36 protein-coding genes, 1 tRNA gene and 1 pseudogene (1 of these 38 cut by a window edge) are annotated in these 46,401 nt (G+C 60.4%); 19 read left to right on the top strand and 19 right to left on the bottom strand.

From position 1 onward, the window contains the following. Window positions 1-971: CoA-acylating methylmalonate-semialdehyde dehydrogenase (gene mmsA / locus AC3WVS_RS27940; RefSeq protein WP_492321221.1), on the bottom strand; the 971-nt coding region annotated here is incomplete at its 3' end. Between the two features lie 109 nt (window positions 972-1,080). After that, on the bottom strand, window positions 1,081-2,412 hold the full coding sequence (aptA, locus tag AC3WVS_RS27935; RefSeq protein WP_492321220.1) for an omega-aminotransferase AptA: 1,332 nt from the start codon (window positions 2,410-2,412) through the stop codon (window positions 1,081-1,083). Between the two features lie 331 nt (window positions 2,413-2,743). Between aptA and AC3WVS_RS27930 the strand changes: the two genes are divergently transcribed. Beyond that, complete coding sequence (locus AC3WVS_RS27930; protein WP_492321219.1) at window positions 2,744-4,204, top strand: aminotransferase-like domain-containing protein; 1,461 nt, start codon at window positions 2,744-2,746, stop codon at window positions 4,202-4,204. A gap of 381 nt (window positions 4,205-4,585) precedes the next feature. After that, a complete protein-coding gene (dmeF, locus tag AC3WVS_RS27925; RefSeq protein ID WP_492321218.1) occupies window positions 4,586-5,569 on the top strand; it encodes a CDF family Co(II)/Ni(II) efflux transporter DmeF in 984 nt (327 codons plus the stop codon). Window positions 5,570-5,593: 24 nt separating this feature from the next. On the opposite strand, the gene AC3WVS_RS27920 is transcribed toward dmeF, so the two are convergent. The 4 genes from AC3WVS_RS27920 to AC3WVS_RS27905 all read right to left on the bottom strand — a co-directional run bounded on the left by AC3WVS_RS27920 (window position 5,594) and on the right by AC3WVS_RS27905 (window position 8,271). After that, a complete protein-coding gene (locus tag AC3WVS_RS27920; protein WP_492321217.1) occupies window positions 5,594-6,037 on the bottom strand; it encodes a GNAT family N-acetyltransferase in 444 nt (147 codons plus the stop codon). A gap of 317 nt (window positions 6,038-6,354) precedes the next feature. Further along, window positions 6,355-6,429 (bottom strand) — tRNA-Cys (locus AC3WVS_RS27915). A gap of 86 nt (window positions 6,430-6,515) precedes the next feature. Next, window positions 6,516-6,983, bottom strand: coding sequence for a bacterioferritin (gene bfr, locus AC3WVS_RS27910; protein WP_035820638.1), 468 nt, complete (start codon window positions 6,981-6,983; stop codon window positions 6,516-6,518). A 295-nt stretch (window positions 6,984-7,278) separates the two neighbouring features. Beyond that, window positions 7,279-8,271, bottom strand: coding sequence for a Bug family tripartite tricarboxylate transporter substrate binding protein (locus tag AC3WVS_RS27905; RefSeq protein WP_492321216.1), 993 nt, complete (start codon window positions 8,269-8,271; stop codon window positions 7,279-7,281). A gap of 106 nt (window positions 8,272-8,377) precedes the next feature. Here AC3WVS_RS27905 and AC3WVS_RS27900 point away from each other — a divergent pair, with 106 nt between their 5' ends. Beyond that, the gene (locus tag AC3WVS_RS27900; protein WP_492321215.1) at window positions 8,378-9,319 is read left to right on the top strand and encodes a LysR family transcriptional regulator; all 942 of its coding nucleotides are present in this window, start codon (window positions 8,378-8,380) and stop codon (window positions 9,317-9,319) included. A gap of 29 nt (window positions 9,320-9,348) precedes the next feature. On the opposite strand, the gene AC3WVS_RS27895 is transcribed toward AC3WVS_RS27900, so the two are convergent. Continuing rightward, the gene (locus AC3WVS_RS27895; RefSeq protein WP_492321214.1) at window positions 9,349-10,671 is read right to left on the bottom strand and encodes an MFS transporter; all 1,323 of its coding nucleotides are present in this window, start codon (window positions 10,669-10,671) and stop codon (window positions 9,349-9,351) included. Between the two features lie 186 nt (window positions 10,672-10,857). Between AC3WVS_RS27895 and AC3WVS_RS27890 the strand changes: the two genes are divergently transcribed. Further along, window positions 10,858-11,493 (top strand): TetR/AcrR family transcriptional regulator, encoded by a 636-nt coding sequence (locus tag AC3WVS_RS27890; RefSeq protein WP_492321213.1) that lies wholly within the window; start codon window positions 10,858-10,860, stop codon window positions 11,491-11,493. 1,240 nt (window positions 11,494-12,733) lie between these two features. On the opposite strand, the gene AC3WVS_RS27885 is transcribed toward AC3WVS_RS27890, so the two are convergent. From AC3WVS_RS27885 to AC3WVS_RS27875, 3 genes are all read right to left on the bottom strand, one after another. Then, on the bottom strand, window positions 12,734-13,165 hold the full coding sequence (locus AC3WVS_RS27885; RefSeq protein WP_492321212.1) for a hypothetical protein: 432 nt from the start codon (window positions 13,163-13,165) through the stop codon (window positions 12,734-12,736). Next, the gene (locus tag AC3WVS_RS27880; protein ID WP_492321223.1) at window positions 13,162-14,346 is read right to left on the bottom strand and encodes a TnsD family Tn7-like transposition protein; all 1,185 of its coding nucleotides are present in this window, start codon (window positions 14,344-14,346) and stop codon (window positions 13,162-13,164) included. Before AC3WVS_RS27880 ends, AC3WVS_RS27885 begins: the two co-directional genes overlap by 4 nt. A 541-nt stretch (window positions 14,347-14,887) precedes the next feature. Beyond that, a complete protein-coding gene (locus tag AC3WVS_RS27875) occupies window positions 14,888-16,228 on the bottom strand; it encodes a hypothetical protein (RefSeq protein ID WP_492321211.1) in 1,341 nt (446 codons plus the stop codon). 1,146 nt (window positions 16,229-17,374) lie between these two features. Between AC3WVS_RS27875 and AC3WVS_RS27870 the strand changes: the two genes are divergently transcribed. From AC3WVS_RS27870 to AC3WVS_RS27855, 4 genes are all read left to right on the top strand, one after another. After that, complete coding sequence (locus tag AC3WVS_RS27870) at window positions 17,375-17,899, top strand: DUF6471 domain-containing protein (RefSeq protein WP_492321210.1); 525 nt, start codon at window positions 17,375-17,377, stop codon at window positions 17,897-17,899. A gap of 420 nt (window positions 17,900-18,319) precedes the next feature. Beyond that, window positions 18,320-18,877, top strand: coding sequence for an HAD domain-containing protein (locus tag AC3WVS_RS27865; protein WP_492321209.1), 558 nt, complete (start codon window positions 18,320-18,322; stop codon window positions 18,875-18,877). Between the two features lie 341 nt (window positions 18,878-19,218). Next, window positions 19,219-19,503: a helix-turn-helix transcriptional regulator gene (locus AC3WVS_RS27860; protein ID WP_492321208.1), complete on the top strand. Its 285-nt coding sequence runs from the start codon at window positions 19,219-19,221 to the stop codon at window positions 19,501-19,503. A gap of 211 nt (window positions 19,504-19,714) precedes the next feature. Then, window positions 19,715-20,383, top strand: coding sequence for a hypothetical protein (locus AC3WVS_RS27855; RefSeq protein ID WP_492321207.1), 669 nt, complete (start codon window positions 19,715-19,717; stop codon window positions 20,381-20,383). Between the two features lie 649 nt (window positions 20,384-21,032). Here the strand turns inward: AC3WVS_RS27855 and AC3WVS_RS27850 are convergent. Beyond that, window positions 21,033-22,043 carry a DUF4236 domain-containing protein gene (locus tag AC3WVS_RS27850; protein WP_492321206.1) on the bottom strand — a complete coding sequence of 337 codons (1,011 nt, stop codon included), beginning with the start codon at window positions 22,041-22,043 and terminating at the stop codon, window positions 21,033-21,035. Between the two features lie 686 nt (window positions 22,044-22,729). Here AC3WVS_RS27850 and hxsA2 point away from each other — a divergent pair. The 6 genes and pseudogenes from hxsA2 (at window position 22,730) to AC3WVS_RS27820 (ending at window position 27,329) form a co-directional block, all read left to right on the top strand. Then, window positions 22,730-23,008, top strand: coding sequence for a His-Xaa-Ser repeat protein HxsA2 (hxsA2, locus tag AC3WVS_RS27845; protein WP_492321205.1), 279 nt, complete (start codon window positions 22,730-22,732; stop codon window positions 23,006-23,008). Between the two features lie 56 nt (window positions 23,009-23,064). Beyond that, complete coding sequence (hxsD, locus tag AC3WVS_RS27840; protein ID WP_492321204.1) at window positions 23,065-23,355, top strand: His-Xaa-Ser system protein HxsD; 291 nt, start codon at window positions 23,065-23,067, stop codon at window positions 23,353-23,355. Beyond that, window positions 23,352-24,815, top strand: a complete 1,464-nt coding sequence (gene hxsB / locus AC3WVS_RS27835) for a His-Xaa-Ser system radical SAM maturase HxsB (protein ID WP_492321203.1) — start codon at window positions 23,352-23,354, stop codon at window positions 24,813-24,815. Before hxsD ends, hxsB begins: the two co-directional genes overlap by 4 nt. Further along, on the top strand, window positions 24,809-25,963 hold the full coding sequence (gene hxsC, locus AC3WVS_RS27830) for a His-Xaa-Ser system radical SAM maturase HxsC (RefSeq protein ID WP_492321202.1): 1,155 nt from the start codon (window positions 24,809-24,811) through the stop codon (window positions 25,961-25,963). Before hxsB ends, hxsC begins: the two co-directional genes overlap by 7 nt. Window positions 25,964-26,072: 109 nt before the next feature. Further along, window positions 26,073-26,297, top strand: a pseudogene (locus tag AC3WVS_RS27825) (competence protein CoiA family protein); the annotation flags it as partial. A 36-nt stretch (window positions 26,298-26,333) separates the two neighbouring features. Further along, entirely contained in the window at window positions 26,334-27,329 is a 996-nt protein-coding gene (locus AC3WVS_RS27820) for a hypothetical protein (protein WP_492321224.1), read from the top strand. 149 nt (window positions 27,330-27,478) lie between these two features. On the opposite strand, the gene AC3WVS_RS27815 is transcribed toward AC3WVS_RS27820, so the two are convergent. Then, window positions 27,479-27,904: an NUDIX domain-containing protein gene (locus tag AC3WVS_RS27815; protein WP_492321201.1), complete on the bottom strand. Its 426-nt coding sequence runs from the start codon at window positions 27,902-27,904 to the stop codon at window positions 27,479-27,481. A 352-nt stretch (window positions 27,905-28,256) separates the two neighbouring features. Here AC3WVS_RS27815 and AC3WVS_RS27810 point away from each other — a divergent pair, with 352 nt between their 5' ends. From AC3WVS_RS27810 to AC3WVS_RS27795, 4 genes are all read left to right on the top strand, one after another. Next, on the top strand, window positions 28,257-29,489 hold the full coding sequence (locus AC3WVS_RS27810) for an SIR2 family protein (RefSeq protein WP_492321200.1): 1,233 nt from the start codon (window positions 28,257-28,259) through the stop codon (window positions 29,487-29,489). A 146-nt stretch (window positions 29,490-29,635) separates the two neighbouring features. Next, the gene (locus AC3WVS_RS27805; RefSeq protein WP_492321199.1) at window positions 29,636-31,189 is read left to right on the top strand and encodes an ATP-binding protein; all 1,554 of its coding nucleotides are present in this window, start codon (window positions 29,636-29,638) and stop codon (window positions 31,187-31,189) included. A 239-nt stretch (window positions 31,190-31,428) separates the two neighbouring features. Beyond that, the gene (locus AC3WVS_RS27800) at window positions 31,429-32,703 is read left to right on the top strand and encodes a DUF4062 domain-containing protein (protein WP_492321198.1); all 1,275 of its coding nucleotides are present in this window, start codon (window positions 31,429-31,431) and stop codon (window positions 32,701-32,703) included. 267 nt (window positions 32,704-32,970) lie between these two features. Next, on the top strand, window positions 32,971-34,344 hold the full coding sequence (locus AC3WVS_RS27795) for a hypothetical protein (protein ID WP_492321197.1): 1,374 nt from the start codon (window positions 32,971-32,973) through the stop codon (window positions 34,342-34,344). A gap of 217 nt (window positions 34,345-34,561) precedes the next feature. Here the strand turns inward: AC3WVS_RS27795 and AC3WVS_RS27790 are convergent, their stop codons facing one another. The 4 genes from AC3WVS_RS27790 to glmU form a co-directional block, all read right to left on the bottom strand. Then, window positions 34,562-37,117, bottom strand: coding sequence for a DEAD/DEAH box helicase (locus AC3WVS_RS27790; protein ID WP_492321196.1), 2,556 nt, complete (start codon window positions 37,115-37,117; stop codon window positions 34,562-34,564). Then, on the bottom strand, window positions 37,110-38,084 hold the full coding sequence (locus tag AC3WVS_RS27785) for a HamA C-terminal domain-containing protein (protein ID WP_492321195.1): 975 nt from the start codon (window positions 38,082-38,084) through the stop codon (window positions 37,110-37,112). Before AC3WVS_RS27785 ends, AC3WVS_RS27790 begins: the two co-directional genes overlap by 8 nt. A 1,598-nt stretch (window positions 38,085-39,682) precedes the next feature. Further along, complete coding sequence (gene glmS, locus AC3WVS_RS27780; protein ID WP_492321194.1) at window positions 39,683-41,521, bottom strand: glutamine--fructose-6-phosphate transaminase (isomerizing); 1,839 nt, start codon at window positions 41,519-41,521, stop codon at window positions 39,683-39,685. A gap of 118 nt (window positions 41,522-41,639) precedes the next feature. Further along, window positions 41,640-43,004, bottom strand: coding sequence for a bifunctional UDP-N-acetylglucosamine diphosphorylase/glucosamine-1-phosphate N-acetyltransferase GlmU (gene glmU / locus AC3WVS_RS27775; RefSeq protein WP_492321193.1), 1,365 nt, complete (start codon window positions 43,002-43,004; stop codon window positions 41,640-41,642). Window positions 43,005-43,294: 290 nt separating this feature from the next. Here glmU and AC3WVS_RS27770 point away from each other — a divergent pair, with 290 nt between their 5' ends. Continuing rightward, the gene (locus AC3WVS_RS27770; protein ID WP_492321192.1) at window positions 43,295-44,122 is read left to right on the top strand and encodes a DUF6279 family lipoprotein; all 828 of its coding nucleotides are present in this window, start codon (window positions 43,295-43,297) and stop codon (window positions 44,120-44,122) included. Window positions 44,123-44,186: 64 nt separating this feature from the next. Here AC3WVS_RS27770 and ttcA read toward each other — a convergent pair whose 3' ends face one another. The 3 genes from ttcA to AC3WVS_RS27755 form a co-directional block, all read right to left on the bottom strand. Next, window positions 44,187-45,128: a tRNA 2-thiocytidine(32) synthetase TtcA gene (gene ttcA, locus AC3WVS_RS27765; RefSeq protein ID WP_492321191.1), complete on the bottom strand. Its 942-nt coding sequence runs from the start codon at window positions 45,126-45,128 to the stop codon at window positions 44,187-44,189. 109 nt (window positions 45,129-45,237) lie between these two features. Further along, a complete protein-coding gene (locus AC3WVS_RS27760) occupies window positions 45,238-45,639 on the bottom strand; it encodes a dihydroneopterin aldolase (protein ID WP_011614433.1) in 402 nt (133 codons plus the stop codon). Between the two features lie 85 nt (window positions 45,640-45,724). Then, window positions 45,725-46,401 carry the 3' portion of an SDR family oxidoreductase gene (locus AC3WVS_RS27755; protein ID WP_492321190.1) on the bottom strand. It continues 178 nt past the right edge of the window, so only the last 677 of its 855 coding nucleotides appear in the window; its start codon lies off the right edge, out of view; the stop codon is at window positions 45,725-45,727.

Here is a 46,401-nt window from a genome sequence, read left to right as displayed (position 1 = left end):
GACTCCATGCCGTTGCGGATCTTCAGCGAGCTGGCGCGTTCGGCAAGCCGCGGCACGAGCTTGTCGGCGACATCGCCCACGGCCACGGCGACCGAGATCGCCATGCAGCGTTCGCCGGCAGAACCATACGCGGCACCGATCAGCGCATCGACCGCCTGGTCGAGATCCGCATCGGGCATCACCACCAGGTGGTTCTTGGCGCCGCCCAATGCCTGCACGCGCTTGCCGTGTTTGGTGCCTTCCGTGTAGATGTACTCCGCAATCGGCGTCGAACCGACGAACGACAGCGCCTGCACATCCGGATGCGCCAGCAGTGCATCGACCGCTTCCTTGTCACCCTGCACCACGTTGAACACACCATCAGGCAATCCCGCCTGGCGCAGCAGGTCGGCAATCAGCAGGCTCGGCGACGGATCGCGTTCCGACGGCTTCAGCACGAAGGTATTGCCGCAGGCGATCGCCACCGGGAACATCCACATCGGCACCATCACCGGGAAGTTGAACGGCGTGATGCCGGCCACCACGCCGAGCGGCTGGCGCAGGTTCCAGTTGTCGATGCCGCCGCCGATGTTGTCGGTGAAGTCGGTCTTGAGCAGGTTGGGGATGCCGCAGGCAAATTCCACCACCTCGATGCCGCGCGTGACTTCGCCTTTTGCATCCGAGAACACCTTGCCATGCTCGCGCGTGATCAGCGCGGCCAGGTCGTCGTGGTGCTGGTCGAGCAGCTCCTTGAACTTGAACAGGATGCGCGCGCGGCGCAGCGGCGGGGTGTCGGCCCAGGCGGGGAATGCGGCATGGGCGGCGGCAACGGCGTCGGCCACGTCCTGCGTGGTGCCGAGCGCCACGCGTGCGGCGACTTCGCCGGTGGCGGGGTTGAATACGTCCGCCAGGCGCTGGCCGCCGGCGCGGCGCACGGCGCCGCCGATGAAATGCTGGATCTCGGCCAGTTGCCGGTTTTCTGCGATGCTCACTTGGGATTTCCTTCGATTGCCGCGGCACGCAAGTCAGCGCGCGCCCCGGCGTGCAATCAGGGAGGCCGGACCCGCAGGTCCGGCGGCAATGCGATGCGGCGCGCGCCGCTTACTTGATGTCCTGCAGCGCCTTCTTCACCGTATCGAACAGTTCGCCGATCTGGGCTTCAGAGATGATCAGCGGCGGCGAGAACGCCAGGATGTCGCCGGTGTAGCGCACCAGCACGCCGAGCTCCAGACACTTCAGGAAGGCCTCATATGCGCGCGCGCCGGGCTGGCCGGGGCGCGGCTCCAGCTCGATGCCGGCGACCAGGCCGTAGTTGCGGATGTCCTTCACGTGCGGCGCGCCGCGTACGCCGTGCACCGCGGCTTCGAACACCGGCGCCAGCTCGGCGGCGCGGCCGAACAGGTTTTCGCGCTGGTACAGGTCGAGGGTGGCAATGGCGGCAGCCGCGGCCAGCGGGTGGCCGGAGTAGGTGTAGCCATGCAGCAACTCGATCGCGCCCGGCGCGGCCGAATTGACCACGGTGTCATGCACTTCGCGGCGCACGGCGACGGCGCCCATCGGCACCGCGGCGTTGTTGATCGCCTTGGCCATGGTGATCAGATCCGGCGTGACCTTGAAGCGCTCGGCCGCGGTGGCGGCGCCGAGGCGGCCGAAGGCGGTGATGACCTCGTCGAAGATCAGCAGGATGCCATGCTTGCTGGTGATTTCACGCAGCTTTTCCAGGTAGCCGACCGGCGGCACCAGCACGCCGGCGGAGCCGGCCAGCGGCTCGACGATCACGGCGGCAACGTTGGACGGGTCGTGCAGCGCCAGGACGCGCTCAAGCTCATCGGCCAGGTGCGCGCCCCACTGCGGCTGGCCCTTGGAGAAGGCGGCCTCGGCGATATTCAGCGTGGCCGGCAGGTGGTCGGTGCCCGGCATCAGGTTGGCCGAGAACGCCTTGCGGTTCGGGCCGATGCCGCCCACCGCCATGCCGCCGAAGCCCACGCCGTGATAGCCGCGCTCGCGCCCGATAAAGCGCGTGCGCTGGCCTTCGCCGCGTGCACGGTGGTAGGCCAGTGCGATCTTCAGCGCGGTGTCGACCGACTCCGAGCCCGAGTTGGTGAAGAAGATGCGGTCCAGCCCCTGCGGCATGATCGCGGCCACCTTGGTGGCGGCCTCGAACGACAGCGGATGGCCCATCTGGAACGGTGGCGCATAGTCCAGCGTGGCAGCCTGGCGCGCTACCGCCTCGGCGATTTCCTTGCGGCAGTGGCCGGCGGCCACGCACCACAGGCCGGCGCAACCGTCCAGGATCTGGCGGCCGTCGTGGGTGGTGTAGTACATGCCGCTGGCCGACGCCAGCAGGCGCGGCGCCGCCTTGTACTGGCGGTTGGCGGTGAAGGGCATCCACAGGGCATCGAGATCGGGAATCACGGTCTTGGCGGCGTCCATACGTCCTCCTAGGGGGAATCGGGTCGGATTGGCTGGTGGCACGCTGGCTGGCAGCGCGGCGGGCAATGAGGGCCACTCTACCGGCGGCGTCTGGCCGACAAAATATACAGTCCGGACAAGACTGCCTTACCGTGCAGTTTGAACATGCCAAACCGTACAGGCAAGAGCCATCGGGGGGGCCGCCAGCCCGCTGCCGTACCACGACCCGCCCTGGACCGCGGTACGTCATTCCACGCTGCACTGCGGCAAATTTCGCTTTGCGGAAAACCACCGCATCCTGGCCTGCCTCCAACCGCTAAACTGTACAGGTTCACGCTTGCCCGAGTGCCTGATGCTGACCCTGACCCTGACCCGCAGCCGCCGCGACGGCGACACCCTGACCGAGCAGATCGTCGCCGGCATCGCCGCACTGGTCGAGCAGCGCGCGCTGCGCGCCGGCACCGCCCTGCCCTCGGTGCGCCGCTTTGCGCAGCACCACCACGTCAGCACCTTCACCGTGGCCGAGGCCTACGGCCGGCTGACCGCGCTGGGCTACCTGGCGGCACGCCCGGGCTCGGGCTATACCGTGGCGCATCGCCATGCCCCGGCCGGGCACGCGCGCGCGCCGCAATGGGAGGCGCCGGGACTGAACGCGGCGTGGCTGCTGTCGGATGTGTTCGCCGACCATTCGGTGCCGATCAAGGCCGGCGCCGGCTGGCTGCCCGGCGACTGGCTCAATGAGGAAGGGCTGCACCAGGCCATGCGCGCCTCGGCGCGCGTGCCGGCGGCGCAGCTGTCGGGCTACGGCCATCCGTACGGCTTTGCACCGCTGCGCGAGCATATCGCCGCCGGCCTGGGCCAGTACGGCATCCCGCTGCAGGCGCAGCAGGTGGTACTGACGCAGGGCGCGACGCAGGCGCTGGACCTGGTGGTGCGCACGCTGCTGCGTGCCGGCGATACGGTGCTGGTGGAATCGCCCTGCTACTGCAACCTCCTGCAGATCCTGCGGCTGGCGGGACTGCGCGTGGTGGGCGTGCCGCGCTCTGCGGCGGGGCTGGATACCGATGCGCTGGACGATGCCATCCGCGCCCATGCCCCGCGCGCACTCTTTATCAATACCGTGCTGCAGAACCCGACCGGCGCCAGCCTGAGCAGCATGAACGCCTTCCGCGTGCTGCAGCTGGCCGAGCAGCACCGGCTGCTGGTGGTCGAGGACGATATCTACCGCGAGCTGGCGCCGGCCGGCTCGCCGATGCTGGCGGCCATGGACGGGCTGTCGCAGGTGGTCTACATCAACGGCTTTTCCAAGACCATCACGCCGTCGCTGCGGGTCGGCTATCTGGCCGCCAGCCCCGACCTGGCCAAGGCCTTCGCGCGCACCAAGATGGCGGTCGGCCTGACCTCGTCGGAAGTCACCGAGCGGCTGGTCTACTCGGTGCTGACCAGCGGCCACTACGGCCGCCACGTGGCGGCGCTGGCCGAGCGGCTGCGCGCGCAGCAGGATCGCGTGACGGAAAAGATGGAAGCCCACGGGCTGGAGGTGCTGCTGCGCCCGGAGGGCGGGATGTTCGCCTGGGCGCGCCTGAACGAGGCGGCACAGGCGCGGCTGCAGGCCAGCCGCCGCGGCGGGCCGCTGCACGGCAACCGCCTGGCCACGCTGGCGCTGGAGCATGGCATCTGGCTGGCGCCAGGGTCGTATTTCGAGCCGGACGAGACCGATTCGCCGTGGATCCGCTTCAATGTGGCCACCGGCGATGCGCCACAGCTGTGGCAGTTCTTCGACCGTCTGGCGCAGGCACCGCGCGCGGCTTAGCACCCGCGCAGGACCGAGCGGTCAGCTCCAGAGGCGCTCGACCAGCCAGCCCGCGGTGGCGCAGAGTCCCAGCCAGGCGGTCAGGCAGATAGCGATAAATCGATAGCTCATCTCGGAATGGACAACAAAGTCGTGAAGGCAGTGTGAATTTTTCGTTGAATCATACATCCATTCATGAATGTATGTAAGGACGGCGTGGATTCCCCGCTGACAGCCAGGGTCTATTTGTGTACCGCAGGGAGCACACAAAGTGCGCGCCAGCTGTCCCTGCAGCCGTCAGGGACGCGGCCGCCGAAGCGCCGGGGCTCTGCTACCCTTGTGCCTGCATTGCCCCACGCGGGGTGACGATTTCAGCTCTCAAGCGCGCAGCAGAACCAGACCATGCATAGCCACGACCTGTCCGCCTGGACCCACAGCCACGCTTTCGACGCCGGCAACCGCGCCGCCGAACGCGGCACACGCCTGGTGATGGCGATCACCGCCGCCACTATGGTGGTAGAGATCGCTGCCGGCCTTTGGTTCAACTCGATGGCGCTGCTGGCCGATGGCTGGCACATGAGCTCGCACGCGCTGGCCATCGGCCTGTCGGCCTTCGCTTACGCCGCCGCACGCCGCTACGCCGGCGACCGGCGCTTTGCCTTCGGCACGTGGAAGATCGAGGTGCTGGCCGGCTTTGCCAGCGCGGTGTTCCTGCTTGGCATCGCGGCGCTGATGGCGGCCGGCTCGGTCGAGCGGCTGCTCAGCCCGCAGGACATCCACTACCGCGAGGCCATGGCCGTGACCGCGCTCGGCCTGCTGGTCAACCTGGGCTGCGCGCTGATCCTGGGCGGCCATGCGCACGGGCACGACCACGGGCACGACCATGGCCACCATCACCACGGCCATGATTACGGCCACGGCCACCACCACGACATCAACCTGCGCGCCGCCTACGTGCATGTGCTGGCCGACGCCGCGACCTCGGTGCTGGCGCTTGTCGCGCTGGCCGGCGGCTGGTGGCTGGGCTGGGCGTGGCTGGATCCGGCGATGGGTCTGGTGGGCGCCGCGCTGGTCGGCAGGTGGGCCGTCGGGCTGCTGCGCCAGAGCGGCGCCGTGCTGCTGGACCGCGAGATGGACCATCCGGTGGTGGAAGAAGTGCGCGAGGTGCTGGCGGGCCTGGACCCTGCCGATGCCAACGGCGAGGAGCGCACCAGTGTGACCGACCTGCATGTCTGGCGCGTGGGCCGGCAGCAGTTTGCCTGCATCGCCTGCCTGGTCACGCACGATCCGGCGCTGACCCCGCAGCGCGTGCGCGAGGCACTATCCGTGCATGAAGAACTGGTGCACGTGACGGTGGAGATCAGCCGCTGCGAGGGCGCGCACTGAGGCGTGCCATCGGTGCATGCGGGTTCAGTCCAGCTCGCACCACATGCATAGCGGCGGCGTATCGGTATGGCGGTGGAATTCGCTCGATGACATGACCTCGGCCGGCAGCTTCGCGGCCGGCACCAGCGTAAAACCGTAGCGCGCGAAATAGCTCGGGCAGCTCGAGGCCAGCAGCACCGCGCGCCGCGCGCCATTGGCGCGTGCGCGCATCAGCGCGGCGCGCACCACATGCGTGGCCACGCCCTGGTCGCGGTGTTCCGGCAATACGGCAACGCTGCGGATCACCACGGTCTCGCCGAAACGCTCGCCGGCAGCGCAGCCAATGATCTGCGATCCAAGGATGGCAACGTGGAAGTGCTCGAGCAAGCGGGCCACATCGTCCACGGGCAGGCCGCAGCGTTCCAGCACGCTGCCCACGGCTGGCGCGTCCGAGGGCATGGCCGCGCGGATCCGCAAGTCCTTGATCATCTGGAGCCTCTCTTTTTCACATCACCTCGCGACGGGGACACCATGGAAGCCCGGACATGGTTGTGCCGCCATCCGGCGGCACGGGTTGCACGCAGGCCATGTGGCCTGTCAGGCAACATTACCCGATTCAGTGGCGTTGTTCTATTGGGGAAGTAACGGAAACGGGAGGCCGAAACGGCCCGCGCCATCGCGCCAATTATGCGCAGCACCGCATGGCTGCCGTGCAAGACGAGTCACTGTGACAAGCCCATGAAAACCGGGGAATTGCGCGGGCGCGCACAAGACGGCCCGGCAACTTGTGCCAGGCAAGGAAAGACTGGAGGCGGGGATACGGAATCGAACCGTCGTATACGGCTTTGCAGGCCGTTGCATCACCACTCTGCCACCCCGCCGCTGACGCCGCGTCTGTGCGACGCTACGTGCTGCGGGCCGCAGTGTAGCGGGAAATGGAAATCTTTGCAGGAGACGGGGCCGGCCCCTAACCCATCGCGGACTGGATGTAGTTCTGCAGCCCGACCTTGTTCACCAGTTCCAGCTGCGCCTCGAGCCAGTCGATATGCTCCTCGGTGTCGGCGAGGATATCGACCACGATCTCGCGCGAGACATAATCGCCGACCGACTCGAAAAACTTGATCGCTTCCTTGCAGCTGGCCTGCGACACCTGTTCGAGCTTCAGGTCGCAACCGAGCATCTCCTCGGTGTTCTCGCCGACCAGCAGCTTGTCCAGGTCCTGCAGGTTGGGCAGGCCATCGAGCAACAGGATGCGCTCGATCAGCTTGTCCGCGTGCTTCATTTCCTCGATCGATTCCTCGTACTCGTGCTTGCCCAGGGCACCGAGCCCCCAATGCCGGTACATGCGGGCATGCAGGAAATACTGGTTGATCGCGGTCAACTCATGCCGGAGCTGGCCATTGAGCAACTGGATCACCTTCTTGTCGCTTTTCATGACTGCCCCCAACGACCCCTCGAAACTGATGGACCTACTCTCATTTTCGTAAACACGAAAACCCCGCAGTGATTATCCCGCCGCGAACTTCATGGTAGTCCGGCAAGAGCGGACATCAAGCAAATTCGGCCCTCGCCGCCGCATTTTCGCCGGGTTTTCACGCGCTATTGCGGATGCGAATACCAATGGTTTCCATTCGATTTTCAAAAGCGCTTCGCGCGGCATCGTGCAAACAGAAAAGCGGGCGCACACGGCAATTGCCGCGCCGCCCGCCGTCGGGAGCCAGCCGTGAAAATCAGTCGAGCTTCGCGCCTGAATCCGCCACCAGCGTCTTCAGCACCGGCCAGTCGCGCGCATACAGCGCCTGCGCCTCGGCCGGCGAGCTGCCCACCGTGCGCAGCCCCAGCGCGACCAGTCGCTCCTGCATGTCGGGCGCCTGCAGGATGGCGCGCACTTCGCCTTCAAGCCTGGCGAGAATCGGCGCGGGCATGCCCACCGGCGCCACCAGGCCGATCCAGCCGACGGTCTTGAAGGCGCTGTCCTGCATGCCGGACTCAGCGAAGGTGGGCATGTCAGGCAGCGCGCTGCTGCGCTGCGTGCCGGTCACCGCCAGTGCCTTGAGCTTGCCGCTCTGGATATAGGGCTTGGCGGTCAGGATGCTGGCAAAGCCGAACTGCACCTGCCCGCCCAGCAGGTCCTGCATCATCGGCGCCTCGCCCTTGTAGGGCACGTGCGTGGCCTGGCCGTGCACCAGCTTGCTGTAGTAGGCGCCGCTCAGGTGCGACAGCGAACCCACGCCCCACGAGGCATAGCTGAGCTTGCCCGGCCGGCTGCGCGCGTACTCGCCCAGTTCACGCACGGTGCGCACCGGCACCGACGGATGGGCCACCAGCACCAGCTGCGCATCGGCCAGCACGCTGATCATGGTCAGGTCCTTGCGCGGGTCGTAGGGCAGTTTCTGGTACAGGAACTGGTTGGTCAGCACCGACTGCGTCAGGGTCATCAACAGCGTGTAGCCATCCGGCGCGGCCTTGGCCACGGCGTCGGTGCCGATGATGCCCGAGGCGCCCGCCTTGTTGTCCACCACCACGGGCTGGCCCAGGCGCTTGCTGAGTTTTTCGCCCATGGCACGGGCGATGGTGTCGGTGCCGCCGCCGGCCACATAAGGCACCACGATGCGGATCGGCTTGGCGGGATAGGCCTGTGCGGCGGCGGGCAGGGCCAGGCTGAGCGAAAGCCCGCCAGTCAGCCCGCCAGCGGCCAGCGCGAGCCATGCGCGTCGGTTCATGTCGTCTCCAGGTCGTCTTTATGGTTTTGGAGGAGAACGTTAGCGGGCTTGAGAAGTTACGTCCAATGCAATATTTTTCAGTTTTTGATGCAAAAAAGATTAATTCATGGGACTAAGGCAGCTGCATCACTTCGTCACGCTGGTCGAGCAAGGCAGTTTTGCCCGTGCCGCCAGCGCCCTGCACCTGTCGCAGCCGGCGCTGACCCGCAGCATCCAGGCGCTGGAAGCGGACCTGGGGCCGCTGATCGACCGCAGCTACGGCAAGGTGAGGCCAACCGCCGCCGGCATGCTTGCGCTCGAGCGCGCGCGCCGCATGCTGCGCGAACAGCGCGAGTTGCGGCGCGACCTGCAACTGCTGGAGGAAGTAGAGATCGGCACGATCCGCGCGGGCTTCGGGCCGTTCGCGGCATCGTTCCTGCTCGATCCCGTGCTCGAGACGCTGGTGCGGCGCTACCCGCATCTGCGCATCGACCTGGAGACCGCGGATACGCCGGCCATGCGGCGTTCGCTCGAAGCGGAACGCCTCGATGTCTTTGTCGGCGAAAGCCGCAGCCTGGCGGAACTGGGGCACCTGCAGATTGACCGGCTGCCGGCGCTGGAAACGGCATTCTTCGTGCGCAGCGGGCACCCGCTGGCGCGGCAGCGCGAAGTCAGCCTGGCCGAGCTGCGCGCCTATCCGGTGGCAGGGACGCGGCTGCCGGCACATATCCTGCGCTTCTTCCGGCAGGCACTGCATGAAGCCAGCGGTGGCAGCGGTCCGGTCTCCGAGGACGCGCCCGGGCTGATGACCGTCACCTGCAACGACATGCACGCGCTGCGCTCGCTGCTGCTGGCCGTCGATGCCGTGGCGCTGGTACCCGTGGCGATGATGGCCGAGGCCTGCGCGCAAGGCATGGCCGTGGCCCTGCCGATGCACCCGCCAACCGAGCTGAGGGCGCAGTATGGGATCGTGTCGCTGGCCGGGCGCTCACCGTCGCCGGCCATGCGCGTCTTCGCGGCGCTGGTGCATGAAGCGGTGGCGCAAGCCGGCGGCGATGCCGGGCGGTAGGCCCGGGTCATAGCCCGGGCGTTGGGGATTCAGCCAGCTGCCACCGCGGGCTGCCCCGCTTCGGCACGCGACGGCAGGTGCGCGGCCAGCCGGCGGCGCGAGCGCTCAGGGTTGACCACGTACAGGCCGGCCAGCGCCGCCACCACCATGATCGCGCCGCAGACGGCCAGGCCCAGCTCGAAACCGCGTGCCCCAGGGACGTGCTGCACCAGCACGCCCGTGACCAGCGGCGCCAGCACGCCGGCCAGCGACGACACCGACGCATCGATGGCGAGGATCGCACCGCGCTGCCCCGCCGGCACCACCTCAGCCAGCATCGCCGGGCCCAGCGAATAGATCGCCGGCGCGCACACGCAGGCCACTACCAGCAGGCCCACCCGCATGACCGGCGTGGTGTCCGGCCACAGCAGCAACAGGAAGAATCCGCCTGCCAGCAGCAGCATGCCGGCCGAGACCCGCCCGCGCGCCACCCGCGACGACACGCCGCGCGCCAGCAGCCGCTCAGAGAACCAGGCAATGGCCAGCGTCAACGGCAGGTTGGTGCCGATGATCAGCGCGAACAGCTTGCCGCTGACGGCGTGGTCGAAGCCCAGCCCGCTCTGCAGGTAGGCCGGGATCCAGGTCAGGCACAGCGCCAGGCCCCAGTACGCCGCCAGCCGCAGCGCGAAGCAGCCCAGCACCGTGGGATCGCTCAGCAATACCCGGTACGGCAGGCGCAGCGGCGCGCTGGCGGCCACGCAGGCGTGGGGCGCAGCGTGCCCCGCCGGGCGCTCGTCGAGCGTGCCTTCGCGCCCGAGCGCCAGCCAGGCCACGGCCCACAGCACGCCCAGCGCCGCCAGCACGTAGAAGTTGGCACGCCAGCCCCAATGCACGGCAACCGCCGGGATCAGGAAGCCTGCCAGCACGATGCCGATCCCGGCCCCCTGCGTCAGCACCGCCACGGGCAGGTTGCGCCGGCGGTCCGGAAACCACTTGTAGCAGGCGTGGATCGCCACTGGCGCAGCCGGCCCTTCCATGAAACCCAGCAGGATGCGCGAGACGATCAGCACCGCCAGGCTGGACGACAGCGCCAGCGGGATCTGGCACAGCGACCATGCCAGCGCCATGCAGACCAGCAGCCGCGAGGTCGGCGTGCGGTTGGCAAGAAAGCCGCCCAGCACGCCGGACACCGCGAACAGCCAGAAGAAGCTGCTGCCGACCAGGCCGAACTGCGCCGGCGTCAGCCCCAGTTCATCCATCATCGGCGCGGCCAGCAGGCCCACCACCATCTTGTCCATGGCGTTGACCACCAGGAAGAAGAACAACAGCACTGCGGTCAGCCACGCGCGGCGCGGCTGGTAGGACATGGTCATGCGAGGTCTCCGGGAGGGCACTTATCGATCTCCGGGCGGCACCCGATAGACTTGGCGCCGCTCAATTCGTAATATTGATTACGTTTTTGAGCCAGTATGTTGGCCTGATACAGTTCACGACATCCGTAAAAACGCGGACATGACGGGGCGGGCCCAGGCCACGCCCCGCGGGGAGAAAGGGTCGTCATGGAAAACAAGCTGACCGGGCTGGAGGGCCACGCCGGCTATGCCGCACCGCGCTATTCGCGCGGCCTGCGCACCACGCTGCTGCTGCTGGAAGCCGGCCGCCGGCTGCTGCGCGAGCGCACGCTGGAACAGGTCTCGATCCACGAGATCTGCGCGCACGCAGGCGTCACGACCGGCGCGTTCTACAGCCGCTTCGAAGGCAAGGAGAGCTATTTCAAGGCGCTGCAGGTCCTGGTGCTGACCACGCTGCGCAAGGCCATGGCAGAGCGCCTTGCGCAACTCGACACACACCCGCCGACGCTGGAAGACGCCGTGTGCATGCTGGCGCGCGACAGCCGCCTCTGGGCTTACCGCAATGCTGGAGTGCTGCGTGCCTCGCTGGTTGCCCGCGTCACCAGCGGCGAGGATCCGATCCGGCAGCTCAACCGGCAGTACATGGACGACCTGGCTTCGCGCCTGGCACGGCTGCACCCGGCGGGCGCCTCGCCGGAACTGGAACTGCGCATCCGCTTTGCGCACCAGGCGCTGGCCGGCACCCTGCTGTACGCGCTGATCAACCGCGACAGCACCTTTGCGCTGTCGGACCGGCGGCTGGATATGGAGATGGCGCGAGCGTTCCTGCTGTACGTGGCATAGCCAGGCGCCGCCAATGCAAAGAGGCCCCGCGGGGCCTCTTTGTTCTTCCAGCAAAGCTGGTCCTACGCATTACAAGCAGCCAATTGTTGCATTACTAGTTCACAGCAGATGACAGAGCCCCTTACAAATCAATGGCTTACTGTCTTAACCCTCCTCTCACATGTCTAAATCCGGCTCCGCAAAGGGTGCCTGCCGCTGAAGCGATTCTTTGCCGCACGCTATTGCATTACTAGTAACCACTGTTCTTATAACTCCTTGCTGCAAAAGACTTTTTCAAGCCAGCCTCTCTATCGAGCCGGTTCTTCATTGGCCTGCAATTGACGAGGGAAGCCTCCTGGGGCCCGGCCATGCTAGGACGCCGTAGGCGGCGACCGTCCGCAACGTGGCTCATAACAATCGCCGAGCGCCATATGACTGGAGCAGCTTATTGCGAACGGCATCCATCCGTTGTGAACGCCGCGCCAGATGCTTGCGGTGCAATATCGGACCCAGCGCAAAGCGGCGGGCTGACCGCAGCAGCAATTGTGCTTGGTGCGAGCGACTTCGTCGCTTCTTCGAAGCGCAAGATGTTGCGGATGCCGCGTACTTTTAACCCATTCTGCGCACAAGGGTTAGATAGGGGCTGGGTCCGCTGGCCGCGCTCAATCTAAGATGTGCGGCAACCCCGCACGGGTCGCCCCGTCAAAAGGTCCGTAGATGGCCGCTTGGTACATCACGTAACGGTGTCCGCATATGGCGCCGAAAAGTCATGCGTGCAATTTCCGTCTATACGATAAGACACCACTACACGCTCGTCATGACGCTGCTATCTTACTCATCCGAACTTGGCGCCATAGTCGTGGACTTGGCGGCCATTATCGACGCTCACGCTGGCGAGTATCCCCTGGTATCTTTCCGTCACAAAGCCTCTGGCCCAGTCGTAACTTGGCTGTATGCCCACTTGGTAATCGACGTGTTTGTCGACAAGGACGAGCCTACTTCCATCCACTCGCAAGAACTTGGCGGGGTCTCCATTTGCGTTAGAAGCCTTCAGCAGGGCATGGACCTGTTGCGAAAGACCGAGTCACTTCGCCAAAAGCTGAGCGAGCCCTACATACGCCTTCGCTAGACCTCCAGTGCAAGTTCTCTTGGAAACGCGCTTTGCATCTTGTCGATGGCAAACGGTAACGGCGGCGGGTAGGTCCCTGTCATCCAGGCAGGACTTGCACTGACGGGCTCGGCCACGATGAAGTCTGCTTGGCTAGGTTACTACGTGAGTGCCTGCATTCTTTTCGCTGTGTTCCACGCATTTAGGACATAGCGCCAGACCCCATATCTGCCGCCGGCCTGCATACACCATTTCGATATTGAATGTCGACTTATAGGGATTTCCACCACGAACAAGTGCTTGTAGTCCGCAAGAGGTTTCTTGGTCAAGAAAGGCGTGGAATAGCGGCGCGAGTGTGTGCTTCCCCATCAGAACATCAGCTTTCCAACCATCGCCTAAAATTTCAGCAACGCTGTCGAGATTCGTTGGAAGAATCCATGACGGCCTTACTTTCCGGCGGCTACCTTGCGTCTGCAATATCCTTCGCCGTTGTTCAGCATCAAGGAACGAGAGCAGCCGAAGAATGTAGTGCGTAATGGGTTCCTCTGGCTGTATCGCCGGCATGAACGGAGTATTCACTCTCATTTTGTTTTCTTGTTGTTAGCTACTGCGACTCGCACACACGCCTTTTTCAACACTCGCCATCGAGCAGTCGTTCCTTCTGCGGCATGAAGCGCGCGAGCGGCCCACCTGAGCCTACGACGCACGAACGTGCTTCGGGTATCCACCAGTGCTTCGATGCTGCATTCAGACTTCGCTAACAACTCAAACTCGTACGGTGTCAGACCCATCGTGCGCGACATCCGACCGCGCGACCGCCGCATAGGGCGAGTCGGGTTGTCGTCCAGCGATGTGGCAGCTGACAAGGCGGGCGCGTGGCCTCTGCTCTTCAGTGGTGCACGCCAGGCGGTTCTTCTGGGTCGTCTGCGTTGTGGGGAATGGTCTTCGAGCCAACTGTCGTCGTGTCGATATAGCCACGCCCATAGGGCGGGATAGTGTTTTCGAATACTCGTCCTGCTCCAATCTGGGTGTTGAAGGCATGCATCCAGCCACCGTTGTCGGTGCGCCTCTACCTCAACCCAGGCGCTGTCCGCGTCAACGCCACTGTGACGCCGTATTCCTGCAGTTCGGCAAATGCGCCGTACGGAAGACACTGACACGTCGGCAACCTTGGCCACCTGAGCGACTGGTTGACGGTCTTCAAGCATGGATATGACTTTGCGCCTAACTGCTGGCGTGATTCGCCGTGGCTTCACAGGCCTCGGTATTGAATACTTGTCCGCGCATTCACGCACCGTGGTCGAAGAAAGCTGATTCTCCTTCGCAATCTGACCGACTGTTTTGCCGGCTTCCAGCTCTTGACGCAAGAATGGTTCGGACAATGGCTCGCGCCGCTGCCGACTTTCTCTCTTGACTCCCTTCGGACTGAACCAATCCAGCAGCCAATCGAGGAGGATGTAGTAGACCGGATGGAGTGCACGACCTGGCCGACGCAGCACCGCAATTGAGTGCTCAGCAGCACGCCCGGACAACACAAGTTCGTGGAGGGGCGAATCCGCAAATCCTCCGTCGCATAAGCGCCGCAACCCATCCGCAATGGCTTCCGTACGAAAGCGGCCGCTTTTCCTACGTAGCCCGCTAACTTCGAACCTCGCTATCAGACGTCCGAGCCGCTCACCAGGTGTCGCTGCCTCAAACAGAAGACCACTTCTCACGGAGAATTCCACGGCGTTCGAAACTCGAGCATCGTTCGCCGCTTCCTGCATGGCAACGTCGTACGTGGGTGGCGCGGTCGCGGAAGTAAGCGGGCAACGATGGCGCGGACAATTAGTGACAAAGACCGGTAGGTGGTCGCGGAACACGACTACTGCGCCATAGTCCAGCATACTCTTTGTGTCACATTCCACACAATGCGGTTCAACGAAAGGCGACGTCGACATGAGAACTGGCAATCGCGCCGGGCGGCCGGGGCCTGGGTGAGCGTTCAGCAGCCTCTCCGCAAGGACAAAGTAGGCTTCTTTGCTCAACACAGCGCCGTAGTACGGAAACTGGGTGTAGGCATTGAGGACTTCCATCGGTTGTCCGTAAGCGTTGTCAACTGCTATGCAGAATTCATGCATGAACTTCGGCAGAGCCCGAAGGTCATGCTGTGCATAGGCGTGCATCGCCGTCGTAAGCGCTCTGTCCGTACCAAATCCCGACAGCTCGCCAATCCGCCTCACCAAACTGGGAAATGCTTCGCCTGGGACGGCACGGGGAAGCAGCAAAAGAGAAGGCAACATATCGCGAGTTCTTCCGAATTGGCCATCACAATTGCATGGCGCGCTGCTCGGGAAGCAACCAGTCTGAAAAGCGCGCGGTTTCTTCCTCTGAGCATCTATCTTTGCCGAGCAGTATCGACAGGTTCGCTCGCAATCCAAGTGTCGCCTTACGGTACTGCTTCGACGCTTTGGCGAAGTCCATTGCCTCCACGATGGCCTTGTTCCCCTTCTTCTTGTTCAGGATTACCCAAAGCTCTGCCAAGAAGTTAAAAAGTTGCTTCGGCACGCCCAGCGTCTCTGCCATCAGTGCTACTTCGAACCAGGTAGGATTCTTGAGGCCGGCGCCAGAGTTGCTCAACAGTCGGCGAGGAATGAGCTTGGTCGGGGAGAAGTCAACTTCGTCCGTCGCGATTGAGAGTCGATACCTCTTCAAGAACGCATTCACGAGCGTGCGCCAGTCGGAATCGAGGGGGATGTAGTCAAAGCGGTGGACGGCTCTGTCCCCGAGCTGCAGAGGACTTGTAGATGCTCCGTCCAGCAATCCCCAAATCGCATAGGTCGACGAACATACGACCGGCACACCGGTGTATTCGGCGAACTCTTGAAGGAAATTTAGGCACTCCAAGGCGGAGCGGAGGCTCAGTCTATGGGCATCCAGGCCATACAGGTACAGTAGCCCAAGGCCCACCGCCCCAGACTGCGCATACAAGCGCGGCCGTAATAGAGAAGTCCGTGACGATTGACTCTGGGAATCGTTGAAAGCCACGCCATTCACTTGCGAATCGATTTGCATCAACAAGAGATGACAGAGGGTATCGACCTTCATGTTGCCTGGAAACTGCATCTCGACGTACGGAAGCTGTCTCACATACTGGATTGCCGGAGGTATGCTCCCGTGCGGGATGACATCGGTGCCGATGTAGGTGCGAATTCGCCTGCGGAAGGCGCCTTTACCAATCCCTGGCGGCCCCGCCACGATGATGCACTTCCCTGCAATCGCTGCCCGAGGGAACGCTTGGATTCTATGAGTACGAAGTACCTGGGACTGTCGGCCGAGGAACCCAGCGAGCTTGGGATTTGTGGGATTCCGGTGGAAGTAAGAGTCGCACACCGCATCAACGATGGAATGCGCAGCAGAAAGATGGCACTCACTCGGCGCGAAGAATTCCTTCTCGTCCTTCAGCTTACGAACGTCCTCTAACCTTTCGCCCAACCTCCCGTTGCTGAATAGGGCGTTGTACCGCGCCGTCCTTTCTGTGGGGAGCGGACGGACCTGTGCCGCGAAGGGATTGGAGTTCGCTATGGTTAGCGTTTCGACCGTGCATGCTGGAACAATTTCGCTGGCGATGCGGCTGGCCTCGGGTGCAGCCACTGTATTCGTTTTCATGTTTTTCCGACAAAGGGTAGGCGATTGCCGGTTGGCGGCCGGCGGGGCAGCGACGGCGGAAGACGGCGTCCACCGTGTGCGGGCACATGAATTGGGACCTCATTGAGCTGTACGGAGCAGGTCGGCCCGTTGTGCAGCTTCATAGCGGTCCGCCGCTCGGCTCCTCGCCTGGACGAGCCTCACCCTCGCGCGAAGCGCGATATGTTGATTACGATTCCTTGATTACCAGGTGACTTTCGCCGTCAGTAAGACGGGGCGGCGCTCCTGGAAATTTCAAGAGGCAGAAGCCCTAGACATCGGCTGCTGTTGGGCAGCAAAGCTGCCCAACAGCAGCCGATGTCTCCACCAACGCACAAAAAAAAGCCCGGCGTGGTCAGATTGGCGAGAGGAAATGGGAGCAGCCGCGCACGGGCGCGGTGAGATAAAGGCAGTCACACGACTCTCCTTGCATCAATGCCCACCCGTAGGGGCGAGCGAAATCGCTTGACCTAGAGAGACGCGCGTGGCAGGATGCGCGCGCGTGGCTCAAACACGCGGTTCCTGCAACACGGGACCACCCAAGGGCAAGTACCGGTTTATCTGGTCTTGCCCTTGTTCTTTGGTGCGTATTGTCCACCAAGTCGTCCAGGCAAAGACTCGACACTGATTGTCGACTGACGCACGAAATGTGCATTTTCTGTCAGTCCGGGTCAGCATCGTATCCGGCTAGCAATGGAAATTCAAGACCTCGACATTTCTACAAATACGCGCAATACCATCACTAACCTTTTCACACGTTTTAAAAAGGCGCAATTAGTCATATACTAGTCGTATAGCAAAATTAACGCTATTCGCAACTGGCGGCGCCCCGAGAATCATCGCAAAGCCTTACCAGATAAGGCATTGCGACAATCTCGTATGAGACGGAGTTAAATCGGTCTTACTGCTATACAATTCCAGAGGAAAGTTAAATTCTAATAGCACCAAACTGCGCTTCTAGTCCCACTTCAAGGGTCCGCGGAACACTTGAGGAGTGCCGTGTTATTCGCCATACCGCGCACTTGAGAGGTACACTAAAGTCCCTCGTCGCCAGGACTCCGCCTGGCGCATAACTGTCACCGTGAAGTGCTACTACGGGCAAGCCCATGCCCGTCAGGGAACGCAACTGTGAGCTACGTGGAAACGCCCTGGACACGTCTGGCTTCGCGCGCCATGCGAAGCCTTCTCGTGCGCAAAGGTGCAACGTACGAAACGGCAGCCGATTGCCTTCGAGAACTCGGCGTGGAGGCATCGACGAGAAGCGTTGAAGGCAAGGCGACGAGAGGAACATACTCGTTCGCGTTCTTCCTGCAGGTACTGGAAGCATTGCGCGTCGACCGCCCCGGGCAATGGGACGAGATTCTTAACGCGTACGCTGGTGCAGAGGAACAAGCCGCGCATATCGTTCTCCACGAGCTTCGGAGGCAGCGTCTGACGTCCAACAAAGCTGCGAAGTATCTCGCCAGCGTTGGCGCGTCTGTTGCTCCTGACGCATTTGTCGCCCAAGTCGAATCCGGAACTTTCCAGTTCTCCCTTGTCCTGCAACTTAGCAGCGCGGTACCGATTGAAGGGCTTGAGCGCTACGTTGACCATAGCGATGTCCTTGCCGCCGCAGCTGATGCTAAGCTAGAGCAAGTCACCGGACTGAGATAGAGCACACTCGGCGCCTATCGCCTTTTCCTGGCTCGCTTTGGCGTGGAAATTTCCACACCATCAATCTAGCTCGTCGCTGCGAGAATGCAAGGAAAAGTTTGTCCGTACGCAGCCACTCGGCATACTCGGATTGCGGCCGTGTAGCCGGGACATTACCTTGGGTTGACGGCATCGACCCGCAAGCCCCGCCTCGATACGAGGCGCCACCGGCTACGTTACCGCCATTCAATTCGGCTTAGTTGCTGTGGATGAGCGAGCATCTTGCCATTCAAAACCGGCGGACTAGACTCTCGATAGCGATGCTTGGCTCGGCTTTGTGCGCCCGCTCCGAAGCTGGCGCCGTATCAAGGCTATTTGCTGGAGCGAATCGACGCGGCCCGCCCGCGCTGATTTGTGCCTCTATGAGAGAGATGCTATGCCATGAGCAACGAATCTAAAGTGCCGGCACTGGTTCTCGACAACCTCACACCAACTCTATTCGTTGACTACGACGGCACACTTCACCGTGGTCGTGCACTGCTCGATGGAAGCGGCCAGCTATTTCTCGATACAGGGAACCCACTGTTTGAATTTGCCTCACAGTTGGAGAGGCTGCTCAATCCCTACCCTCGTGTCGAAATCGTCCTCACCACATCTTGGCTCGACATACTGCCTTTCGAGCAAGTAGTTTCGTTCCTGACGCCGCCGCTCGCGAAGCGGGTGGTAGGCACAACCCGGGGTATCAAGCCACGCTTCGGATATTTGCAGGATGGCTCCGCGCGGACCTACATCATTCGCTCATATGTTTTCGCGCGTCGCTTGAAGAACTGGCTAGCGATTGACGACTCCGTCTACGGCGCATACCACCTGAACACCGATGTGCTCAGACTGGAGTCGCACCTTGTCTTGCTTGACCCTCGACAAGGCATTGGTTCGCCTGAATCCCAACGGCGCATTGAAGACTGGCTTGCCGAAATGCACAGTTCGGACGGAGGCTAACGTTCAAGCTCGATGGCTCTTCCATCTCACCTCGGAAGCAGCGTCGGTCGTCGGACATGTTTCGGCCTTTTCAGTACGAAAAGTTTTGCAGCGTGAGGTGGATGGATTTGGTCTCTGTCCTCAAACATGGGGGGGCGCATGCAGGCCAGGGCCTACGAGGTGGACTTTTCGGTTCGGCATTTACTCATCGGCTCGCAATAACCGGCAATAATCTGCCCGTTATTGTGGCCTGGCGGTGTTAAGGGGAACAATATTGCCGGTTATTACGTGGCTGCGGAGGGCATCGGGAGGAAGACGTGAAGACAGCGAACAATACACAAAGGCATCGGACTCCAGCCGAAATGGAAGCTGAACTGGGGGAGCGATTGAAGACGCTCCGGATACACCGGAATCTGGACCAAGCCACGCTTTCCGCTAGGGCGGGCATCAGCATTCGCACTTTGCGCAATCTCGAGAGTGGCAGCGGCTCCTCGCTGCGTACTCTCATCCAAGTTGTTCGCGTCCTTGGGCGCGAGCAGTGGCTGGAGACGATTGCTCCGGTCCCTACCATCAATCCGCTCATGTTGACTCGAATTGCTACTCCCCGTCAGCGGGCTAGCAAGTCACGACTCAAGAAGCCAGAGTGAAAATCCGGGCAGCCCGCTACGATAGGCGGCCCGTCATCAATCTTCTGACAGCGACGCCAGCGTGCAACCGGTTGACGAAAAAGGAACAGGAAGCCTGCGCCGTCAGTTCGCCCTTGGCTACAGCGCGCACTGACCCCAGCAACAAGAAAGTTGACACAGTTGACTTGGTTGCAGACCGACTTATACTAGTTGAATGCTGCCCAAGGAGCCGATGGTGAAACAGCCCGCTTCTATCGAGCCCTCTGCGGTACCTCTCAATACGGAAGCCGAAGATGCGCTGCGCAGTGCTGTTGGAGCTGCGACCATGCTTGGGCCGGAAAAGGCCAAGGCGTTGCTTGCGCTGCCAGATGCGCAGCTGGGACACCTGTTCAAGCTCGGCATTTCGCAGGTCGTTCACCTTGCCGGACTAGTAACGTTCGGCCGTGACGCGCCCATTGCCCGCAACACGAAAAGGGCTGGGCGTGAAAAGCTCGCTGCCCCGCAAACGGCTGAAAACATCGCTCCGTTCGATTTCAAGCGCCCTGCCTTACCTGAACGGCAGGCGCTGGTCGACTCAGGCAAACTGCTGCCGGCGGCGAAAGTCTGGCATGGCCTGGACATGACTCGACAGGCCCTCAATAAAGCCGTCGCCTCAGGGCGAATCTTCACAGTCGACGTCGGCTCCGCCCAGTACTATCCAGCCTTCTATCTGGTGGGTGACGTGGACTGCAAAACCCTCGCGAAGGTGACGCAACTGCTTGGCAGCCTGCCCGGATGGAGCAAATGGCAGTTCTTCACAACACCCAAGGCGTCGCTGGGCAACATTACGCCACTCAAGGCACTCTCGCGTGGGAAGGTTGAGCAGGTCGCACAGGCCGCCGCCGCTTTTGCGGAACGATAGGAACTGCCCTGACGAAATCTCAGCGTCGAGCACGTCAGCTTCGGCTGCCTCATGCGGTAAGCCAGTAACGTTGCTCAGGTGCGGCCAAGGCTGAGGGGAATGACAGACCTTGGCAGCTGGATTGCCCGATGATGAGAGGTAACGTTGGAAGAATCAACCCAACCAGTCGACCGCGAGACGCTTTACAACGAAGTCTGGACGGACCCGGTGACTGTTGTGGCGCCACGCTATGGACTGTCCGATGTCGGGCTTGCCAAGATTTGCCGGACATTGGCAATTCCATTGCCCAGTCGAGGCTACTGGGCAAAAGTCAAAGCCGGAAGAGTCATGAGCCGGGTCCCGCTTCCCGACCTTAAACACGACCTCTCGTCGAAAACGGGTCTGGTCAAGCTTCCGCCAGAGCAAGCGGAAATTCGAGAAGCTACGAGAAGAGCGTCTGCACGACTGCGCAAGCAACTACATGTAGAGCCTTTACCAGAACAAACATCTTCTTCTCTGCACCCACTCGTTCGCGCTGCGTCTGAGCGATTGCGCCGACGAGACGGCTGGCCAGAGAACACATTGTTGCGGTCTGCGCCCAAGGAGGTTCTCAACCTATCCGTGACAAAGGCTTCACTCGATAGGGCCCTCGGCATCGCCGATGCTCTAATTAAGTCGCTGAGGTTGTGGCCACCGGCACATCCTTCGCCGTGGTCGCGAGTTGTGTAGGAGTGTCGCTTTTGTTGGTGGCTTGGTGTGGGGATACAGCCAGAACGTAGACCGCAGCGCCCAAAATCACCGCCCCCAATCCGATGGTCTTCTGCGACATGTAGTCGTTGCCTGCGGCGACAGCGGGCCGGGGAGTCACTTCAACGGAGACCTGGGCGTCAAACCGTTCGTTTGCCTCGGCAATCGCCGTCGCAGCAGCAGCTTTCCGGCGCATGAACGCAGAGGTACGGTAGCCTCCGTACGCGAGTGCGAAACCGACTAAGGTCAATCCGGCAGGCACGTTGTGGGCAAGCATAAAGAAGCAACCAAGCAGCCCTGCTAAAAACGGCGCCATGAGCCCCGGCGGTTTCGGCCACTCACGCACCCTACTCAGAAGCACGCTTGACGCAGCTTCAAGCTCACCCTGAGTTCCATGTTGCGCCGAGCATTTCCTTTCTATTTCATACACCGCCAGCATCGCCTTCTCTTTCTCGGCAAGTGAAATCGAGCCAATGTCGACGGCCAACCTAACGGCCTTTGTGGTGGCTTCGAATTCTCGTGACAGGGTCTCGAGAAAAGATTGATGTTCCTCCAGGGTGACGGCCTCGCTCAGGTCACCGACTTCCACGTAGACGCCGTTTGATATGAAGTAATGCACCAATGCGGTTGACGTCCGAGCCTGCACCATTAAGACAAACTCTCGGGTTGCCTGCTCTCGTTTTGACAGGCGCTCGGTAGTTTCGGGGTCGATACGACTACTACCCGCGACGACAGAACCGACAGGACGGGATGTTCTTCGCGAATTGAGATTCTGCGTATACCGGATTCCGGTGCCGGGGATGCTCGCCGTGACACGCCCGCGAGAGTTGTAGGTAAGGCCTTTTCCGCCAATTGACGTACTTACCCCGCGCTTGCTGAAGTTAATACGGACACCCAGCGCTACTTTGATACTTTTCCTAAAACTCCAGCCCATTATCCCGTCCCCCAAAAAGTAGTAGGTACATGCTGACTGAAAGCCGGTGGTCGTACCCGCAAGGCTCAGCGCCCGAACAGCATCACAGCCACCCGCTTGCTACTTTGGCCTTGCCCACGGCACCCACGACTCAGCAAGGCAGGATACCAAGACTAGGTGGCGGACTTATCAATCCCACAACAATGCTAAATTCAGATATTAGAAATACTTATTTTTTATCAGCGGAAGGTTACGGCTCGCTGAGACTACCTCATACAACCCGACTCAAGCTCTCAGCAGCGACTGCCATGGGCACTTGTCGAGGCCAGGGATTCAACTAGGTTTGTAATACCACAATTGGGTGATGACGCATCCAAGCGCGCACTGCCAGAATTCCGGCACGCGGTACCTGAACTGGCATGGGCAGAAGTCTGTTACGAATGCACGTAAAGCGCGGTAAATAGCTCACGACGTTGACTTCGAACACCCTACTGAATAGGGGTGCCCTGAGATTGCCTGCTCGTCGGCTTATCGCATCACACCTGATGCCAGGGTTAACAGCCCCCGGGTAACTGCGCTCGTACGCCCAACGAGGAGCCTCCTGATTCGACGAAGCGATTGGAAAGAGCCATTTGTTAGAAAGTGTCAATTGCCTTGACATTGACCCTAGGCTATGCTTTGTAAGCCCAACAACTAGGGAGGTCAAAATGAAGGGGTTCCTTAAAGCTTTCGCCGTTGTTGCCGCCGGTTTTGCTACGCAGAACGCGTCGGCCATACAGGCGCCTACCGTTGCGCCAACGCTACCGTCGGATGTTGTTAAGCCTTCCGGCGCAGTCCCTACGGAAAAGCTTTCGATTCAGGATGCCAAAGGCGATGCGTTCAATTTCGTTTTGAAGCGCGCCACAGAAAATGGCAAGCTCATGGCATGGCATGAGTCTCACGCGTCTCACGCGTCCCACCGGTCGCACTACTCCAGTCGTTATTAAAACCATGGAAGTCCATTAGAACCGGCTCCCTCGAGGGCCGGTTTTTTGAGGGCATTATGTCAGCGCGCCTAGAGTTAGACCCCACTGTTTACCGACTGGAGGCCGTACAAAAAGCGGCTTATCGATTTATCGACCGGTTGACCATCTTGATTTCCCAGACCGAAGGTAAGCTGGTTTGCGAGATTGAGCCCGTTCCGGGCGTCAAGACGCCATTTGAAAATATTTTGGCAAACTTTAAGCGGGAGCTACTTGACCAGCAACTGCGATTGCAAATCAAAGAAGAAACGGAGCCCGCTCGCAATCTGATACTGGCCTACGCTTTCTCACGTACTGGGCTGCAAGGATGAGCAAGTTCCAACCTCTTGAAAGCTATGTGGCTGCTGACACCGGCAAGTATGAGCTTCTGCCGTTACGTTTCGAGGCCCTGGGTGACGATGAGGTGGTGCTCACCAATGCCGTTGGCGAATTCACATTCTTGTCCCGCCAGAAGCTGGAAGATTTGATTGCACATCGCCTGGCGCCGACCGACCCGGATTACGTTACGCTACGCTCTCGACATTTCCTGCGGCAGGAAGGTGATGCCGCCAGCCTTGAACTTCTGGCGCTGAAGACCAGGACCAAGTTCAGCAAGCTGGCCAATTTTACGAACTTGCATCTGTTCGTTGTATCCCTTCGCTGCGACCACAGCTGCCAGTATTGTCAGGTGTCTCGCCAGTCCGAGAATAAGGCGGCCTTTGACATGACGCCGGAGACCGCAGACAAGGCGCTGGACCTTGTCTTCCGTTCGCCCAACCCTGCCATCAAGATTGAATTTCAGGGCGGTGAGCCGCTGCTCAACTTTGACCTGATTCGCTACGTCGTAGAAAAGGCGGAGCAGCGCGGTCAGGCCGAAGGCCGTGACCTCCAGTTTGTCATCACGACGACCCTGGCGCTTGCCACGGATGAAATCCTAGAGTTCTGTCGTGACCACAAAATCTACCTGTCCTCCTCTCTGGACGGCCCGGAGGACTTGCATAACAAAAACCGGCCGCGACCGGGCCGGGACAGTCACGCGCGATTCGTAGCGGGCTTGAAGCGCGCTCGGGACATCGTGGGCTATGACTCGGTCTCGGCGCTGATGACCACGTCTCCAACCAGCCTTAACCGTGTCAAGGACATCATTGACGAGTACGTCAAGCACGGCTTCGATGGCATTTTTCTGAGGCACCTGTCCCCTTATGGGTTCGCGCTGAAGACCAAGAGCTTCCAAGCCTACAACGCCGAACGCTGGCTGCAGTTCTACAGGGAAGGCCTCGCATATATCCTGGAGCTCAACAAGGCGGGGTTGCACTTCACCGAGTACTACTCCTGCCTCATCTTGACCAAGATGCTGTCCTCCAGCGACCCGGGGTTCGTCGACCTGATGAATCCGGCTGGGGCAGGTATTGCGGCCGTGGTGTTCAACTATGACGGGGATGTGTACGCCTCGGACGAGAGCCGGATGCTGCGGGAGATGGGGGATACCACGTTCCGATTGGGCAATGTTCACCAGAACACTTATGAAGAAATCTTCACGGCAGATGCCCTGCTCAACGCCCTAGAGGACTCCTTTACGCTCTCTGCGCCCATGTGCAGCGATTGCGCGTTTGAGCCCTGGTGCGGTGCGGACCCTGTATTCCACCATGGGATGTATGGCGATGTCCTGGGCCGCAAACCGGAGTCGGAATTCTGCACGCGGATGATGGGCGTGACCAAACACCTCCTAGAAATCATGAGCAGTGATGAAGAAACCAAGGAAATCTTTATGCGGTGGGTGAACCGATGCTGACACTGTCCGGGCGCGTCATTCAGCTGCACGACCAGACAGCCAAGCGTCAGCTGTTAAGCCTCAGCACAAGCCGGGAGCTACCCCGCCCCCTACGGGAAGGCAAAGCCTTCCTGGTCAAATCGGACGGGGCAGTTCCTGTAGGCTTCCAGCACTACCTCGCCTTCAATACCAAGCCAGACGGCTTGGAAGCCGGAGCGACTTGCACCCTATTGGGCGACGAATTTCGCTATCTGGACGATGGCGATGTCATCGGCCTCAGCAATGATGGCCGTGTTCGTACGCTGTTCCGAGCGAGCTCCGACCACAACAGCCTGTTACTGACTGAGCAGTGCAACAACTACTGTCTCATGTGCTCGCAACCGCCGAAGCGGGTGGATGACAGCTGGCTCCTGCAAGAGGCCATGGAGGCTATTCGCCTTATCCCCCGGCAGACCCGCTCCCTAGGCATTACGGGAGGGGAGCCCACCTTGTTCGGGGACGGCTTTATCGGGCTACTTCGCCATATAAAAAACTGGCTGCCACATACCTCACTGCATATCCTCTCGAACGGCCGGACCTTTGCTGACGCGGCCTTCGCGCAGAAGTATGCAGCGGTTCAGCACCCAGACATGATGGTCGGTATCCCGGTCTACTCGGCTGACCCGGCCCGGCACGACTATGTGGTCCAGGCAAAGGGGGCGTTTGATGAAACTATTCGAGGCATTCTGAACCTTAAGCGTCTAAACCAGAAAGTAGAGGTACGCGTCGTCCTGCACAAACAAACCTATCAAGGGTTGCCGGCGTTGGCTGAATTTATTGCTCGGAATCTCCTGTTCGTCGACCATGTGGCACTGATGGCGCTGGAGATGACCGGATTCACCCGCGCAAACCTGGATGCGCTTTGGATTGACCCGGTGGACTACAAGGCGGAGCTGAGCAAGGCAGTCAGGATTCTGACGAGCTACGGGGTTAGGACGTCCGTGTATAACCACCCACTTTGTCTCGTGAATCCCGACGTACAACATTCCTACGTCAAGTCCATTTCCGACTGGAAGAACGAGTACGCGCCAGAATGTGTGCCGTGTACTAGGAAATCAGTTTGCGGCGGATTCTTCTCGTCTGGTATCCAGCACGGCTACAGCAAGTCCATAACGCCGTTCCTTGATTAATAGCACGCACAAATACACGGCAACGAAAGGTAGCGGCGTGCTTGCTGTGGCTAAATCGTAATGCAGGGTAGCGTACTGCGTCGAACTGAACAAACAACCGGCGAATCCGGTGTGGTTAGATGGATATTGTGCTCACCCAAGTGCGACTGATGACTCCGCCGTGACAGCTCAACTAAGAGTTCCGTTCGCCATCGATGGCACGGGGAGGGTTGTAGAGGCACGCGCACTCTCACGCCATGACGCAGGCCCATTTCATTGTGCTGCCTGCAAAAGCCCACTCGTCGCCAAGCGTGGAGACATAAACGTTTGGCATTTTGCGCACAAGACGGAGGGGAACTGCGAGACGGCCTTCGAAACAGCTGTCCACGCCATGGCAAAGCAGATACTGCTCGATGCTCGCCATTTCCGTACACCCGGCTTGATTTGTCGGGCCTACGTCCTGCCCAGTGAAAAGGATATTCATCTCTGTGGAGAGCGCACAGTTCACTGGGAAGCCCCAGGCGAGGTTGAACTTCCCCTAGGTGATATACGTCCGGACTTTGTCGTTTCCTTCGGGGACGAGCGCCTCATCATCGAAGTAGCAGTCACACATTTCTCCAACAAGGGAAAGAAGGCGAAGCTCAATGCGCTCCAAATCCCCGCAGTCGAGGTCGACTTATCAGACATGCCGCGGGCGGTAACAGCCGCGGATTTGAAGACTCGTCTCCTGGATTCGATTGATAACAAGTCATGGTTGTATTACCCAGGGTTACTCGAGACCGAAGCAAAGCTGCGGGAAATACGTGAGCAGCAGTCAGCAACTGATGAGGCCGCGCGGCACCGAGCGACCAGAGAAACCAAGAAACTTGAGGAGCGTGAGCGACCGTACGTTAGGGAGCCATGGATTAGCGACTGGAGCGAGAATGGGAGGCTTTCTCCGTCGCAAAGACGAAAGGTCGAAGCCGCAAATCGGAGCTTTCTCAACAGTCCCGAACCACGCAAGTTGGCCTTCATCACGGCCAAACTAGGCATCAACGCCCTCAAATGGCCTTCGCTTCTCGACGTCCCAGTCATGTGGGATGACGCGTTGGGAGTCTCGCGTCGAATCTGGCAAGCCGATGTCTTTCGGCGGTTTGTCAGGGGCGCCTTGGCGGGTATGGGCGACGCCTATCAGGAATTGAACGCCGGAGTAGTTACCAAGTGGCTGTCTAGTAGATATGAATTCCCACCGGGTTCAGACATCCGAGTAAGGGTTGCCGTTTTAGCGTACTTGCGCTGGCTGGACGAGCAAGGCTATTTACGCCGCATATCCGAAAGCGACTTTGTCCCGATGTACGACGACCTTCCCAGGGAATGCCTTGCTACGCCGGTGGTCGACGAGCCATGAGGAGCACCACTCATAGAAGAGTGCGTTCTAGGGGCCTTCAGGTCCCTCCATGATTGCTTACACCTCTTCGACGATGAGGAAGTGCTCCGGTCGCTGGCCGCATCATGCCGGCGTGCGTTGCCATTTGTCGATACAGGCTGCAGTAAAGGTCAGACGCCCGGGTTCGTGACGACATCCTGTGCCCACTGCAGAATGGGCCAGAACCGCGGCGGCATCAGCTCTTTCGCTCTATCAAGGGGCACCCACCGAAACTCGTGATGTTCCGGGCGACCAAGCTCAGCGCTGACTGGGAGACTCACATCTCCTTGGCTCGACAATGCGAGATATAAGCGCACGACCTTTCCCTTCGAATACGGCTCAGTTTCGCGATAGTCCTCGCCCCAAGGCAATTCCAGCTCAGACAGCCCGGTTTCCTCTGTGGTCTCGCGCAGTGCCGTCTGCAACGGTACTTCGCCAGGCTCTGGCTGCCCTTTCGGGAAGTCCCAGTTCCGATACGCGCGCAGGACTAGACAGCGCCACTGGCCGCCGAATTGGCGCATCACAACCAAGCCTGCCGTGTGCTTTACTACGGTCATCTTCTAATGAGCTTGCAGCGATGGTTAACCTCACTGGTACGATTCCTATTGTTCATGATTTTCTTGTAAATTGACACATCGTAACTATCAGCTGACGGGTTCGCACAGCTTGGAACGAAAATTCACCTGTTGGACACATCACCCAGACTCAATGCAGAAGGAGTCCGCCGGGCGCAGCGAATCGTCGACAAAAATCTATACCAGCCGTGGGATTGCATGCCTAGCCACTTCGGCAACGTAGACCAGCCCATAGTATCGACGTAACGCTTTAGCAGCCGCTCTGCGCCGCATTCATACGCATAATCTAGGCGCAAATGCTTGCCTCATTCAAAAAACACCTAGGTGGGAGCATATGAAAATTCTAACTTCGAGGACCAATGGCTGGATGGCCAGGCTGGAGCAGCAGCAACCGGATGCTGTTGGCGTTGGGCTTCTCCCCGCTGATGACCCGGCCTTTTCCGAAGCCAAACGCGCACTTGCCGATGTCCTGCTTTGTACGAATTTGGTTGTGCTTTCTGGCCTGGGAACATCGCTATGCGTTCAACCGATGGCAGCCGGAGCGCCAAAGGCGCCCACGATGCTCGATTTGTGGCTTCGAGTGGAGCAGCAGCAAAACCTAGCCGCTGCGAATCCTCCAAATTTGCCCTTTCTCCAAATCTTGAGCGTAGTGGGCCACCCGGCGCAAACACGAGACATCGAGGCACTACTATCGCGTTGCAAACTGGCAGAGGCTTTCCTTGGCGACCAGCAAAAGGGAGCGGTAGTCCGGTTTATTGCTTTGGCTGAAGCCAACATCATCGAAGCCACCAATTTCGTATCCGTTAACCACGCCCTACCGACGCACGCTGAGTTCCTCCGTCGGATTGCGAGGCGTTCGCAGCGAAAGTCACGCGCCAAGATTTTCACGACTAACTACGACCGCTGTTTTGAAGAAGCGGGGCGCCAAGGTCGCTATGTGGTCGTGGACGGCTTCTCTCATACAACGCCTCCCACCTTCGACGCAATCCATTTCACCTACGAGACGGTACGGCGCGTCGCTGACACAGAGGCGCTTGACCCTATCCCCAATCTATTTCATCTGTACAAACTGCACGGGTCAGTGGATTGGCAGCGTCAACCGTCTGGCGAAATCACGAAGTGGACGACGGGGGGCACGCCGGTCCTGATTTATCCACGGAACTCCAAGTACGAGTTGGCGTTTGAGCAACCGTACCTGGAGATGATTGGCGCCTTTCAATCTGCCCTGCGTATGCCCGATACCGGCCTACTGGTAGTTGGATTTGGCTTCAATGACAATCACCTTGCAGAACCCATCATGTCCGCCGTACGTTCGAACCTTGCGCTAAAGGTTGTCGTAGTAAGCCCCGGACTAGCGCCTTGGATTAGCGGTCAGCAGCAAGGCCCGGGCGAATGTGGGACCAATCGTCACCTAGGACGGTTGCACAGTCTCGCTAGCGAGGGCGACGCGCGAATCTCATTGCTGAATACTGGCTTTGAGGAAGTAGTTTCTCTTGTGCCAGACCTTGCTGCGGAAACAGACCTCGAACGCCATATGGAGCGGCTCCGCCGTGTTGGTGCAGCATGAGCGGACTCGTTGTCTCACCTTACGACAGACAGCGGTACATCGGCTCGGTCTGCACGGTCCGTCCGGCATCGGTAGACTTGAATCTACCGCTCGCACCTCAGCCTGGTAGTACTCACGTGGGCGGCTATCCGTTCCAGCGCGGCCAAGTGGGCGAATTCATCATTATCGAGGGTGAGGAGCATGCCGTGCTTGGTCGGTTGGTCGAAACTCGTCTGCCCGAGCGAGACCGTCTGGCTGTCGAACCTATGCGTGAGCGCAATGAGCGGCCTAACCCAGTTGGCGTGGTCCAACTGCTTACCGCAATCGACCCTCAAACCGGAATGGCCTTACGAGGTGTTCCCGTAGCTCCTCGAATCGGACAACATGTCTTTTCAGCGCATCCCCAGTTGGTTAAGCAAATTGTCGAATTCGGTAACACTCCAGAGAACCGACGAATCCGTCTCGCCAACTTTCCCCACGCCCGGGACACTCTCGTTTCCCTGTCTCCCAGCCAGCTTCTTGGCCGGCATTGCGCCATCCTGGGCGCCACCGGAGGTGGCAAAAGTTGGACGCTGGCACTGATAGTAGAAGAAATTGTCCGCCTGGGCGGCAAAGCCATTCTATTCGACGCGACAGGCGAGTTCCAGACCCAAGACGCACCAGGTGTCTATCATGTACATCTTGGTGGTAGAGCGACGGGTCCCAACGACCATCGGCAATTTGTCAGTTTCCCCTACTGGCAGCTGACAGAGTCCGACCTTTTTGTGTTGCTTCGTCCCAGCGCTGGTGTGCAGGCGCCAAAGCTCAAGGAGGCACTGAAGAGCCTGAAGGTCGCGAGCATGGTCCCCGCTCTCACGAATGGCGGGTTGATTCGTAAGGCCGGCCAGCAGAAGCAGATTTTCGAGCAAGCATGCGTCCAGAATGCAGTGGCCCTAAGCCAACCGGGTGCGCACTTCGACATCACAAAGTTATCCAGCCAGGTTTGGGAGGAATGCGTATATCCCAGCGCCTTTGGTGCCCAAGCATTGACGCATTGGGGTGGGCCTACCCCCAACGAGCAGTCAGCATGCGTCACACTGATGTCTCGCATAGAGAGTGAGATTAGTTCTCCCGGCCTTCAGTGTTTGTTCGCGCCTGCGGGACTCCATGCTCTCCCGGCTGTAATACAGGCTTTCCTGGCAGACCCAAACCAGCGCGTTCTTCGCGTCAGCTTGGAGTTCCTGTCGTTTGAGCACAATGCGAGAGAGGTCATTGCAAACGCCGTCGGCCGCCACCTGCTGGGGCTCGCCCGCCAAGGCCAATTCGCCAACATGCCAGTGGTTGCGCTGCTCGACGAGGCGCACCAATTTTTGGATAAGTCCGTTGGCGACGAGCTCTCTCGGACGGACCTGGATGCCTTCGGGCTGATTGCAAAGGAAGGCCGCAAGTATTCACTGACCTGTGTTCTTGCGACCCAACGACCAAGGGACATTCCCGAGGATGTTCTCAGCCAGATGGGCATGTTTATCGTCCACCGACTCATTAATGAGCGTGACAGAAATGTAGTGGAGAAGGCGTGCGGCGATTTGGATTCGTCTGCTGCGACGTTTTTGCCGACGCTCGGGCAAGGGGAAGCGATGGTCGTCGGCGTCGGCTCGCCAATACCGCTTCCCGTCTCGATTCGACGGCCGTCGCGTCCCCCTTCGTCGAGGTCAGCAAACTATGAGGGTCTGTGGATTTAGAAACGCACTGACGAAACGTGCGGCAATGTTGGAGAGTCGGCGACATGTTTCCAACAACGAACACCTATAGCGCCAATGTGAGTCGTTGTGCCGAAGGCCGCTCACAGCGGCGGCGAATCGCGTTCGAAAACTAAATTACACTCCAAAGTACCAGCAGTTGGCCGACAACCTTTGTAGGTGCCTCCAGAGGGAGTCGCCCCAGCGTATCCCGCCTTTCTGTACTTAGTCTCCAGTCAATTATGTCAAACAAAATTCGCGTATTCATTAGTAGTACGATGGACGACTTGCAAAACGAACGTCGTGCCGTTGTGAAGCGCCTCCAAACTTTCAACATGGAGCCGGTCCATGCCGAGACATTTAGTCCAACCGGGGGGTCAAGTTGGGAAGTAATCCGCGACAAGATGGAGCAATGCCATATTTGTGTGCTTATTCTCGGCGGCAACTATGGCTGGATACCGGACGATGGCTACGGTGCCGGACAAGGCAAGTCTGTTACCCACTTGGAATTCGACCTTGCGCGCAGTTTGGGCATTCCCGTAATGACCTTCAAGAAGAAGCTTTCATATGGCGCCAAGAAAGATGACCGTCGCGACGCATTCTGGAGCGAGGTGTCCAACTGGGAAGGTGGATTATTCCGGACGGAATTCGACTGGGCAGATGACCTTGAGGATAAGGTGTCCAATGCCGTCGCGGACCTATTGATGGACTCCTTCATTAAGCAAAACGTTCGCAAACGGGACGCGAATATTATCCACGCTCCAACTTTCACTCCGAATTCGCACGCAGGGCGTTACTCCGCGGGAAAAGAATCACAGTGGGTGCTGGTAGCGGGAGCCGGCTTATCACTTTCTGCCGGTTATCCAAGCGCATTGGCTTTGTCCAACGTCCTAGCCACCAGATTGTGGCCTCCTGCACCTGACTTGTCAGTTCTGGCGCGACACACGTTCAGTGAGATAGCGGCATTTATGGAGTCACGCCGTGGCAGGTCGAACCTGTTACAGACAGTTCAGGAAGCCATGAACACCCCCCAAGTGGTGAAACCGACAGTTGCTCATGAGCATGCGGTTACGAAATTTAAGGCTATTGTAACGACCAACTTCGACACACTTTTCGAGCTGGCCTGCATTGCTAAAAACGTTCCTTTCAAAGTGGTCACTCCCCACACCGCGGATGAAACCACGGACGATGGAACGCTTCGTATTTTCAAATTGAACGGAAGTATTACAGACGTCGAGTCGCTTTGCCTTACCACAAGCGACCTTCTGGCAATCGAGAAGCAGCCGGCATTTAAGGCAGCTCGCAAACTCCTGGCCTCAAATCCAGTCGCAGTGGTGGGGCACTCGCTGCGCGACGGGAACATGGCTGAACTGATGGCTCATCGGAATCGAAACGATGGCAGTGTTTATGTATCGCCAAAGCTCAATGAACTCGACAGCATGATGCTTGAACGCTTCAATCTGAACGGTGTCCGCAAAAGCGCCGACGAATACCTGGAGTCGTTCGACCCTATCTAGGCGCGGTCCCAAGCGCGAGGGAGCGAAATTGCTAGATGCGGAGACGGGCCTCCCTGGCACAGCTACGTTCTGGCTGTAGGGTGCGGGCGGCGTCCTCCATGACCGAGCTTCTTCGAGCTGAGATTCGAATGCTTCCTTTTGCGCCTGCAATTAAGTTGCCATGAGGTTGTTTCTCCATAGGGAATATTTCGATACCAAGCCACATTAGATACTCAATTTCAGTATCTATCCGGCAGAATAGGCGGCATTACAGCATCGGGCTACCCCATGACCCTCACACCTGCGGAACCTTGGCTAGATGAACTGCGCAAGCATGTAGGAGATAAGCCGTTCGCCATCCTTCGGCTGAGCGAATCAGACAGCGAGCAGCTATTCACTTCTCGCCTAGGCTTAAGGGAGTTCACGATTGCGCGCGCACATGACCTTTGCAGAGACATCAAGGCGTCAACGCTTTGCTTGGTTTTTGGAAGGTTGGGCGGTTGGGGATTTCGTGATGAGGAACCGCAAGACGTCGCCTACCTCGGCCTCATAACGTCGCGAGGCAGAGTCACTACGCTCGAGACCCGCCTCAAGGTGAAGCGGGGAACCAGTATCGTACCGGAGAACGAGGGAGGCTTAGCCGCCCTGATGCCCGCAGGCACCCACGCTTCGATTCTCCGAAAGAAGCTGGAATCGGACGCGAACCTCCTACTGCTCTCGCCTAAGCTCAGCGAGGTGATTCTCCGCGTCTTATTGACAATCCCCCAGAACCAACAGGCTCTTCGCCAGCTTTCTGAATCCCTGACGACTCCAAAGCGGTACAGCGGCTTTTCAGCCTTCCAGGAAGATGCCGTTCAGACCGCGCTAATGACCTTTGGCATCGCTGCACGTGACCGTGCCGAGCGGGTCGACATCGTGGGAAGGAGGGAGACAGCCCTTGCTCGCATACCGCTACGGGAAGATTCCGTAATTGAGCACGACGCCAGAACGGTGCCGGGATACACCTTAGTAAGCAGCGACATCACGGGACGCGCTTTCTTCGAAAAGGGCACGGAGCAATTGGAGGTCTTCACTGCCAATCGACGTGACTTGGAGTACGTGTTCGGGGTAGACCTAATCTATCTGAATCTCACGAAGCACAACCTTGTGATGGTTCAGTACAAGATGCTTGAGCCGAACGGAAGGCGAGATGGAGTGACTGACTGGATTTACCGGCCGGACGATAATATGGCTGAGGAGATGTCTCGTATGAAACAGTTCTCGGCGCAGCACCTCCCTGCCCCGGGAGAGTATCGATTAAATCCTGGGGTGTTCTATCTGAAGTTCGTAAAGCGCAATGGCCTGCTCTCAAACGGCAGCATCATCACCTCGATTGACCACTATGAGACGTTGCTGCACACGCCAGCATGCTTGGGCCAGAGCGGAGGGATTCGCGTCAGCTACAACGCTCTGGCAGGAAGGTACATCCGCCAAGGCTCTTTCACGGACCTGATTCAATCGGGATACATAGGCGCCTATGCACAAACGACCGACGCATTCAAAACATTGGTCAAGGAGGTGTTGGACGGCAATCGCGCGGTGGTCGCCGCGGTGCAATCGATGCGTTCCGAATGCGCAGCCTACCTACAAGACATCCAAAGCACACACCGCAATGACCGGTGAGCACTCGGATTCTGACCTATCATTCCAATCCGCAGGCGATTGCACGAGCTTGACGCCTTTGAAATATGCTAGCCAGAGCACGAGTGGTAGCGTCCGATATGCGCTGATGTCGCCAGCGGCGGAAGAATTGCTCATGTCAATCTGCGTTGATGGTCTTTACGTAGCTGAGTCCAGACACACCAAACAGCCGTGCGCTCTCGCGCCCTCACAGCTAACCTCAGTCTAGCAATCCGAGTCGCTCAAGCTCGCGAAGAACAAACGACGAAAGCTGTGCTCGCCTAAACTGCTTTCCCCTCAGCTCCTGGCGGATGAATACAGCTTCCTTATCCCTTGGCAGGAGCCCCGAAACCTCCATGGCAGCAATCCGAGACATACCGAGCTCCATCGCGGAGACCATCGTCTTCGCCGAGGCACCTAGTTCTAAGAACAGTGGAATCGGTGGCATTTCGGCTTCATCCTGGCGGCCAACCTCCAAAAGCTTGTGCTTCAGGATGTCAAGGTAGCACCGCAGATACTTGACGTAGTGGTAGCGCAACTTTGTCTCAACTTGCTCCATCACCTTTCTGGCAAGCGAGCCGACCATTTCCGGCTCAACCTCATCGAGCTTGAGCCGACGTCGCTCCCAGTCCACCCTGTTATTTATCAAGGAATGCAGCGGCTCGCCGCGCATCCACGCCAGTGCAAACCAGCCGTAATAGGCTTCCTCGTTCGTTATTCGGCCTTCGAGATGCGTATGAATCGCGCGGAAGGCTGTCTCCAGCCTTGTTTTCGGGTCTGGGTAGTTCATCCATGGATGCACAGGAATCAAGCTGTCCAGGAAGCCCTCAGACAGCTGACTCGTAAAATGGTCGTACAGCTTTTGCTGGCGCAATGGAGATACCAAGTTGTTGCGCCTAAGGACAGACGTCGGCAACGTTACTCGGTCCTGTGCGGCAATCACGGCTGCCTTCAGCGCCGACGCGTCAACTCCTGGATAACGCAACAGAGCACGCTCGATAGTTTGGTCAATCGAACCTTCACGAGCATCCAGGAACAAACGCGTGAACACGCTTTCCGCCAGCGCCAGCCCTTTTACACCAGACGGATGTTCATGGTTCTGTGCAAAGGCCAGCACCGCTTCCTGTCTCGCTCCCAGCGCCTCGCAAATCGACGGCACTACATCAGTGGTTTGCTGGTCTGCAATGGGCTGTGAATCCCAATCCTCATAGTCGACTAGGAACACATTGCCATGCGTGTCCCGCTTCAAACGCCCTGCACGTCCGGCAAGATTCCAAAACTCATTTGCCTCCAGCGGGCCCGCGGTTCCCTTCTTGGGGTTGTTTAGAAAGATGTTGCGTGCCGGGAGATTCACGCCCTGTAGCAGGGTCGAAGTGCAAACAAGGTACTTGATATAACCGGCGTCGAAGTACTCTTCGACTGCCTTCGATATGGTTGTCGGCAGGCGACCATAGTGGACGCCGACACCCTTCCTCAATACCTTCGCGAGCTGGAATTCTGGGTGGATGTGCTTTGCTACGAATTCCGCAAGTTCTTCTAGCGGAGACCCGCCGTAGTCCTCCGTCTCTGGCAGGTCCTCTGCCAACTCGGAGGCCGTCGTGTCTGCCGATGACGGAGCCCAAGCATAAACAATGCTCTGCCCTTCTTTACCAAGCTCCAATGCGGCCGTCACCAGTCTGTCCCGCTTGGAGATGCTTCGCTGGGTCGGAACGCTTCCGACACTCAGATTCTTCTGTCCTTGCCGATAGAGTTCGACAGTGAGCATTCTCTTCGGCTTGCGACCACTACAGCTCACGAACAGCAAGTTCTGACGGACCGGTCGAACTGCGCTTCGAACGGTTTGCACAGCCTTTGCCCCTAGCAATGGCGCGATGGTACGAGCGTCCTTGGAGCTAGGAGTGATAAAGAGCATCTTGGCCGCCGGCCGCCGTGCAAGAGCGTCCTCCAAGCACCCAAGCAGAAGAATTCCGCGGTCAGCCTCGCCAATCTGCTGGGCTTCGTCGACGATTACGACATCGAATTGAATCGTGGATTCATTCAGGATTGTCTGGAGGCGCTCCTGAGTCATGACAAACACCAGGCTCTTGCCGGCATGCAACTCGTCATGAAACTGAGGGACACTGCTAACTACAACCCTGTCTGCGAGTGGCTTCAGTGCTCGTGTGAGACTTGCCTGCACCTCAAAGATGAGGGACCGCGACGGAACGAGGTAGACGATGTTTCTGGGCAGCCGACTGCTGGCCAACTCGTCAAGCAAGTACGTCTGCACCAAGAAGGACTTGCCCGCGGACGTGGGCGCGGACACATTCACAAACTGGTGCCCGTGCAATTGCCACCACACGTCAGCCTGGAAGTCCGTGAACACAATCTCATGGCCGAGAACGGTAACAGTGTTTTGGCTCCGGCGAGCGGCTTCACGTACCTTTAGGGTCCAGGGCAACTCTTGTTCTGCTAAAGGCTTGTCCGAGAGATAGTCACCGGCAGGAAAGTTCCCAGTTTCGGCAAGAATGTGACGCCACACGCCGCGAAGCCTCGAGTCTGCATGACAAGCGGCCAAAGAGTATGCAATCTCTTGGGCAAGGCCATGATGCCTAGGCTCCGTTGAGCGTGCCAAGGCAATAGCCGCCTCACTCAACCTGGCCGCCCGAACCGACTCTAGGCTAGGCAGACCGCCGACCAAGGGTATAAGGCTTTGCTGCTGCAGGTCAGCAAGCGCCTCTTGGAATAGCGGGCTGGTTTCGATGCGCTCTGCAAGCCTGAAAGAAAACTCAGACATTCATGGCCTCCTGGAACTTCGCTCTGAACAATTCCACCGACGGCACAGGGAAGATGAACAAATCTACGTTTTCAGGCTCAATTCCGTTTCGCGTGAGATGCCCGTGCGCTGTGCCAACTTTTTGGTTCATCGCCGCCTTGTAGAAGCCGAGGAAGGTTTCCTCGACGTCAGCCACAGGCACCTCAGCAAGCTTTCCATATGCGTGGTAGTCGAAACCAACGAGTATCGCAAATCGGTCGATTCTTCGATTTCCTTCTTCGGTCTCGAACGGATTGAGGAAACGGAGCAGGTACTCAACGCCTTCCTCGGGAAAATTGTCTAAGTCATGAAAGTTCGAAACCAGGTCGAGTTCTCGTTCCAATCGGCCTTCAGCATTGGTCACTAATGCCGCCACTGATTCCGCTGCATCTTGCATCGCGCTAGCGAACGACTGATGCATTTTCGATTCTCCGAAATACAGAATCAGTGCGTCGGTTTTCTCGCACCATGCAGCGTGAAGACCGTCAGCGCCATGCACTGGCATGTTGGCATTGGTCTTAAGCCTCATCTTCGAGACAATCAAAGGTGCGCGGAGGTAGTGCTCAATAAGTGCGTAAAGCAGTAGTTCCCCAGCCTCTCCCGACCGGGCCTCAGCGTCGGGCGCCATGAACAAGCTCCGCGCTTTCGCAGCGAGCTCCTCGACCGCACCCGTTTCCAGCTCGCCGACTTCCGCATCTCGACGGTTGGCTTTGCGTCGGTCGGAACGAGTGGCACAGAATTTCGTTATTTCCCTAACCAGCATCTTCGCCAGCGCCTCCATTGTCGGCTGTCGCCCCTTGAAGACGGGATACAGAAAGTGCGCGCTCACGCAAGGGTGCGTGGAAGAAGAGAAGTCAACGCGGTTGATGCGTGCGTTGATATGGTGGGAATCGACAATGCCGCGGATTTTTTCTGCTAAAGACACCGTCGAAAAAGGCTCATCTTGCATTAGGAAACACACCTCTGAACCGGCGCCAAAGGCGTCATATGCCCGCCCCCGCCAAAACGAAACTTAGACCAGATGTAATCGATACTTATATCTTGACTGAAGCTCTCACGCAGTTTACATCGGCATAGTGCGGTACGACCCGTCCCCTCCTTAGGAGGGGACGCTGACTTCGATGCTGATGCGTTCAACCAGCATCACTTCCTGAACTGCCGCGCAAATCTGTTCGTGAAGAAACCGGAGGACTTTGACGCTATTCGCGGAGCCTTCCAAGCGGCCTCAAAGCACCGGTTGGCAGCAAGGCTTCGAATCCACTACGCCGTCCTGGAGACGAATGCCAACAGCATCAAACGCTATATGTCTATGAACCAAAAGACGGCCGACCTCTAGCCAAGGGGCGCTCGTTCGCACCTAACAATTGCATGCCAAGCCAATGACCTGGCCTCGGCAGCTAGCATGGAGGGTCGGCGCGCACTACCACTTCAACGGGATTGGGTTCGGCTATGTTCGCCGGTCCGCGACAAACATAGCCGTTGGGAATCCCTTCGAGAAGGTTAGGGCCTTCCGGTAGAAAGATGTGCAACGCTACCGGCTCTTCAAAGGGCAGTCAGCGGCAGAACCCGTCGTGCGATTCGCGAACTCATTCACGCCGTAATGGGTGCTGGAGCGACAGCCGACTTGAGTCGTCGAACACGACGCCTGAACTCGGTGCTCCGGGCCGGCCCTTCCGTCTGCTTAGCGCCAGGCACGAATTTTGAGCGCTCAGCCGCCTTCATCTCCTCCGCAATTGCGTCGCTGTTTCCCTATCCGAGCACGAAATCAGGATGCCGTCGACATAGACGGTGACCGCGAAACCGGCGTGCTTGGAACGGGCGTGAATCCGGCAGTGCCGCGAAGGACTTGAGGATTTGTGACTGAACGAAGCCAAACGAGAGAATGATTTTCTTCGGGCCAAACGAGAGAATGATTTTCTTCGGTTCAGAGGAATGATGGACAAGTGACTTCGTCACCCATTTTCGGGAAGTCGCCTAGCTAACCTTGTCCTTTAATGCCACGCGTAATCCAGTTCGCCGTGATGCTGCCGAAAAAGTCCTCGATGTCGAGGTGCGAGAACTTAACTTGCGTTGTGTTCCCTGAGAGCGGCAACGGGCCTGCTCAAAACGAACCCGAAGGTCGAGAACAAGTGCCCTAACAGGCATTATTATTGCTTGTTCCGACGCTCTCAGTCTCTGAACTCAAATAGGTTTTCGAGACATCGGAACAGCTTCAGCTGGCGCGTCGGAACAAAGCTGCCCCAGAGTTTTCGGATAGCCAACTGAGGGGGAATAGGTTCCAACTACGTTCTGGTCTCGTAGCCAGCCGAGCTCGGAAGGCGAAACTGGCGAGTGCTGTGAAGAGCGCTGTCGCAGAAAAAGCTTGCACAGCAACCCGGCAGGGTGACGCGTCAAGTTGCAGCTATGTGTCGTTGCATTAGAAAAGCCCAACTCCGCGCCAGGCTTGGGTTTCCGAAGAAATCCGGGGCGGGAATTGGGCAGAGTTAATGCAATTTTTGGCCTCTTCAAATGCCTAGAGCCACAAAGCGCGGCGGGGCTTTCCTCGTCTTACTCCACCGTGACCGACTTCGCCAGGTTACGCGGCTTGTCCACGTCGGTGCCACGCGCGCAGGCCGTGTGATAAGCCAGCAGCTGCAGCGGCACCACGTGCAGGATCGGCGAGAGATCGCCGTAGTGCTCGGGCAGGCGGATCACCTGGATGCCGTCGGACGACTGGATCTGCGTGTCGCTGTCGGCAAACACGTACAGGCGGCCACCGCGGGCGCGCACTTCCTGGATGTTGGACTTGAGCTTTTCGAGCAGTGCGTCGTTGGGGGCGACGGTGACCACCGGCATGGCTTCGGTGACCAGTGCCAGCGGGCCGTGCTTGAGCTCGCCCGCCGGGTAGGCCTCGGCATGGATATAGGAGATTTCCTTGAGCTTGAGCGCGCCTTCCAGGGCGATCGGGTAATGCAGTCCGCGGCCGAGGAACAATGCGTTCTCGCGGCGCGCGAAGTCTTCCGACCAGGCGATGATCTGCGGCTCCAGCGCCAGCACGCCATGCAGCGCGGCGGGCAGGTGGCGCAGGTTGGTCAGGGCCTTGGCCTCGGCGTCTTCGGTCAGCAGGCCGCGCACCTTGGCCAGCGCCAGCGTCAGCATGTAGAGCGCGGCCAGCTGCGTGGTGAAGGCCTTGGTCGAGGCCACGCCGATCTCGGTGCCGGCGCGCGTCAGGAAGCGCAGCTCGGTCTCGCGCACCATGGCGCTGGTGGCCACATTGCAGACCGCCAGCGTGTGCACGTGGCCAAGCGCGCGCGCATGGCGCAGCGCGGCCATGGTGTCGGCGGTCTCGCCGGACTGCGAGATCACCACCACCAGCGCGCGCGGATTGGGCACGGTCTCGCGGTAGCGGTATTCGCTGGCGACCTCGACCTGGGTCGGGATCCTGGCAATGCTCTCCAGCCAGTATTTGGCGGTGCAGCCGGAGTAGTAGCTGGTGCCGCAGGCCAGGATCAGCACGCTGTCGATGCCGGCAAAGACCTCGGCGGCGCCGCTGCCGAACAGCTCCGGCGCAATGCTTTCAATGCCTTCCAGCGTGTCGCCCAGCGCGCGCGGCTGCTCGAAGATCTCCTTTTGCATGAAGTGGCGGTACGGGCCCAGCTCCACCGACGCGGCGTGCGCTTCGACCACGCGCGCCTCGCGCTCGACCGGGTGGTCGTCGATGTCGTGGATGGTCACGCCGTCCAGCGTGAGCTCGACCACATCGCCCTCTTCCAGGTAGATGATGCGGTTGGCGGTGCCGGCCACGGCCAGCGCGTCGGAGGCCAGGAAGGCCTCGTTCTCGCCCAGCGCCACCACCAGCGGCGAACCGGCGCGCGCGCCGACCACGCGGCCGGGCTGGTCCTTGGCGAACACGGCGATGGCGTAGGCGCCGTGCAGGCGCTTGGTCACCGCGCGCACCGAGGCAAACAGGTCGCCGCGCGTGGCACTGCTGGGGTAGGTGTAGGCCTGGTGGATCAGGTGGGCAACCACCTCGGTATCGGTCTGCGATTCAAAGCCGTAGCCGACCGCGCGCAGTTCTTCGCGCAACGGCTCGTAGTTCTCGATGATGCCGTTGTGCACCAGCGCGATGGTCTCGCCCGACAGGTGCGGGTGCGCGTTGACGGTATCGGGCTTGCCATGCGTGGCCCAGCGCGTATGCGCCACGCCGGTGAAGCCGGACAGGCCGGAAGCCTGCGTCTGCGCCTCCAGGTCGGCCACGCGCGACACGGTGCGCGCACGCTCGACCGCATCGTCGCGCACGACGGCGACGCCGCACGAGTCATAGCCGCGATACTCCAGGCGGCGCAGCCCTTCGATCAGGACCGGAACGATATTGCGCGTGGAAACCGCGCCGACGATGCCACACATGCTGAACCCCCGTTTGCTGGCGCCCTGCCCGTAGACCTCAGGCGCCGGTATGAATCCTGTGGCGCCGCCTCGCCGAGGCGGCGCGTGCCCTGGCCGCCCGCGGACGGCCCTCTGACGCTTACTTCTTCGGCTGCTTGACCGGCCGCTGCCAGGCGTCGATGGTCAGCTGCTTGGCCCGCGACAGCGTCAGCTTGTCGGCGGGCGCCTCCTTGGTCAGCGTGGTGCCGGCGCCCAGCGTGGCGCCGCGGCGCACCGTCACCGGGGCCACCAGCTGGGTGTCGGAGCCGATAAAGACATCGTCCTCGATCACGGTGCGGTGCTTGTTCACGCCGTCATAGTTGCAGGTGATGGTACCCGCGCCAATATTGACGCGCGACCCCACCGTGGCATCGCCCACATAAGCCAGATGGTTGGCCTTGCTGTGCGCGGCCACCTGGGCATTCTTGACCTCGACAAAGTTGCCGATATGCACGTCCTCGCCCAGCTCGGTGCCGGGGCGCAGCCGCGCGTACGGCCCGATGCGCCCGGCGGGGCCAACCCTGGCCTCGTCGATATGGCAGAACGGGTGTACCTGGGCGCCGGCCCCGACGGTGCTGTTGCGGATCACGCAATGGGCGCCGATGCGCACCCCGTCTTCCAGGTGCACGCGCCCTTCGAATACGCAGCCGACGTCGATAGTGACGTCGCGCCCGCAGCTCAGTTCGCCGCGCACGTCGATGCGGGCCGGATCCAGCAGCGTCACGCCGGCTTCCAGCAGGCGCCGGGCCTGGTTGCCCTGGTGGATGCGCTCGACCTCGGCCAGCTGCAGCTTGCTGTTGACGCCGAGCGTCTCCCAGATCGCCGCCGGCTGGGCCGAGACAGTCTCCACGCCATCGGCCACGGCGCGCTCGACCGTGTCGGTCAGGTAGTACTCGCCCTGGGCATTGTCGTTGCGCAGCGTCGACAGCCACTTGCGCAGGTGGCCGGTGGGGCACACGATAATGCCGGTATTGATCTCGCGGATTGCCTTCTCGGCCTCGCTGGCGTCCTTCTGTTCGACGATGCGGACGATGCTGCCCGCGGCATCGCGCACGATGCGGCCATAGCCGGTCGGATCGGGCATTTCCACGGTCAGCACGCCCAAGCGCTGCGTGCCGGCCTCGGCCACAAGTGCCTGAAGCGTGGCAGCGCTGGTGAGCGGCACGTCACCATACAGAACCAACGTGGGCTGGCTGTCGTCCAACAAGGGAAGTGCCTGCATCACCGCATGGCCCGTGCCAAGCTGCTGGGGCTGTTCGGCAAAGGCGATATCGTCGGCGGCAACGGCCTCGCGCACGCGCGCGGCACCGTGGCCGACCACGACCACCAGCCGCGACGGCGACAGCGCACGTGCCGTGTCCAGGACATGCGCGAGCATGGGCCGTCCGGCGACCGGGTGCAGTACCTTGGGCAAATCGGAATACATCCGCTTGCCCATGCCCGCGGCGAGAATGACGATATTCACAAGGAGACCCCTAAGTGAGTGTGTCCGAAAATATTCTTGAAAACGCCAGCCGGGTGTTTGGCGGACTGCGCCGCCGGGCTTGGCGAAAATCTGCGGCCAGGCCTGCGCATAATCCCGCAAACCCTTGCCAGGACTTGGCTGGCAGTCATCTGGGCGCCCCGGTTGCGATGCGCGCCGATTTTAACATGGCGGTTTCTGCGCATCGGACCGTCGTTTCCGAATTTCACAATTGCTGGGCCCGGCGGATTTTCGTGATTCTGGGCGCGGCGGCCTTGTGCGCCTGCAGCGCCATGAAGCTGGGATACCAGCAGGGCGACCACCTGGCGTACTGGTGGATCGACAATTACGTCGATGTCAGCACGGCCCAGGAGCCGCTCACGCGCGAGGCCATTGCGCGCTTTTTTGCCTGGCATCGCAAGGCGCAGTTGCCGGAAATCGCCACCTTGCTGCAGCAGGCCAAGGCCGAGGTGCGGCAACCGGTGACCCCGGCCATGGTCGAGCACTTCCAGGACGCCTCGCAGCAACTGGCGCGCAAGTCGTTCGAACAAGCGATGCCCGACCTTGCCGACCTGTTGCTGACGCTGACGCCTGAGCAGATCGGCCGCATGGAAAAGAAATTTGCCGAGGGCAATGCCAAGTACCGCAAGAAATTCCTGAATCCAGACCCTGAGCAGCGCGAGGATGCGCGCTATGACAAGGTAATGGACTACGCGCGGCTGGTCTACGGCAACTTCTCCAGCGATCAGGAAAAGGCCATCCGCGCCAGGATAGGCCCGGTGGTGCAGAATGCCGAGTCGCGCTACGCCGAGCGCGTCGCCCGGCAGCAGGAATGGCTCAAAATGGTGCGCTACGTGCAGGCCACGCAGCCGCCCAAGGCGCAGGTGATAGACGTGCTGCGCCGCTTCCGCGAATACTGGCAGAACCCGCCGGCCAAGCATGCCGCCAGCCACGAAGCCAGCATCAATGCGGGCATCGCGCTGACCGTGGCCATCGCCAACATGACCACGCCGCAGCAGAAGGCGCACGCGCAAGACCGGTTCCAGAAATGGATCGACGACACGCATGCGCTGATACGCGAGAAGGCAAGCGCCCCGGTGCAGTCGGCGGCGACGAACTGAAACCCTGCCCCAAACGAAGCACGCCCGCGCAAGCGGGCGTTTTTCCATGCGGCGGGCGCTGGCGCTACTGCGTGCCAGCCTGCTCCGCCGGTGCCGCGGCAACCGCGGGCGGACGCTCAAACCGCACGAACTCCATCCGGTTCTCTTCCACGTTGCCGGCAAACATCAGCGGCTGCTGCTGGAAGGTGGTTTCGCCGAACAGTGACGCCTCATCCACCTTGGCCAGGCCGGTGGCCAGCCCGGTGAACGGGAACAGGTCGGTATCGGCCAGGTGCGACGGCACCACGTTGCGCAGCGCCGCGAAGATATTGTCGATACGGCCCGGGTTCTGGCGCTCCCAGTCCTGCAGCATCTCGCTGACCTTCTTGCGCTGCAGGTTTTCCTGCGAGCCGCACAGGTTGCACGGGATGATCGGGAATTCCATCGCACGCGCGTACGACGCGATGTCCTTCTCCGAGCAGTACGCCAGCGGGCGGATCACGATGTGCTGGCCGTCGTCGGTCGACAGCTTGGGCGGCATCGCCTTCATCTTGCCGCCGAAGAACATGTTCAGGAAGAAGGTCTGGACGATGTCGTCGCGGTGATGGCCCAGCGCGATCTTGTTGGCGCCCAGCTCCTTGGCGGTGCGGTAGATCACGCCGCGGCGCAGGCGCGAGCACAGCGAGCAGGTGGTCTTGCCCTCGGGCACCTTCTCCTTGACGATCGAGTAGGTATCCGCCTCGACGATCACATACTCCACGCCGACCGACTTCAGGTACTCCGGCAGGATGTGTTCCGGGAAGCCGGGCTGCTTCTGGTCCAGGTTCATCGCGATCAGCTTGAACTTGATCGGCGCGCGCTTCTGCAGCGCCATCAGGACCGACAGCATGGTGTACGAGTCCTTGCCGCCACTCATGCAGACCAGCACGGTGTCGCCGTCCTCGATCATGCCGAAGTCGCCGATGGCCTTGCCGGTTTGCGATTGCAGCCTCGTCTCGAGGCGGTAGAAGTTGTTCGAGTGGCTCATGGAGCATCCTGTTGCGTGGCGCCCGCCGGATGGAATGGCCGGCGCGGCGCGAAGGGGCAACATTTTACGTCAGGCGCCCGCAAGCTGCAGGCGCGCAGGCACTGGCGGCTCAGGCCTGCTTGATGTGGAATACCTCGACGCCGACCGAATCGCAATCCGGGTAGACATCGGGCTTCTCGGTCGAGACACGCACGGCGCGCACCTTGGGGTGCTTGAGCATGGCGCGCGCCACGTCGTCGCACAGCGTTTCCTGCAGGTGCACATGGCCCTGCGCCATGCGCTCGGCCACGGTGTTGCGCATGAAGTCGTAGTCGACCACTTCGTCGAGCTTGTCGGCCTGCGGGGTGCTCTGCGCCAGCGGCACGAACAGGTCGATATTGATCAGCACCCGCTGTTCGCCCTTCTTCTCGAATTCGTGCACGCCGATATTGATCTGCACTTCGTAGTTGCGCAGGAACATGCGTCGGCAGTCTTGCAGGCTGGGATGGGAAAGGGCGGCGAGCATGGTCATGAGCGGGCTGCTGAGGGGAAAAGGAAGCCGCGCCCGGCGGGCGCGGCACATCAGGCACTACGGTATTCGGTTGCTGGCTTCCAGCTTACTCGGTCAGGAACATCACGTCGCGCGCCAGCGGCATCAGGTGCTGGCCGCCGTCCACATACAGCGTGGTGCCGGTCACGGCGCGCGCCTGCGCCAGGTAGGCCACCGCCTGGGCGATGTCCTCGGGCGTTGACGACTGGCCCAGCGGCGTCACGCGGTGCGCGCGGCGGAAGCTCTGCTCGGACTGCTCGCCCGACACCAGCGTGATGCCCGGGGCCACGCCCACCACGCGCAGGCGCGGCGCCAGCGCCTGGGCCAGCTGCACCGTGGCGGTCTGCAGCGCGGCCTTGGACAGCGTGTACGACAGGAAGTCCGGGTTCAGGTTATCCAGCTTCTGGTCCAGCAGGTTGATCACCACGCCGCGCGGTTCGGCGGCCTTGTCCTTGCCGGCGGCAACGCCCAGCGCCTTGTGCAGTTCGCGCGCCAGCAGCAGCGGCGCGGCGACGTTGGTGCGCATATGCGTATCCAGCGACGCATAGGAGAAGCTGGTCGCCACGTCGTACTGGAACAGCGAAGCGTTGTTGACCAGGCAAGCGGGCACGCCCAGCGCGGCGGTGCAGTCGGCCACCAGGCGGCCGGTGGCGGCCTCGTCGGCCAGGTCGGCGCGCAGCACCGCGGCACGGCGGCCCAGCGCGCGGATCTGCGTGGCCAGGGCCTCGGCCTCGTCCACCGAGC

The sequence above is a fragment of the Cupriavidus sp. CPT47-8839-RL05A genome (assembly GCF_058792255.1).
The sequence above is the reverse complement of the archived record's forward strand: the minus strand, read 5'-3'. Positions and strand labels throughout refer to the sequence as shown.

Excerpts from the sequence above, each read along its gene's own strand:
- AC3WVS_RS27920 (WP_492321217.1), bottom strand. The coding sequence starts at position 6,037 with ATGATCAAGGACTTGCGGATCCGCGCGGCCATGCCCTCGGACGCGCCA.
- AC3WVS_RS27895 (WP_492321214.1), bottom strand. The coding sequence starts at position 10,671 with ATGACCATGTCCTACCAGCCGCGCCGCGCGTGGCTGACCGCAGTGCTG.
- hxsC (WP_492321202.1), top strand. The coding sequence starts at position 24,809 with ATGCTGACACTGTCCGGGCGCGTCATTCAGCTGCACGACCAGACAGCC.
- aptA (WP_492321220.1), bottom strand. The coding sequence starts at position 2,412 with ATGGACGCCGCCAAGACCGTGATTCCCGATCTCGATGCCCTGTGGATG.
- AC3WVS_RS27820 (WP_492321224.1), top strand. The coding sequence starts at position 26,334 with ATGGCAAAGCAGATACTGCTCGATGCTCGCCATTTCCGTACACCCGGC.
- AC3WVS_RS27810 (WP_492321200.1), top strand. The coding sequence starts at position 28,257 with ATGAAAATTCTAACTTCGAGGACCAATGGCTGGATGGCCAGGCTGGAG.
- AC3WVS_RS27760 (WP_011614433.1), bottom strand. The coding sequence starts at position 45,639 with ATGACCATGCTCGCCGCCCTTTCCCATCCCAGCCTGCAAGACTGCCGA.
- AC3WVS_RS27905 (WP_492321216.1), bottom strand. The coding sequence starts at position 8,271 with ATGAACCGACGCGCATGGCTCGCGCTGGCCGCTGGCGGGCTGACTGGC.
- AC3WVS_RS27800 (WP_492321198.1), top strand. The coding sequence starts at position 31,429 with ATGTCAAACAAAATTCGCGTATTCATTAGTAGTACGATGGACGACTTG.
- AC3WVS_RS27885 (WP_492321212.1), bottom strand. The coding sequence starts at position 13,165 with ATGAGAGTGAATACTCCGTTCATGCCGGCGATACAGCCAGAGGAACCC.
- AC3WVS_RS27855 (WP_492321207.1), top strand. The coding sequence starts at position 19,715 with ATGGTGAAACAGCCCGCTTCTATCGAGCCCTCTGCGGTACCTCTCAAT.
- AC3WVS_RS27815 (WP_492321201.1), bottom strand. The coding sequence starts at position 27,904 with ATGACCGTAGTAAAGCACACGGCAGGCTTGGTTGTGATGCGCCAATTC.
- dmeF (WP_492321218.1), top strand. The coding sequence starts at position 4,586 with ATGCATAGCCACGACCTGTCCGCCTGGACCCACAGCCACGCTTTCGAC.
- hxsB (WP_492321203.1), top strand. The coding sequence starts at position 23,352 with ATGAGCAAGTTCCAACCTCTTGAAAGCTATGTGGCTGCTGACACCGGC.
- AC3WVS_RS27850 (WP_492321206.1), bottom strand. The coding sequence starts at position 22,043 with ATGGGCTGGAGTTTTAGGAAAAGTATCAAAGTAGCGCTGGGTGTCCGT.
- AC3WVS_RS27770 (WP_492321192.1), top strand. The coding sequence starts at position 43,295 with ATGAAGCTGGGATACCAGCAGGGCGACCACCTGGCGTACTGGTGGATC.
- AC3WVS_RS27785 (WP_492321195.1), bottom strand. The coding sequence starts at position 38,084 with ATGCAAGATGAGCCTTTTTCGACGGTGTCTTTAGCAGAAAAAATCCGC.
- ttcA (WP_492321191.1), bottom strand. The coding sequence starts at position 45,128 with ATGAGCCACTCGAACAACTTCTACCGCCTCGAGACGAGGCTGCAATCG.
- AC3WVS_RS27875 (WP_492321211.1), bottom strand. The coding sequence starts at position 16,228 with ATGAAAACGAATACAGTGGCTGCACCCGAGGCCAGCCGCATCGCCAGC.
- AC3WVS_RS27930 (WP_492321219.1), top strand. The coding sequence starts at position 2,744 with ATGCTGACCCTGACCCTGACCCGCAGCCGCCGCGACGGCGACACCCTG.
- bfr (WP_035820638.1), bottom strand. The coding sequence starts at position 6,983 with ATGAAAAGCGACAAGAAGGTGATCCAGTTGCTCAATGGCCAGCTCCGG.
- hxsD (WP_492321204.1), top strand. The coding sequence starts at position 23,065 with ATGTCAGCGCGCCTAGAGTTAGACCCCACTGTTTACCGACTGGAGGCC.
- AC3WVS_RS27860 (WP_492321208.1), top strand. The coding sequence starts at position 19,219 with ATGGAAGCTGAACTGGGGGAGCGATTGAAGACGCTCCGGATACACCGG.
- AC3WVS_RS27890 (WP_492321213.1), top strand. The coding sequence starts at position 10,858 with ATGGAAAACAAGCTGACCGGGCTGGAGGGCCACGCCGGCTATGCCGCA.
- AC3WVS_RS27790 (WP_492321196.1), bottom strand. The coding sequence starts at position 37,117 with ATGTCTGAGTTTTCTTTCAGGCTTGCAGAGCGCATCGAAACCAGCCCG.
- glmS (WP_492321194.1), bottom strand. The coding sequence starts at position 41,521 with ATGTGTGGCATCGTCGGCGCGGTTTCCACGCGCAATATCGTTCCGGTC.
- AC3WVS_RS27795 (WP_492321197.1), top strand. The coding sequence starts at position 32,971 with ATGACCCTCACACCTGCGGAACCTTGGCTAGATGAACTGCGCAAGCAT.
- AC3WVS_RS27865 (WP_492321209.1), top strand. The coding sequence starts at position 18,320 with ATGAGCAACGAATCTAAAGTGCCGGCACTGGTTCTCGACAACCTCACA.
- hxsA2 (WP_492321205.1), top strand. The coding sequence starts at position 22,730 with ATGAAGGGGTTCCTTAAAGCTTTCGCCGTTGTTGCCGCCGGTTTTGCT.
- AC3WVS_RS27900 (WP_492321215.1), top strand. The coding sequence starts at position 8,378 with ATGGGACTAAGGCAGCTGCATCACTTCGTCACGCTGGTCGAGCAAGGC.
- AC3WVS_RS27880 (WP_492321223.1), bottom strand. The coding sequence starts at position 14,346 with ATGCAGGAAGCGGCGAACGATGCTCGAGTTTCGAACGCCGTGGAATTC.